Source organism: Arthrobacter sp. ZGTC412 (assembly GCF_002929215.1).
Classification (GTDB): Bacteria; Actinomycetota; Actinomycetes; order Actinomycetales; family Micrococcaceae; genus Arthrobacter.
In genome coordinates this window covers 230,032-287,702 of the sequence record NZ_PJII01000001.1, presented here as the reverse complement: position 1 = coordinate 287,702, position 57,671 = coordinate 230,032, and the positions used below count along the sequence as shown (strand labels likewise).

Here is a 57,671-nt window from a genome sequence, read left to right as displayed (position 1 = left end):
ATGTCCGTCTCCGGGCACAAGATCGGTGGACCGGTAGGAGTCGGCGCGCTGCTGCTGGGACGGTCCGTGAAACTCACCCCGGTCCAGCACGGCGGAGGCCAGGAGCGCGACGTCCGCTCCGGCACCCTGGACACCGCCTCGATCGCAGCCTTCGCCGCAGCCGCCGAGACTGCTAGTGCGAACCTCGGCCCGGAATCCGCACGGATTGCAGCCCTTCGTGACCGCCTGATCGACGGTGTCCGGGATCGGGTGCCCGAAGCAGTCCTGCGCGGCGCAGCCGGGGATGGCCGCCTCCCGGGCAACGCCCACTTCACCTTCCCCGGCTGCGAAGGGGACTCCCTGCTGTTCCTCCTGGACCTGGCAGGTGTGGAATCGTCCACCGGGTCGGCCTGCACCGCCGGTGTGCCGCGCCCCTCCCACGTACTGCTCGCCATGGGACTGGACGAGGAAACGGCGCGCGGGGCCCAACGCTTCACCCTGGGGCATTCCTCGAAGGATGAGGATGTCGAGGCGCTGCTGGCCGCTCTTCCCGATGCCTACTCGCGGGCGCGGCAGGCAGGAATGGCCGGCCACGAGTCCTCTATCCAGACCGCCGGTACCGTGGCCCGCCAGGGTTTGGGCAGCCGCTGACAGTGCCTCCGCTGCAGGCCGTAGAATAGATGGGCGAAGATCGTTTCCGGGAGCACGCCTGCCTCCTTTGCAGCACCGGCAGTCAGCACCCCCAGTCAGCATCCGCAGCCAGCACCGGCCGGTAGCCGGAAACACCCCCAACAGAAAGCCAGTATGCGAGTTCTAGCAGCCATGAGCGGCGGAGTTGACTCCGCCGTCGCCGCCGCCCGCGCCGTCGAGGCGGGACACGACGTCGTCGGGGTTCACCTGGCGCTCTCCCGCATGCCCGGAACGCTGCGCACCGGAAGCCGGGGCTGCTGCACCATTGAGGACTCGCGTGACGCGTGGCGCGCCTGCGACGTCCTGGGTATTCCCTACTACGTGTGGGACTTTTCCGAACGCTTCAAAGAGGACGTCGTCCAGGACTTCATCGATGAGTACGCTGCCGGCCGCACGCCCAACCCGTGCATGCGATGCAATGAGCGGATCAAGTTCGCCGCTCTGCTGGAAAAGGCGATAGCCCTGGGCTTCGACGCCGTCTGCACCGGCCACTACGCGAAGGTGATCGAGGACGCAGACGGTAACCGCGAACTCCACCGCGCCGCCGACTGGGCCAAGGACCAGAGCTACGTCCTGGGTGTCCTGACCCACGAGCAGCTAAAGCACTCCATGTTCCCGCTGGCTGAAACGCCTTCCAAGGCTGAAGTGCGTGCAGAGGCTGAACGCCGCGGCCTGTCGGTGGCCAACAAGCCCGACAGCCACGACATCTGCTTCATCCCCGACGGTGACACCGCCGGCTGGCTGGCGGAAAAAATCGACATGTCCACCGGCGACATCGTGGACGAAACGGGAACCAAGGTGGGGGAGCACCCTGGTGCCAACGCCTTCACCGTGGGCCAGCGCCGCGGCCTCAAACTCGGTACGCCCGCAGCCGACGGCAAGCCGCGGTTCGTCCTTGAGATCCGGCCCAAGGAAAACAAGGTGGTGGTGGGTCCCGAGGCCCTGCTGGCCATCGACGAGATCCGGGGAATCAAGGTGTCCTGGGCAGGACTGCCCATCGCTGAGGTGGAGACGGGCGCCGGGTTCGACTGCTACGCCCAGGTCCGCGCTCACGGGGATCCTGTCCCCGCGACAGCGCACATGGAACTTCCCGAAGAAGGCGCCGGTGCTTCCGGCGGGCAGCTGGTGGTCACACTGACAAGCCCCTTGCGCGGCGTTGCGCCCGGGCAAACCGTTGTCCTCTATCAGGGCAGCAGGGTATTGGGCCAGGCAACCATCGACGCCGCCCGCTCCTTTCAGCGCGCCGAGCTCTAGGCCCGCAAACCTAAACGCCGCCCCGGTTCCGCCGGGGCGGCGTTCTTCGATGTGCGCCGGTAAATGCGCCGGTAAATGAGAGCCCCGCATCATTCAGGTAAATTTTGTGTCTCAACTCACTAAATGGGCCCGTCCGGGGCTTGACTCTCTGATTGAATCTAGCCATCAGCACAGCGCGCTCCCGCCTCAGCAGAGGCACCCTACAGGGGTCGGCGGGGCGCGTATTCATCGAACAGAAAGTTCACAGATGACGAAGAGCAACAAGGCACTGCACGGCGTGATCGCGCTGGCAGGTATTTCCGCACTGGCACTGACTGCCTGCACGGGCCCCTCAGGCGGCAGCGGAACCTCAACCGGCGAAGCCGGCGGCGGTGCCATCACCTACGGAACCACTGACAAAGTTGTCACGCTGGATCCCGCCGGTTCGTATGACGGCGGTTCGTTTATGGTGATGAACCAGATCTATCCCTTCCTGCTTAACTACAAACCCGGTACCGCCGACGCCAGCCCCGATATCGCTGAGTCGGCCTCCTTCACCAGCCCCACCGAGTACACGGTGAAACTGAAGCCAAACCTGAAGTTCGCCAACGGCAACACCCTTGACTCCTCGGACGTCGTCTTCTCGTTCAACCGCGTAAAGTCCATCAACGATCCCAACGGCCCCGCTTCGCTCCTCTCAAACATGGAGAAGATCGAGGCGACGGACGCCAACACGGTGGTATTCACCCTCGCCGCCGGCAACGACCAGGTCTTCCCGGGCGTCCTTGCCTCAAACCCGGGACCGATTGTGGACGAGGAAGTCTTCCCGGCGGACAAGATTATGGACGACGACGCCATCATCGCCGCGAAGCCGTTCGCAGGCCAGTACACGATTGAAAGCTACAAGAAGAACGAACTGGTCAGCTTCAAGCCCAACCCGGACTACCAGGGGCTCCTGGGCGCGGCAGCCAACGACGGCGCCACGCTCAAGCACTACGCGGACCCGAACAACCTGAAACTCGATGTCCAGCAGGGCAACATCGACGTCGCCGGCCGCATCCTCACGGCCACGGACGTCTCGGACCTGGAGAAGGATTCCAAGGTCAAGGTCCACAAGGGTCCGGGCGGTGAGCTCCGCTACATCGTGTTCAACTTTGACACCATGCCCTTCGGCGCCAAGACACCCGGGGCTGATGCCGCCAAGTCCTTGGCCGTCAGGCAGGCCGTCGCCCACCTCGTTGACCGCGACGTCATTGCCTCCCAGGTCTTCAAGAACACCTACACTCCCGTCTACTCCTATGTCCCCAAGGAATTCGAAGGAGCCACGGAACCGCTGAAGAGCCTTTACGGTGACGGAAGCGGCAAGCCCAGCCTGGAGAAGGCCAAGAAGGTCCTCGCGGACGCCGGCATCACCTCGGTGGTTGACCTCAAGCTGCAGTACACGGACCGGTACGGCACCTCCGCCGCAGATGAGTACGCCCTCGTGAAGGAACAGCTTGAGAAGTCGGGCCTTTTCACTGTGGACCTCAAGTCCACCGAGTGGACCACCTACACCAAGGAACGCCGGGCGGACGCCTACCCGGCCTACCAGCTTGGCTGGTTCCCTGACTACTCGGACGCGGACAACTATCTGACCCCGTTCTTCATTCCCGGCAACTTCCTCGGCAACCACTACGAGAGCAAAGCCGTGACGGACATCGTCAAGAAGCAGCTGGTGACCACGGACAAGGCGGAGCGGAGTGAACTGCTGGGCCAGGCCCAGGAGGCGATTGCCAAGGACCTATCCACGCTGCCGCTGCTGCAGGGTGCCCAGGTGATGGTGGCTGGAACGGATGTCCAGGGAGTCGAAAAGACCCTGGACGCGTCGTTCAAGACCCGTCTTGGCGTGATGTCCAAGTAGGACCAAGCGCCACCCGGTTATGACCGCACACGGGGCGGGACGCCTGCAAGGCGTCCCGCCCCGCGTGCTGGTCACGGCGCCGCCCTCCTGCTGGAGCCGCAGCGACGGAAAACGACAACCTTAGGTACCCATGACAACACTCGTAGACGCGTCCCCGAGCGACGCGGACGGCCTCCTCCCGGCCACCAAAAAATTCTCCGGCGGGGGGCTGGGACAGTACATCCTGATCCGTTTCCTGCTGATCTTTCCCACGATCTTCATCCTCGTGACCATGGTCTTCTTCCTGATGAGGATCACAGGTGACCCCATCACTGCAGCCATGGGCGGACGGCTGCCCGCGGACCAGCTTCAGGAGCGAATCCAGGCGGCAGGCTATGACCGGCCCCTCCTGGTCCAGTACTTTGAATACCTCGGCCAGCTGGCCACGGGCAATTTCGGCCGCACGCTCACGGACAACCGGGCCGTCGTCGAAATGCTCACAACCTATGGGTCAGCGACACTCGAGCTGACCATCAACGCACTGCTCGTCGCCCTCCTGGTGGGCATCCCCCTCGGCATGGTTGCGGCGCACCGCCGGGACAAGGCGCCCGACGCCGTCCTGCGGGTCTTCGCCATTCTTTGCTATGCCACCCCCGTGTTTTTCGCGGGCATGCTGCTCAAGCTCACCTTCGCTGTCTGGTTGGGCTGGCTCCCGGTGGCGGGCAGGGCCAAAACATCCAGCGAACTCGCCCTGACGTCCCTCGAGGCTCCTACCGGGATCTACTGGCTGGACGCGCTTCGAAGCGGAAACATGGCGGCGCTCAGCGACGTCCTGGCCCACGCAGTGCTTCCCGCGGTGGCGCTTGGCCTCCTGACGGCAGGGATCTTCCTGCGCCTTGTCCGGACCAACGTGATTGGGACCCTGGGCAGGGATTACGTGGAGGCCGGCCGGTCCAGGGGAGTAAGCGAATACCGCCTGGTCACCAAGCACGCCTACAAGCCGGCACTGATTCCCATCATCACCGTGATGGGGTTGCAGATCGCCGTGATGCTCGGCGGCGCGGTCCTCACGGAGAAAACCTTCGAGTGGAAGGGCCTGGGATTCCAGCTGGCCAACTACCTCACCGCGCGTGACTTCGTCGCCGTCCAGGGCATCGTGGTGCTGCTCGCCATCATCGTGGCCATGACCAACTTCATCGTGGACATCATCGCCGCGCTGATCGATCCCCGCGTGAGGTACTGACCATGAGCATCCCAGCCGTTCCCGTCCCCATGGAAAGTCCCCGGGCCCCCTGGTACCGGCGCCTTCCCGTCATCTCGCATTACAACAAGAGTGTCGGGCTCCAGCGCGGCATGCTGGTGGCGGGCCTGATCCTCACCAGCGCTTTTGTCCTGACGGCGATCTTTGCCCCGCTGCTCGCGCCCTACGGGTTCGCACAGCTTTCCGACTCCGACGGCAACTTCCCCACGCAGCAGGCCCCGGGCGGCAAGCACCTCCTCGGCACAACGGTAGGTGGCTACGACGTCCTTTCGCGGGTGATCTGGGGAGCGCAGACCGCAATCCTGGTGATCGTCGTCGCCGTGGCCATGTCCATCGTCGTGGGCGTCGTCCTTGGATTGGTCAGCGGCTACTTGGGCGGGTGGCTGGACCGTATCCTGGTGGTCATCGCCGACGCCGTGTACGCCTTTCCGTCGCTGCTGGTGGCCATCGTGATGGCCATCGTCATCAGCGGCGGCCAGTCCAGCCTCATCGGCGGCATCTTCGCCGCCGGCACAGCCATCACGCTGGTATTCATTCCGCAGTATTTCCGGGTCATCAGGGCCGAGACCGTCAGGTTGAAGGCCGAGCCGTTCGTAGAGTCCGCCAAAGTGGTGGGCGCCTCCAACATCCGCATCATGAGCCGCCACATCTACCGCAACGCCACCCGCACCCTGCCGCTGATCTTCACCCTTAACGCCTCCGAGGCCATCCTCACCCTTGCCGGCCTGGGATTCCTTGGTTTTGGCATCGAACCCAGCTCGGCCGCGGAATGGGGCTTCGACCTCAACAAGGCGCTCGCCGACACCACCTCCGGGATCTGGTGGACCGGCATGTTCCCCGGCCTCGCCATCGTCCTGACGGTGGTGGGCCTGACCCTGGTGGGCGAGAGCATCAACGACCTCAACGATCCGCGCCTGCGCGGACGCAAGAGCAGAGGCGGCAGCTCACCGGCGCCGGTGGACAACGCCGCCATGGCAATCGAAGTGAGGGCATCATGACCGTTAACATCGATCCGTTATCCGGCCGGCATTCCGGCGAAGGCCAGTCCGACGGCGGCCGCCCGGTCCTCGACATCGACCACCTCCAGGTCACTTTCGCCACCGACGGCGGTCCCGTCCATGCAGTCAAGGACGTCAGTCTCGAGGTCAGAAAGGGGGAAGTGCTCGCGATCGTAGGGGAGTCCGGATCCGGAAAAACGGTTACCGCCAAGACAATTCTGGGCCTGCTGCCGGAAACGGCCAGCAGCTCGGGGGCAGTGGTGATCAACGGGGCTGACGTCATCAGCGTCAGTGCCGCCCGCCTCCGCCAAATCCGCGGCCGCGACGTGGCCATGGTTTTCCAGGAACCGTCCACGGCGCTCAACCCTGTCTTCACCGTGGGCTGGCAGATTGCCGAAGGCATCCGCGCCCACGTGGGCGCCGGAGGAAAACGGGTTTCGGCGAAGGAAGCCAAATCCCGGGCGGTCGAGGCCCTCCGCAAAGTCGGCATCCCTGATCCGGAACACCGCGTCAACTACTACCCGCACCAGTTCTCGGGAGGACAAAAGCAGCGGGTGGTCATCGCCGCGGCGCTGGCACTGAATCCCGGCCTGATCGTCGCCGACGAACCCACCACGGCGCTGGACGTCACAGTCCAGGCCGAAATCCTGGAACTGCTCCGGGACTTGCGGGACAAGTACGGCACGTCCATTGTGCTCATCACGCACAATATGGGCGTGGTGGCAGACCTCGCCGACCGCGTGGTGGTGATGTATCAGGGAGACGTCGTCGAGGAAGCGCCGGCCCGCACGCTGTTTGCAGAACCGCGGCAGGACTACACCCGAAAGCTGCTGGCTGCGGTGCCTCACCTGGGACACAACTCCGCCTCGAAAGGGCTGACCAGCCGGGCGCACCAGGATGAGGAAGTCCTGGTGGAAGCCAACAACCTGACCATCCAGTACCCCGGCAGGCTGGGAACGCCCGCGTTCAAGGCAGTGGACGGGGTCAGCTTCTCGCTGTCCAGGGGAGAAGTGTTCGGACTGGTGGGGGAGTCCGGCTCCGGAAAAACCACCATCGGGCGCGCCATCGCCGGCCTCAACAGGACCACCGGCGGCAGCCTCCGCGTGCTGGGCTACGAGATGCTGAACCTCCGGGAGCGCACCTTCAAGCCGCTCCGGAAGGACATCGGCTTCGTGTTCCAGGATCCGGCCGCCTCCTTCAACCCGCAACTGACCATCGGGGACTGCATCGCCGAACCCATGATCATCCACACCAAGCCAAGCCCGGCGCAGGCGCGCAAACGCGTAGCGGAGCTGCTCGAATCAGTCCAGCTGCCAGCGTCGTACGCAGGACGGTACCCGCACGAACTGTCCGGCGGCCAGCGCCAGCGCGCGTCCCTGGCCCGGGCCCTCAGCCTGAATCCGCGGCTGCTGGTAGCTGACGAGCCGACGTCGGCCCTGGACGTGTCGGTACAGGCAAAGGTCCTGGAGCTGTTCAAGGACATCCAGCAGGAGTTCGGCTTTGCCTGCCTCTTCATCAGCCATGACCTGGCCGTGGTGGACACCCTGTCCTCCTGGGTGGGCGTGCTGTACAAGGGCAAGCTGGTGGAGCAGGGGATCGGCAGCCAGGTCATGGGCAATCCGCAGCATGACTACACGCGGCGGCTCATCGCGTCCTTGCCCGTACCGGATCCGCAGGAACAGGCGAGGCGGCGGGAAGAACACCGGGCATTGCTCGGCATCTGACCGGTTGAAATCGAGGCCCAGGTTAGGCGCCGGTGCCCTATGCCGGCACCGGCGCTTAACACCCGGTCGAAACAGGCGCCCTCCCATAGACTTGAACCATGACGCAGCACAACCTTCACACTCCTGACTCCGATGACTTCGACCCCTCCGCCAGCTCGTTGGCCGGTCAGGTGGACAACTCGGTGATGGCTGAACTGCTGTCCATCCGCTCCAGCATCGACAACATCGATGCCACCTTGGTTTACCTCCTGGCCGAGCGCTTCAAGGCCACCCAGAAAGTGGGGTTCCTCAAGGCCGCCCACCGGCTGCCGGCCGGCGACCCGGGGCGTGAGGCGGCCCAGATCGCCCGGCTCCGCAGGTTGGCGGAAGACGCCCACCTGGATCCGGCGTTCGCGGAGAAGTTCCTCAATTTCATCATCGGTGAGGTCATCCGGCACCACGAGGCGATCGCCGAGGACCACGAGGCTGCCTCGGGACAGCACCCGCAGGCATCAGCACTCGCGTGAGCGTCGGCGAACAGCACCAGGCAGGTTCCGGAGCCTCCCGCGGGAACGAGGCGCCGCCGCGGGAGGTAACCGCCACCGGGCTGGGCCCATGGCCGGGCGAGGATCCGGTGGAAGCGGCAAAAATAATCCGGGGTGAGCTGGGCAGCCCCCACCTGCCATTCCTCGCCGAACTGCCGGACCGGGGCGTTGGGTCAGATGCCCTGGGGCGCACGGCCAGCCTTCTTGAGGAGTTGGCGGTCGACGTCCAGCCCTTCGGTTGGCGCCTGGTGGACCGCCCGGGCAAGGACTTCCGCCGCGCTGCATCGGCCCTTGCCACTGACATCAACATCCTCGCCGACGTAGCCGGGGCCGAGGAGAAGCCTGCTGCCGAGGTCAAGGTCCAGCTGGTGGGTCCGCTCAGCCTGGCTGCCGGCCTTCACCTGCACAACGGCGAGCGCGCCCTACTCGATTACGGCGCACGGCGGGATCTCGCTGCCTCCCTTGCTGCCGGCGTCGGGCCTTATCTTTCGCGGGTGTCCGCAGCTGTGCCCGGCGCCCGGCTGGTGGTACAGGTGGATGAGCCTGATATCGCAGCCGTCCTGGCCGGCACCATTCCCACCTCCAGCGGCTACCGCACCCTGCGTGCCGTGGCGGCCTCCGAGGCGCGGGAGTCCTGGCGCGTTGTACTGGACGCTTTACGGGCCGCGGGCGCCGCCGAGATCGTTATAGCTGTTCCTGAAATCGAGGCGCCCTTCGAGCAGATCCTCGCATCCGGGGCGGACGGCATTGCTGTTCCGCTGAAGGCCCTGACCGCCCGGCAGTGGGAGCAATTGGCAGGAGCCGTGGAATCGGAAAAGCGTCTGTGGCTTGGCGCGTTGGACGCAGCGGGGAACTCCCTGCCCAGAGTGGCTGACTGCGTTGAGTCGGTGTGGCGCCCCTGGCGGCAGCTGGGCCTGCCGGCAATGGCCCTCAGCACCCTGCGCGTTACACCTTCTGCCGGGCTCGCGGGCAGTAGCCCGGCCCAGGCTACGGCCGTCCTTGGACGCATCACCCAGCTCGCCGATGGGCTGAACCAGCTGGCGCAGGGCTAGCGCCGAGGGCAAACGGCCACTTCAGGTACCTAACCCAAGGCCTCAGACCCGGTCTTCCCAGCGGTCCGGCTGCGCATACCGCGGCAGGAAGCTCTGCGCGGAGCTTCCGCCGGTGTAGGGGCGCAGCCTGTAATCGAAGCTGCCGGCGTAGACCAGCACGAGGCCGACCTGGGGCTGGATCACTTTGACCTGGATGTGGTGCCTGCCGTTGCTGCCGTGGGCCGGGTCCCACCACTGTTCCGCGTAGGCTTTGGCATCCAGGGCGGCGGGAAGCGGAATGCGGAGGGGGCCCAGGAAAAGCCGGGAAGCCTCTGAAACGCCGCGGAGCCGCCCCTCCGGCGTCACTGTCAGGTTCAGGTCGGTCACGAGCCGCCGGTACCGGCCTACGTAGTCAACCAGCTGGGGTGCCCCGTTCCGGCGGGTCACGCTGGTGGTGTCCTGAAAGATCCTCGTCCGCCCGGGGAAGCGGATTTCACGCCGGGCCGTAAGGCTGGAGCGGCCAAAGGGATCCTGGTGGGCATGGTTTTCGATGCGGAACGGAATGTTCTCGCCGTACTCGGGAAAGAAGGCTTCCTCCCCACCGGTCAGCCGCAACAGGGGACGCAGCCAGTCCTGCCGGCAACCCACGACGTCGAACGTTCCCTCACCCACGCCATATCGGCCGCTGCCCGGCGCCAGGGCAAAGTACTCCTGCAGTTCGGGCTGCAGCCGGTGGAAGTCCGATCCCAGGGCCTGCTGGTAGATCGGTAGATTCATGGAGACCTCCTGGAGCACGGGCAGCGATTGTGACTTCACAATCTACCTGCAGCTTTGAGCCGGATGTACATGTCAGCCAGCTGGGGCGGCAGTTCCTGCGGCTCGGCGTCAACCACTTCCACACCGTGGTGCCGGAGCTCGGCAGTGACTGCCGCACGCTGCAGAAGGGCGCGTTCGGCTGCGGCGGCGCGGAACACACCCGCAGCGCTGTCGCGCTCCCGCAGCATCAGCCCGAGCTGGGGGTCCCGGACTGCTGCGACCACCACTACATGCTGACGGGCCAGTTGCACCGCGGTCGGGATGAGGCCTTCCTCCGGCGCGCCGCCCTCCAAAGAGGTCAACAGCACCACCAGCGACCGGTGCACGGATACGGCGCGGACCTGCCCCGGGACCGCTGACCAGTCCAGTTCGATGAGTTCCGCCTCCAGCGGGGCCATCGCCTGGACCAGCTGGCCGAGGAGGTTACCCTGGCCGGCAGATCCGGCCCTGGCCCGGGTCCGGCGGTCAAAGGCCAGGAAGTCCACCCGGTCGCCGCCCCTTTCCGCGAGGACTCCCAGCAGGAGGGCTGCTTCCATGCCGGTGTCCAGGCGGGGCTCATCGTCGATCCTTGCGGCCGACGTCCTGGACGTATCCAAAACCATCACGACCCGCCGGTCGCGTTCCGGCCGCCAGGTACGCACCACTACCGCAGACCGGCGTGCCGTTGCCCGCCAGTCGATGGACCGGACGTCGTCACCGCGGACGTAATCCCGCAGGGAATCGAACTCCGTGCCGGCGCCCCTGATCTGGACGGCTGCCTTGCCGTCGAGCTCGCGCAGCTTACGCAGTTTGGACGGCAGGTGCCGCCGGGAATGAAAAGGGGGCAGGACCCGCAGTAAGCCGGGGCAGTCGATGGTCCGCTGGCGGGCGGCCAGCAGCATCGGGCCGAAGGAGCGGATGGTGGCGTGCGGGGCTTTGAGGTCGCCGCGCCGGACAGGGTGCAGACGCACGGAAATCCGCCGGCCCTCTCCAGCCGGAACGTCGATGTCCTGTACGGGATTTTGTGCCCCGGCGGAAGGCTGCCAGGCATCCCGCAGTGTCCCGTGCAACCGGCGCTGTCCGTTATTGCGGACAGTAAGCACCGAATCGGCGGTCCCATGCAGCGTCACGTTGCCGGGTTCCCGGCGCACAACATGGACCTGGCGGAGCGAGCCGGCCAGGACCAGGTCCACGGCTGCCAGGGCCAGCAGACAGCCGGCCACGACGAGGACCGTTCCCCAACCGGGCAGCAGCAGGACCGGCACCAGGCCCAGCAGCACCAACAGCACAAACCGCCCGGAAATGGCCATCAGCGCGGTACGGGCACGGATGCGAGGATGCTGGCCAGAACGTCGTCCACCCGGACCCCGTCCATCTGGGCTTCAGGCTGCAGTGCCACCCGGTGCCGAAGGCAGGGCAAAGCCAGCGCCTTGACGTCATCCGGGGTGACGAAACCCCGCCCCGACAACCATGCCCAGGACCGGGACGTGTTCAGCAGCGCCGTTGCACCGCGGGGTGAGACGCCCAACTGGAACGACGGCGCCGAGCGCGTGGCCCGCACCAGGTCCACGATGTAGCCAATGATCTCCGGCTCCACCGCAACGGTCGCCACCGCCTGCCTGGCCCGCTTCAGGTCCGCGGCACCTGCCACTGCCCGGACACCGGCGGCTGCAAGGTCACGCGGATCGAAGCCGGCGGCGTGCCGCCTGATGACCTCCATCTCATCGCGGCGCTCCGGCAGCGGCATGGTGAGCTTGAGCAGGAACCGGTCCAGCTGTGCTTCGGGGAGGGGATAGGTGCCTTCGTACTCCACTGGATTCTGGGTGGCGGCAACGAGGAACGGTGAGGGCAGCGGGCGGGAAACGCCGTCCACGGAGACCTGCCGATCCTCCATGGCTTCGAGCAGCGACGCCTGGGTCTTGGGCGGGGTCCGGTTGATCTCGTCGGCCAGCATCAGGTTCGTGAACACGGGCCCTTCCCGGAACGAGAACTCAGAACTGTGTGAGTCATACACGAGGGACCCGGTGACGTCTCCCGGCATCAGATCTGGGGTGAACTGCACCCGTTTGGTGTCAAGGCTCAGGGCTGCGGACAACGCCCGCACTAAGAGGGTCTTGGCCACGCCGGGCACGCCTTCCAGCAGCACATGCCCCTGGGAGAGCAGCGCAATCAGCAAGCCGGTGACGGTGGCATCCTGCCCCACCACAGCCTTTGCCACCTCATGGCGCACGTCCAGTAGCGCCTGCCGGGCCGAATCATTGGTGTTGTCAAGGACCCGGGGGCCGCTGCCTTGTTCGCTCATCGGCTGTTGACCTCTTTCTCTAGGGTGTCCAGTTCCTGCGACCAGGCCACAAGCCGTGCCTCGTTGCGTGGACGTTCGTCAAGGAGTTGTTTGATGCCGTGGGGCGGCCGGTCCAGGAACCGGGCCGCAGCTTCCGCCGTGCCGTCCGCGGTGGCCCCTGGCCCCAGCCGCAACTTCCTGGCGAGCCTCACCAGGGTCCCGGCCCGTAAGTTGTCCCGTGCCTGGTCGATGGCGTGCGAGTCGTGATAGAGCCGTGCCCTTCCCTCGGCCGTCTCCACGGCCTTCACCACCACGGGCAGTGGCTCGAAAACCAGCGGCCCATGGCGCCGGCCCCGCCACAGGATCGCGGCCAGGGCCACCAGGGCGAGCCACGGGCCAAGGAAACGGGCCCACTCCGGTGCAAGTTCATCGAGCGTTTGGGGGGAACCGGAAATATCCAGGTCTGCCACGGACGGCAGGTACCAAACCAGGTCCGGCGAGCTGCCCAGGGTCCGGATGGCGAGGGCTGCGTTGCCCCGTTCGTCGAGCCGTTCATTGCTGAGGATGGCGGTGCTGCCCAGGACCGAAACGTGCCCGTCCCCGCTGACGGCAAGCAGCCCGGCGGTGGACGCCGTCGGCCGGTAGCAGGACGTCCCGCCGTCGTACACGAAGCCTGACTCGCCGGAGACGGCGCCGGCTGCCTGCGCATCCGGAAGCGAACAGCCGGGCTCCAGCACCGACGATGCCGCGGGCACTACACCTGCCTGGCTGATCCCGCTATCCAGCGCGGCAAGGGTCTGCAGCCGGGGCGATACAACCACCACCCGCTTCGCCGCGCCGGACAACTCCCTCAGCCGGGACTCATCCAGGAACCCGTCCGGGTCGTGCAGCAGGAGGGTGGGGGAGTCGCTGGCCGCCAAGGCAGTCATTGCGTCTTCGTACGTGTTGGAGTCGCGGACGCTCACCCCGTGGCGGCCCAGAATTTGGCTTACTGCCCGCGCCCCGTCGGGTCCGGGGTTGTGGACGGACAAGGAAACACCGTCTCCCTTGGGAGCCAGCTGTTCCCAGACAACCAGTCCCAACGCCGCGGCCACCACGGCAGCCACGGCCGCAAGCGCCCGGTGCTGGTGGATCCACCGGAACGGATTCCTGCGGGCAACCTTGGTTTTCGGGCTGTGGCTTCCCTTATCAGTGACTTCGGAAACCGTTCCGGTCATGGCAGCACCGCCGGATCCTGCTCTACGGAGTCTTCCGGCGGGCCGAGGATTTTGGCGGGCCTGCTTGCCTCGAGGTCCTGGTCGAGGCCGGCTATGGCCTGGTAGTCAAAGCTGCCTGCCATCCAGTTTCCGTAGCGGACCGCGTCAAAGGTCCGGGCGGCCTGGTCCAGGCGCGCCGCCTCCGCCGGGAACGGGATGGACAGGGCAAGGACCACTTCGTCCGCGGTCCGGCCGGGCTGTGGATCCAGGACGGCACGGTCTTCCGCAGACCGGACCAGCGCGCGGAAACGGTCGACGACGGCGTCCGCCCACTTGCCTGCCGCAGCCGAAGCTTCCGCGCGCAGCCGGTAGTCGGAAGCTGTCAGTTCGCTGTCCGGTTCGAAGACTTCCTTGTTCTGCCGGGCCTTCGGGTTCAGGCGGGGCCGGGCCAGGATCACGGCGATGGCGATGACCACGGCGATGACGATGCCGATGACAGGGCTCGGGACCGGGCCCGCTTCGCCGGACGGCCCGTCCAGGGACAGCAGCCAGTCCAGGAAGCTGCGCCACAGCGAGTCAAGCCAGCTTGGTCCGGCATCCCGGTATTCCGATTTCGCCAGTTCCTCGGCTGCCCAGCGCCGGGCTTCCTCAGCCTCCGGGAGCACCGGAGGTTCAGCGGCCATTCGGCCAGGCTCCGCCGGGGCCTGTTCCGGGAACTGGGCCCGGCCCGGTGGCCGTCGTCCCACGCCCCGGAATGCCTTCAGGATCTGCGCCCGTTTCCATCAGCCGGAGCAGGGCAATGTCCAGTCCGTCCTTCCGCATTCGAAGATCCATGTAGATCAACGCCATCACCGAGGTTTGGAAGGCGTAGCCCACGGCGCCGATCAGGGCGCCCAGGACGGCAGTGGCCACCCCCACCGCAACCGCTATGCCGATCTCCTGTTCGGTGCCGCCGTGCGGGGAGATGAAGCCGCCAAGGAAGGTGGGCAGCAGGCTCACCGGGATCATCACCACCTGCCCGATGACGCTCACCATGATGCTCACTACCAGGGTGATCCCGAAAATCCGCCACCAATTGGCCCGGGTCAGTGACCAGGAACGGCGCAGGCCGTCAAGGGCGCCCAGCTCCTCGATGACGACGGCGGCAGGGGCCACCATCAGCTTGATATAGATCCACACGAACAAGGCGATAAAAGCCGGCACCAGGGGAATGAGCAGGAGGGCTCCGGTGCCCTCCATGCTGACGACCAGGGCTACGGCGATCCCGGCCAGTACCAGGAACGCGAGCAAACCCGCAGTCATCATCAGCGCTGCCAGGCGGGCCAGCGCCCAGGCACGCGAACGGGCCAGACGCCACATCTGCCTGAACCCCGTGGGGCGGTTGAGGATGGACCGTGCCACCGGCACCACCATTGCGCCCTGGAGCACGGCCGAGATAAAGAGCGTCAGGACAAGCACCACCAGGATGGCGGCCAGAAACCCCAGGCCGAGCGAGGCAAGGTCGGCTGGCGTGGCGTTTTCCGCCCATGCTTCAAAGGAGACCAGCGAGGTGGCGGAGACGGCAGTGATTACTGCTGCGAGGATTGCGGCGAGCGATTGGGCAAGGACGGCGGCGCCCAGCATGGCTTTGGCGTTCCGCCGGATTGTCTGGAAGGAACCGTCCAGAATCTCACCGAACATCAGGGGGCGCAGCGGGACAATGCCAGGTTTGGGCGGGGCAACATAGCGGGGCTGGTTGTAAGGCGGCTGGCCGTAGGAGGGCTGGCCGTAAGGCGAACCCTGGTAAGGGGGCGGGGGTGTGCCCCAATGCTGCTGGCCTGGCTGGGATGAGGTCGGCACGCCCCACTCGGGCTGCTTTCCCCACGCTGGCGGCGCGCCCCACCCTGGCTGGTTACCCCGTTCAGGCTGGTTACCCCGTTCAGGCTGCACGCCCCACCCCGGCTGGCCGTTGGGGGGCACAGGCTGAATGTTAGGGCCGAAGCCCGGCCCGCCGTCGTCGTGCGCAGGGCCTTGGGCCTCCGGAGCGCCGTCGATACCCGGGTCCTTGCTGCGGGCGCCGCCGCTCTCGGCCGGCCGGTCCCCGCCTTGGGGCTCCTGCGCGCCAGGATCCTGTTGTGACACCCCGTGTTCCTTCCCCCTGTACCAGTGCCTCGGCTGCCGGCGCCCGGGCCGCAGCGCACGGTGGGCACCGGGGACGCCCGGCATGGTCCCAGCCTATAGTTCGGCAGGCAGGCCACCTAGCGTTCCGCCATGCCGCAACGCCCTGAACAGGACAAAGCCTGCCTGATAAGGGAATATATAACTATGAAGGCACGCATTCTGGTGGTAGACGATGACGAAGCGCTGGCCGAAATGATCGGGATTGTTCTTCGCAATGACGGCTTCGAGCCGGTCTTCTGCGCCGACGGCGCCAAGGCGCTTGACGTTTTCCGCTCATCCCGGCCGGACCTTGTGCTGTTGGACCTTATGCTTCCCGGTGTGGACGGCATCGAGGTCTGCAGGCAGATCCGCGCAGAGTCTGACGTGCCCATTGTGATGCTCACTGCCAAGGCGGACACGTCCGACGTCGTCCGCGGCCTGGAATCCGGTGCCGACGATTACGTGCCCAAGCCGTTCAAACCGGCCGAACTCGTAGCCCGCGTCCGCGCGCGGCTTCGCCCCGGCGACCAGAAAGCCCCGGAAACCCTGCGCATCGCCGACATCACCATCGACGTCGCCGGGCACACCGTGAGCCGGGGCAGCGAGCGGATCTCCCTCACGCCCCTGGAGTTCGACCTCCTGGTGGCCCTTGCGCGCAAGCCATGGCAGGTATTCACCCGTGAACTGCTGCTCGAGCAGGTCTGGGGCTACCGGCACGCCGCCGATACTCGGCTGGTCAATGTCCATGTCCAGCGCCTCCGGTCCAAAATCGAGCAGGATCCGGAAGCTCCGGAAGTTGTATTAACGGTGCGTGGTGTCGGCTACAAAGCAGGGGCCTGACCCCGCGGTTCCTCAGGGGGGACCTGCCAACGTGCCCGCTGCGGGAAGTTCTCCGGAACCCCACGGCGGGCCGGACCGGCCTGAGCCCGGCAAGTCCCCGGAGCACACCGACGCCGTAACAGCCCGCCTCCAGAGGCTGTCCTTCCGCGCCCGGATCTGGCAGCGCCGCGCCCTGATCGTCAGCCTCCGCGTTGCCCGCCTGGTCCGTACAGGGTTCCGACGGTTCCTTCCGGCGCTCCGCTACATAGGGCGGGCCCTGCACCAGCGGTGGCGCCGCTCGCTGCAGTTCCGCACTGTTCTCACCACGCTGCTCCTCGCGGTCACCTCATTTGCAGTAGTGGGCGCGTACCTGTCCAACCAGATCGCCAACAACCTCTTCCAGGAGCGGCTGACCCAGGCCGAGTCGGAGACCCGGTACAACGTCAAGCAGGTCCAGGACACGTTCGACGGCGCCCAGGTCACCGATCAGTCCAGCGTCATCACCCTGGTGTACGACACCCTCAACGCCGTGGAGGGCCGCGGTTCGGTGATCCAGCGGAGATATGTCTTCGAGGCCATGCCCGAACAGACCAAGCCCCGCAACCGGTGGGTGGAGTCGCGGGCTTCGGACCAGCTGACGGTAAGCGTCATCCCGCCGGACCTGCGCAAATCCGTGCAGGAGTCCGGGAAGGACCAGTACTGGGCATCCACCGTGATCCCGGTTGGAACCGAGGACCGTCCGGGTATTGCGGTGGGCAACAAGGTGACCTTCAACGGCACGGTGTATGAGCTGTACCTGATTTACGATCTCAACACCGCGCAGCAAACCCTCGACGAGATCCAGAGCGTGCTGTGGGCCGGCGGCGCCGTGCTGGTCCTGATGATCGGTGCCATCGCCTGGTACGTCACCCGCAATGTCGTCAGCCCCGTCAGCCACGCCGCGATGGTGTCGGAAAAGCTGGCGGCCGGGCAGTTGCAGGAGCGGATGGTGGTCCGGGGTGAAGACGAGGTGGCCCGCCTGGGCGCCTCCTTCAACCACATGGCAGCCAGCCTCCAGGAGCAGATCACCCAGCTGGCCACGCTGTCCCAGATGCAGCAGCGCTTTGTGTCGGATGTGTCCCATGAACTGCGGACCCCGCTGACCACCGTCCGGATGGCCGCGGAGGTGCTTTACGACGCCCGGGAAGATTTCGATCCCATCAACAAACGCTCGGCGGAACTCCTGTACAACCAGGTGGAGCGGTTCCAGTCCCTCCTCTCGGACCTGCTGGAGATTTCCCGCTTCGACGCCGGCGTGGCAATGCTTGACGCCGAGCCCGAGGACATCCTGCAGGTGGTGGCCCACGTCATTGAAGGCGCCGCGCCCGTCGCAGCTGAGTACGGGTCCGAAATCATTCTCAGTGCCCCCGACGGCGCCGTCATTGCGGAAATGGATGCCCGCAGGATCGACCGGATCCTGCGGAACCTCATCCTTAATGCTGTGGAGCACGGCGAACGGAAACCGGTGAGGGTTACCGTGGCAGCGAGCCAGACCGCCGTCGGGATAGCCGTCCGGGACTATGGCATTGGCATGGCACCGGCCGAAGCCGCCCGCGTCTTTGACAGGTTCTGGCGCGCAGACCCTGCCCGTGCCCGCACCACCGGAGGCAGCGGCCTTGGCCTGTCCATCGCAATGGAGGACACCAAGCTCCACAACGGCTGGCTGCAGGCGTGGGGGAAGAAGGGCAGCGGAGCGAACTTCCGGCTGACCCTGCCCCTCCGCCAGGGCGAGGAGATCGATAAGTCGCCGGTCCAGCTGGAACCGGGGGACATCAACATCCCCGGCGAAATGGACAACCGGAACATGCTGGTGCTGGAAGCCGGGGGAGCGCCGCTTGCTCCGGCGTCGACGTCGAAGGAGACTACATGACGGGCCTTGCCCCGCGCCGGGCAGAACCCGTGACTTTATTGCTGGTCCTGCTGGTGGTCCTGTTGGCCGGTTGTGCCCGCATACCCACGTCCGGGCCGGTGGGCAAAAGCAGCGAGGGAAGCGCAGGCAACCTGAGCGCACCCGTGTTCCTGCCGGCGGCGCCGCAGGCAGGCGCTTCGCCGGAAACCATCATTGACTACTTCTATCGGGCGGGCAGCGGTTACGAGGACGACTACGCTGTCGCACGCCAGTACCTGACCCAGGCGTCATCCGTGTCCTGGAAGCCGGACCAGCGCGCCCTTGTTTACCGCGAAGCGCGCGTGGTGGCGGCGGAGGCCGAGAATGTCTACAACTACGAGCTCGACGTCGCCTATACGGTCGATGCCGACGGCATCGCCACCCAGTCACCCGAAGGAACCGTCGAGAAGATCCCGGTGACGGTCACCCAGGTGGACGGGGAATGGCGCATCTCCGCCCTTCCGGACGGCACAGCCATTGCCGAAGAGACCTTTAAAGTGATCTACGGCGCCTACCCCATCTACTTCTACGATCCCAGCTTCACGTATGCGGTACCGGATGTCCGCTGGTTCATCAAAAACAAGACCGTCAAGGCGATGACCAGTGCGCTGCTGGCCGGGCCCGCCCCGTACCTGCGTGGTGCTGTGGTGAGTGCCTTTCCTTCCGGGATACAGCTGGCCCGTGAATCGGTGCCGGTTGTATCGGGGGCGGCACAGGTGGACCTGACGGCCAAGGAACTTACCGAAACCTCGCCCGAAGACCGCCTGCGGATGCAGATGCAGCTGACCCTGACTTTCCGCAGCCAGCCGGACGTGGTCAACGTTGAGCTGCGCGCCAACCAGGACCTGGTCCGGGTGGAGGACAACGGCTCGGTCCTGCCGCCGGTGCTGGACAAGAGCGTGCCCCCGCGCCAGATCGCGGTCAGTGGCAACGAGCTCGTGCGCTACGAGAACAACAGGGTGTCACCGCTGCCGGATATGCAGCCGGTGTCGTCGCTCAAACCGCGGTTCCCCGCAGAATCCCAGGTGTCGCAGACCGCGGCCTTCCTTAACGACAGCCGCACCACCCTTTACAGCATCAATCCTGGCCAGCCGGCACGGGCACTCACCACACGGAGCACCTTGACCCGGCCCTCCTTCAGCCTGGATGAATGGGTGTGGTCGGCGGGACCCGGAGCTCAGGGGCGAACTGAGGTCGTTGCCTTCCGTCCCACCGGCGTGGCCGAGGGAGCCAACGTGCCGTCAGTAACCCTTGCGCCTGCCTGGCTGGCGGGACGAACCGTCAAGGATTTCCGGATTTCGCGCGAAGGAGTGCGTGCGCTGGTGATCTCTGAACAAAACGGGAAGACCCGCGTGCAGGTCACCGGCATCATCAGGGCCGGGGACGGAACACCCCGGGAGCTGACACCGCCCGTCACCCTGGTCACCGACAGTGACCCCGACCAGGGCGTGTGGGTCAGCGACACGACCGTCGCCGTGATGAAGGGGGCCGCGGCGGCAAACGTTACGCCTGAGCTGCTCTCCCTCACTTCAGGCCAGCCCCAGCAGCTTGCGCCGTGGCCCGGTCTGGCGTCCCTCAGCGCCGGCAACGGTGCTGAGGAAATCTACGCGCAGTCCGCGGAGGGCGTCTTCCAGCGGCTAGGCAACGGCTGGTCCCCGCAGATCAAGGGTCCCATCGACCTATCGTTCCCCGGCTGACGCCGTGATCCAGTGCGCTTTCCCCAGCTGGGCGTTGTCGCAAGAGGAGTTGTCCACATAGCCGGGGAGCGGACTGCCCTCTAAGGCACTTCAGGCGGAAGCTTGTCCGAATGAGGAACAGATCCAGTGTTGGAGCCGGAGCGGGGAGGAAGACGCGGCTGGACCCGGACCTTTTTCCAGCGGCGGAACAGCCCGGCACGCACCGCTCCGAGTATCAGAGCGCCCTCCTGCGCCTCGCGGACCAGGCAGCCGGAGCCGCGGCAGACCTCCTTGCGCTAGCTGTTCCGGTGGACTGCGTATGCTGCGGAGCCGAAGACCGGGCCCTCTGCGTCCAGTGCGACCGCCACATCCGCAGCCTGACGCGTGACCCCTTCCGGGCCGAAAGCGGGGCACCTGCTCTGATGGACGTCGGCGGGACCGTGCTGCTGCCCGTGGTGGCGGCCGGCGTTTACCGGGAGGAGCTCGCCCAGGCCCTCTTGTCCTTCAAGCGGCACGGCCAGTATCAACTCAGGAGCAGCCTGGGCCGGGCACTCGCCGGCGGTCTCCGTTCGGCATCACCGGGGACGGAGGCGAACTGCCTGGTTCCGGTGCCGAGCAGCAACGCGGCCTTCCTGAAGCGCGGTTTCAGCCCGGTCCACCTGCTCCTGCGTGAGGTGTCACGGCAGTTGCCGGGTCTCGCTGTGCAGGACGTGCTTGGAAAGACCGGATCAGGCGGGCTGCAGCTGCCCGGAGGCCAAAAGGGCCTGGACCGCGGCGGCCGCGCCAAACGCGTGCGGGGCTCCATGCAGGTCCGCCGCCGCGGGCGGAACAAGGTGGCCGGACAACGCTGCATCATCATCGACGACGTCCTCACCACCGGCGCGACACTCGCGGAAGCAGCCCGCGCACTGCACCTGGCAGGAGCGGTCGTGACCGGTGCTGTAGTCCTGGCAGCGACACGCCCGCCCGACTCTTCGGGCTGCGGCGCCGCATCCGCCGAACCCCGAGGAAGGGAGCATGACTTAGAAAAAAATAAACCAAGAAAGGATGAATAACATGTGGCTATGAACTAACGTCGGTGGTGGGTACCAAGAACAGAATGTACCTTTCGATGGCGGCTCGGAGAGGGGCTTGACTGTCAAACAGATCGGCCCAGGGAAGCGCTGCCGTCGTGTCACCGAAGTCATTTGGAGGGCACCATGGAGTTTATGATCAGCGGACGAAATCTGACAGTTTCAGACCGGTTCCGCGAATATGCCGGGGAGAAGATCTCGAAGATCGAGTCGCTGGGAGACAAAGTCCAGCGCGTTGATGCGAAGGTTTCCAAGGAGACCAGCTCACGGCAGACCGGCGATCAATTGACAGTCGAGGTGACAGTACTGGGCAGGGGACCGGTAATTCGTGCCGAAGCAAGCGCCGCTGACAAATTCGCTGCATTCGACCTCGCGTACAACAAGCTGCTTGAGCGGCTCCGCCGTGCCAAGGATCGCAAGAAGGTCCATCACGGAAGGCACACGCCAAAAGCTGTCCGGGAAGCGACCGCCACGCTGGAGCCTGCCAGCACTCACGAACCCCTCTATGTCGAGGCGAGCCACCGGAATGAGACTGCGGAGGCCCCCGCAGAGACGTCCCCCTACGATGTGGACAACGACATCCCGGCCGGCGATTCCCCGGTCCTGATCCGGCGAAAGGTCTTCCCGGCAGCTTCACTTTCCCTCGACGACGCCGTGGACAACATGGAACTCGTAGGCCACGACTTCTACCTATTCGTGGATAAGGCTACGAATACGCCGTCCGTCGTTTACCGGCGCCGCGGCTGGACCTATGGGGTCATCACCCTGGACCATGAATGCGAACCGGGTGACACCGTGGTCGAAGAAAAAATCATTGCGTACCGTTCGGATGACGCAGCAGCAAACGCTTAGGGTGGTGAACACCATCCACAGAGAGGACTGATGTGCCAGCGACGCTGAGCCTGGACCAGGCCCGGCGGATCGCTCTGGCGGCACAGGGACTCGACAAAGGACGGCCCACCGGCCCCGTGACATCACGGACGGTGGGCCGCACCTTTGCCCGGCTCCAGCTCGTCCAGATTGATTCCGTCAACGTTCTGGCCCGTAGTCATTTCCTCCCCTTCTTCTCCCGGCTGGGGAACTACGACCGCACCATCCTCCAGCGGATGTCCGGTGCCCATCCGCGGCGCATGGTGGAGTACTGGGCGCACGAAGCCAGCTATATCCGCCCCGAGCATTTTCCCGATCTCCGCCTCTGGCAGAAAAGGGCTTGGGTGGGCGCTGCGGGCATGGAGCCGGGCGTGCGCGCCACCATTTCGGCCAGAATCCTTGAAACGCTCTCGTCCGCACGCCCCATGACTGCTGCCGAAATAGCGGCGAGGATCGGTCACATCGAGGAAAAGCAGACGGACAACTGGGGCTGGAACTGGAGCGCCGTCAAGCGGGTCCTGGAGCACCTGTTCGAGGAGGGCCTGGTTTCGGCAGCTTCCCGGACCGAGCAGTTCGAGCGCAAGTACACGCTGACCTCCAGGGTGCTGCCGGCCGTGCACCTTGGTGAGCCCGGTGAACCGGATCCCGCCCCTGCCCTGCATCGCCTTATCGATGCGGCCGCCCTGGCGCACGGCATCGGAACCGTGCGCTGCTTCGCTGACTACTTCCGCACGCCGGTCAAGGCCGCGGCCGCATCCGTGGAACATCTGGTGGAATGCGGGAGGCTGGAGCGTGTGACCGTCACAGGCTGGAACCGTGAAGTGTTCCGCCACGTCGAGGCAACACTTCCGCGGAGCGCGGCCGGCCGGGCCTTGCTGAGCCCGTTTGATTCCCTGGTCTTTGAACGTCGCCGACTGGAGGAACTTTTCGGCTTCCATTACCGGATTGAGATCTATACCCCGGAGCACAAGAGGCGCTACGGGTATTACGTCCTTCCTTTTCTCCTGAGGGACCGGATTGTGGCGCGGGTGGACCTGAAGGCTGACCGCACAGGTGGGAAACTGTTGGCCAAGTCCGCGTTCGCCGAGCCCGGCGCCCCGGCGGACACCGCCGTCGAACTCGCAGCGGAGCTTCGGTTGATGGCAGATTGGCTGGGGCTGCCGGACGTGGAGGTGGGAAACCGTGGCGATTTGGCGGCGAACCTCGGGAAGGCAGTGGCCGGTAGTCAGCCCGTATCCGCTCTCAGGGAACAAACGAGCCGCGGGGCGGTGTCTCTCCCGTAGACTAAAAACGCCAGAATTCGGCGGCAAAGACTGGGAGCATCTTCACGTGGCATCACTCATCGAAAAACTTCTCCGCACCGGCGATAAAAAAACCCTCAGGCAACTGCGGAACTATGCCGACTCCATCAACGCCCTGGAAGATTCGTTCAAGACCTTCACGGACGCCGAACTCCGTGAAGAAACGGACCGGCTGCGCGAACGCCACCAGGACGGTGGGGAGAAGCTTGATGACCTGCTTCCCGAAGCCTTTGCCGCTGTCCGGGAAGCTTCCGCACGAACCCTGGGCATGCGCCACTTCGACGTCCAGCTGATGGGCGGCGCAGCCCTGCACTTGGGCAACATCGCGGAAATGAAGACCGGTGAAGGCAAAACCCTGGTGGCAACTGCTCCTGCCTACCTCAATGCGCTCACCGGCAAGGGTGTCCACGTCATTACCGTCAATGACTACCTGGCCGAATACCAGTCCGATCTTATGGGCCGCGTTTACCGTTTCCTCGGCCTGACCAGCGGCTGCATCCTCGCCAATCAGGACCCGGCCGTTCGCCGCCACCAGTACGCCTCGGACATCACCTACGGCACCAACAACGAGTTCGGTTTCGACTACCTCCGCGACAACATGGCGTGGGACAAGTCCGAGCTGGTCCAGCGCGGGCACAACTTCGCCATCGTTGACGAAGTGGACTCCATCCTCATCGATGAGGCCCGTACCCCGCTCATCATTTCCGGTCCGGCACAGGGCGACACCAACCGCTGGTACAGCGAATTCGCCAAGGTGGTCCTGCGGCTCCAGCCGGAGAAGGACTACGAAGTCGACGAAAAGAAGCGCACCGTTGGTGTCCTGGAAAGCGGCATCGAAAAGGTCGAGGACTACCTCGGTATCCAGAACCTGTACGAATCCGCCAACACGCCGCTCATCGGCTTCCTGAACAACGCCATCAAGGCCAAAGAACTGTTCAAGCGGGACAAGGACTACGTCATCCTCGACGGCGAAGTCCTGATTGTTGACGAGCACACCGGCCGCATCCTTGCCGGCCGCCGCTACAACGAGGGCATGCACCAGGCCATCGAGGCCAAAGAAGGCGTGGAGATCAAGGCCGAGAACCAGACTCTGGCCACTGTGACCCTGCAGAATTACTTCCGTATGTACGGCAAACTTTCGGGCATGACCGGAACTGCGGAAACTGAGGCAGCGGAATTCATGGGCACCTACAAGCTTGGTGTGGTCGCCATTCCCACTAACCGCGACATGCAGCGGCTCGACCAGTCGGACCTGGTCTTCAAGAATGAGGCCGTCAAGTTCGACGCCGTTGTGAAGGATATTGCCGAACGGCACGAAAAGGGCCAGCCGGTCCTGGTGGGCACAACGAGCGTGGAAAAGAGCGAATACCTGTCCCGGCTCCTTGCCAAGGAAGGAATCCGCCACGAAGTCCTGAACGCGAAGAACCACGCCCGGGAAGCAGCCATCGTGGCGCAGGCAGGCCGGAAGGGCGCCGTCACGGTGGCAACCAACATGGCAGGCCGCGGTACCGACATCATGCTCGGCGGCAATGCCGAGTTCACTGCCGTGGCCGAGCTCGCCAAGCGCGGGCTGGATCCGGAAGAGAACTCCGAGGAGTACGAGTCCGCCTGGCCTGCAGCCCTTGAAGCTTCCAAGCAGTCCGTCAAGGACGAGCACGAGGAAGTCCTCAACCTGGGCGGCCTTTACGTGCTGGGCACCGAACGTCACGAGTCGCGCCGCATCGACAACCAGTTGCGCGGCCGTTCCGGCCGGCAGGGTGACCCCGGCGAATCCCGTTTCTACCTTTCGCTGACTGACGACCTGATGCGGCTTTTCAACTCCGGTGCAGCAGAGCGCTTGATGAACAGTTCGGTGCCGGACGACGTCGCCCTTGAATCCAAGCTTGTCTCCCGTGCCATCGCTTCGGCGCAGGGCCAGGTGGAGGGCCGCAACGCCGAACAGCGCAAGAACGTCCTGAAGTACGACGACGTCCTGAACCGCCAGCGCGAGGCAATCTACGGTGACCGGCGGCGGATTCTCGAAGGCGATGACCTGCACGAAAAGGTGCAGTTCTTCGTTGAGGACACCATCACCGCCCTCATCGATGCTGCAACAGCCGAGGGCAACGGCGACGACTGGGACTTCAACCAGCTCTGGACCAACCTCAAGACCCTGTATCCAGTCAGCGTCACGGCCGACGAGATCATCGAAGAAGCCGGCGGAAAGTCCCGGCTTACGGTTGAGTTCCTCAAGGAGGAGCTGCTGTCCGACGCGCGCCTGGTGTACCAGGCCCGGGAAGAAGCCATCGGTTCCGAGAGCATGCGCGAGCTGGAGCGCCGCGTTGTCCTGTCGGTCATCGGACGTAAATGGCAGGAACACCTTTACGAGATGGATTACCTCAAGGAAGGGATCGGCCTGCGCGCGATGGCACAGCGTGATCCTCTTGTTGAGTACCAGCGTGAGGGCTTCACCCTGTTCCAGAGCATGATGGAGGCGATCCGGGAGGAAAGCGTAGGGTTCCTCTTCAACCTCGAAGTGGAAGTCACCCCTGCCCAGGACGTCGTTGTGGCGGACGATGAGGGTGGACACACGGAACACGTGGAGCCGCAGGTCCGGGCCGCCGGGCTGGAAGCGCCGGCTCAGCCTGCCCAGCTGCAGTACACCGCTCCCCGCGAAGATGGCGGCACGCAAACCCGGGTGGAAACCCGGTCCTCCGGGCGTTCAGGAAATCCTGCCAAGGCCGCGGGCCAGGACGCTGCCAAGCGGCAGGCAAAGAAGAAAAAGCGCTGACACGTTGGTTTTGTGAAAGCTGATAGTCGAAAATAGGGCAGGGCCGGGGCATCGTTCCCCGGTCCTGCTTTCGTCTCGCTGCATCTGCCGGCGCTCGTTTCTGCCAGGGCTCGTTGCTGCAAGTCCGTCAGCCTATAACAAGCTCAGTCACCCGCCACACCTGTTTGCCCCGCTCAAGCCGGACGGCCACCGCCCGGGCACGGACATCGTCCACCACAACGGCACTCGCTTCGAAAATTCCGGCCGCCACTTCGCAAACGCGGACCGATCGAACGACAGAATTCCTATGCAGCCGTGCCAGATCCGGGTTGCCGGTACGGTTGATCTCGCGCCTGATCAGGCACGCGCGGTGCTGCAGTGCTGCCAGGCATCGTGGGTCAAGCCGACGTGCCAGCTGATGGACAGGGCGGATTCCTGCAAGCACTTCCATAGCTGCCTGGACCGTGCCGCGAGTGACCGCACGTACCTCCGATAGCTCATCAATCGGCAGCAGCACCGGAGTTGGCCCAGTATGTGCTGGAGGGGAAGTTCTGGCGGGAGACTGCGGTGGAATCCGCCGGGGTGTGGGGTTACCCTCGCTCCTGGGCGTTTGAAGGGCACGAATTGGTGTGGCTGCAGTCATTGCTTTCCCCTTGGTTAGTGGCTTGCGTTATGGCATGAATGGTTGAAGCCCGGCCGTGCCTATGCTGCGGAGGGCGGCTGAAGAATTTGTCCCGGCAGCAGCACGTCCGGATTTTGGCCGATGAGGGCCCGGTTGGCCTCGTACCACCGGGGCCATTGCATGGCGATCTCCACGTCCGAGGCCCCTGGGCCCATAGCGTGCGCGGCAACGTCCCACAGTGTGTCTCCCGCCAGGACGGTCACGGAACCAGCACCGCTTGCCGCGTCTTCGGCGGCGCGTACTGCAGGAGCCGCCAGCAGTCCCGGGCCTGCTACCGGGGCAGCCGGCTGCCAGCCCGGCTTCACAACTGACGGGGGAGCTGCGCTGTTCTCCAGGCCGTCTTCGAGTAGCGCGGGAGCACGCTCAGCCTGGCTGTGTTCCGCGGTGGCCCCTGAAGCCCGATTGACCTGTTCTGATGGAAACACTCCGGCTGGTGGTGCTGCCTGTTCTCTTGAACTTTTGGAGGCTTTTGCTGTTGCCTCCACCGCCGGCGTCGGCGTCAAAACCTGGTTCACGTGGCTCCCGGGACCCGCGGGAGCCGATGCCACGTAGTCCTGGGTGGGGGTCCATTCCGGTCCGGACAGCACCGGGTGAGCATTCGCGGCCGGACCGGACACCAGCTGAACCGAAAGTGCAGCAAGCACCAGCCGCTGCATCAAGGCGGGCGAGAGTTTCCGGGTTACGGCTGCCGCGCGGGTTTTGCCGTTCCGATCGAGGAGAGTGGTGGCACCGGCGAAGAGCAATGCAAGGAACCACCAGCCCACCAACGCAGCTCCGGCGGCTGCCGCGGCTGCCCCCAGGAGGTGCTCTGCATGAAGTCCCTGGTGCCGGGCGGAGGATTGATGCCACTGCTCCAGAATCCCGGAACCCGCCGAAAAAAGCAGGACGCCCAAGAGCAATATTGCCGTCACGCTGATGACATCGGTCCATCGGCCAGATTCTGCTGCTTGTGTCATTGATTTCCCTTTGATGCAGTTTGATGCGGTTTGATGCAGTCTGACATCAGTAGTGACAGTTTGCCCTGCCTCTTCTTTCTTTGTCCAGACGTTGGAGAGAAAAAGTGGTTGTCATTGACGCTGTCTGGGCTGGGCCCTACGCTGGCCGAATGCGCTGGGATGCACTGTTCGAGGACCTCGAAAGCCAATTCGCGGAGGCAGAGCGGCTGGCTCTTGATTCGGAAGTCAATGAGCGGGCGCGGGCTGAGATGGTTGGCCTGGAACTGGCTGACCGGTTGCGGGCGGTTTTGGGCTGTCGGCTGACCGTCTATTTGTCTTCCGGCGAATCTTTTTCAGGAACGCTCACCCACGCCGGTGGAGACGCACTGGTGCTGGATGAAGAACAGCACCAGCTGCTCATTCCCTACACGGCAGCAGTGCGCTACGCGGGCCTCGGCCGGCTGTCGCTGGCGGAATCGTCGTCTGTGCGCCGGGGAATTGGGCTAGCCAGCGCCCTGCGCGGCATGGCCCGGGACAGAGCCGAGCTGTCGGTCCTTGTCGGGAACGTCGGCGGTGCGGTGCGGCTGGCAGGAGTCATAGACCGGGTTGGCGGGGACTATTTCGACCTCGCTGTCCTAACCCCGGGCGAAGCGCGCCGCAGCCACCACGTCAGCCAGATTGCGACAATTCCCTTTACCGCATTAGAGGCGATCAGGTCGCGACGGACCAACGAGATTTAGTTGCTGGCGCACCGCCGGAGTGACCGGGGAGCCGGAGTGCCAAGCCACAAGGGAAAGTCAGACTGACTTGGACTTGGATTCCTGGATTATCCGGCTGGCTTCGGCGTACCGTTCCTCGATGTACTGCTCAAGCATTTTTTCTTCGACCCGCCATTGTCCACGGCCGCCAACCTGGATGGCTTTGAGCTCGCCGCTTCGGACCAGGGCATAAGCAGCCGGAGAGTTGATCTGAAGCTGCTCGGCGACATCTGCGAGTGTAAGAAACCTGGGCATACATCCATTTTGCCACCGGAACAGGTAGTTTGCTGCTGTTATCCACAATTTGGCCTTGTTTGAACTTATGACTTTTGTTCCGGCGTCCCTGCCGCAACAATGAGGAGTCCGGACACAGCGAGCAGTCCCGGCGTGCATAGGGGGAGAAACGGTAATGGTTCCTGAGTCATCTGCCACGGCGGCAAGGCTGAAACGACCTTCCTGGAAGGATCCCCGCCTGCTGGTAGGTGTTCTCCTTGTGCTGGCATCCGTGGCGGGCGTCGTATTCCTGGTGGGAAGCGCGGACCGGACCACGGAGGTTTACGCGGCCCGCGACGGCATTGCGGTGGGCGAGAAGCTGACGTCGGAGAACGTCGTCCGGGCCAAGGTCAGGCTGGGGGAGACAGAGGCGCAGTACATCACCGCCGAGTCCGGCCTCCCGGAGAACGTGGTGGCGGTGCAGAGGATCGGCAAGAACCAATTGGTCCCCCGGGCCAGCCTCGGTGCAGTGGACGAACTGGACCGCAAGCCGGTTGCCTTGACCATCGAGGAGACGCTTCCGGCGCAGGCAGTGGCCGGCGCCAGGGTCGATGTCTGGGTGGCCCAGCCCGATGCGCGCAACGGCTTCAGTGAACCGAAACTTCTGCTTCCGGGTGCTGAAATCGCCGAGGTGGCGGAGGGTTCAACAGCCCTGGGGTCGTCCCGCACCACCGTGTTGATGGTGCTGGTGGAGGATAACCAGATGCCCGCGCTCCTGGGGGCGCAGGCGAATGACGCCAAAATTTCTGTGGTGTGGAACCCCGGAGGCGGCAGCAGATGAGTATTCCCGTCGTCACCGTGGGGCAGAGCCGCGAGGATCTGGTCGGTGGGCTGGAACGCCTGCATGGTCCGGTCACTGTAGTCCGGAGATGCGCGGAACTGGCCGAATTGCTGGCAGCCTGCCAAAGCGGACTGGCGAGGGCCGCCGTTGTTGCCGAAGGTTCCGAGGGCCTGACCGCTTCCCTCGTGGATCGGCTCGGAGCGGTTGGTGTCGCCATTATTGCCCTGACCGACTCGCCGGAGGAAGCCGCGAGACTCCGGGGGATAGGGGTCGCTTCCGCCCTCACCGGAGTGGAATCCGCGGTGCTGTCAGAAAGGATTGCCGAGGCCGTCGCCCAACTGACGGGCGGCGGACCCCGGGGCGCGCACAGGAGCAGTCCCGCGGACACCGGCGCTGCCCTCCATCCTGTTCCGGCGGAAGCACAAAGCTTCCCGGAGGAGCCGGGGCCAGGGCGGGTCATCGCGGTCTGGGGCCCCGCGGGGGCCCCTGGACGGACCCTGGTGGCGGCTAACATCGCGGGCGAACTCGCCGCCGAGGGGAAGTCTGTTGTTCTCGTCGACGCCGACAGCTACGGTGCGAGCATAGCGGCCGTGCTGGGCCTAATGGATGAGTCCGCCGGTTTGGCACAGGCATGCAGGCTGGCTGACCAGGGGCTCCTGGACGAGGAGGCGCTGAAAAGAGTGGCCACGCCGGTTGCCACCAAACTCGGTTCCTTCCGTGTTCTTACCGGAATCACCCGCGCGGACCGGTGGACGGAGCTCCGGGCATCTGCCTTGGCTCTCGTCCTCGAACGGGCGAAACACATTGCAGAGGTGGTTGTGGTGGATACCGGATTCTGCCTCGAGGCCGACGAGGAGCTGAGTTTTGACACCATGGCTCCCCGGAGGAACGCGGCTACTTTGCGCTCCCTCGAACTCGCCGACACCGTTTACGCTGTTGGTGCCGCGGATCCTGTCGGAGTGCCAAGACTCGTGCGGGGTTTGGCCGAGCTTGAAACTGCCGTTCCACAGGCCGCGCCCATCGTGGTGATGAACAAGGTCAGGGCCTCCTCGGTGGGCCGGGCTCCCGAGCGGCAGCTGCAGGACGCGTGGGAAAGGTTCGGGCCGGCGTCGGAGCTGAAAGCATTCCTGCCTGAAGACAGTGCCGCGGCGGATGCCGCCCTGCTGGGAGGTTCGCTGTTGCTGGAGGCGGCACCTGACTCGCCCCTTCGTCGGGCCATCGCACAACTCGTTTGTGCACCCGCCCAGCAAAAATCGAAAACCTCTGTCTTTTCTTCCACAGCAGCCCGCAAGCTAAAAGACTAGGCTCGCCGTAAGAGCTGCAAGGAAGCAGCGAATATCTTGTGATGGAGGCGTGTGTCGATGTCGTCTGGATCCAGCGTGGAGGATCAGCCCCTTTCCATTGAAGGCCATGAAGGCTTTTTCCGGGACTACTATCAGCACCTAGCCGAAGAGGATGCACGGAGCTATCCCGCCGACATGCTGACTGCGCGCGCGGAAGCGCACCGCAATGTCGCGTCGGTCCGGAAGCCAGGCCAGGCGAGCGTCTCCATTGTCGACGAGGAGGACAGCAGCGTCGTCTTCGTGGTCACCGACGACATGCCGTTCCTTGTCGATTCCGTCAACGCTGAACTCGTCCGCCAACACGCGGCCATCAGGATGGTGGTTCACCCTCTGTTCGTGGCTACCCGCAACAGGGAATCCGCGGCGCTGGTAAAGGTCAACAAAGTTCCCTCCCATCTGGGAATTTCCAGCGGCGATACCGCTGCCATGCCGAATCTGTCCCACCTCATAGCGCAGGGTGAAAACGCCTCGCACATGGAGTCCTGGATCGCCGTCGAAATTAACCGTGTATCCGATGAAGCGAAAGCAGCGCTGCTCGAAGGCCTGCAACGGGTCCTGAACGATGTCCGGGCGGCGGTCGAAGACTGGCCGCGCATGCGCCAAAAGGCGCTGCAGATTGCGGAAAGCCTGGACAAGGTGGCGAACCCGGCGCAGATCGCCGAATTGCGGCAGGCGCAGGACCTCCTGCACTGGCTGGACGACGGGAACTTCACGTTCCTCGGCTACCGTGAATACGACCTGGTCAACGTGGGCGGCGAAGATGTCCTGGAGCTGCGTGAAGACAGCGGCCTGGGACTGCTGCGCACTGCCGCGGACTCACCGCACATCCAGCACCTCACGGATACGGGCAGGAAAAAGGCACGCGAAAAGCGTGCCCTGGTTATCACCAAGGCCAATTCCCGCTCCACCGTCCACCGGTCGGCATACCTCGACTACATCGGTGTCAAGAGTTTTGACGCCGCCGGCAACGTCAATGGGGAGCGCCGCTTTATTGGCCTCTTTGCCACCAGTGCCTACACCGGCTCCGTTCGGAACATACCGATTGTCAGGGAAAAGGTTGATGCCGTACTGGGCAGCGCCGGCTTCCCGCCGGACTCGCACTCCGGAAAGGACCTGTTGGGAATCCTGGAGACGTACCCCAGAGATGAGCTGTTCCAGATCGAGGTTCCGGACCTCGCCGCCACAGCCCTTGGTATTCAGAAACTGCAGGAGCGCAGGCGTACGCGGCTCTTTCTGAGGCCGGATATCTACGGCCGGTTTATGTCCGCCGTCGTCTACCTTCCCAGGGACAGGTACACCACCAACGTCCGGCGCCGCATTGAGCAGGAACTCCGCGAGACGTTCCAGGCCGTGTCCATCGACTACGAGGCGCGCATGACGGAGTCGGCGCTCGCCCGGCTGTTCTTCCGCATCCGCCTGCCCAAGGGTGCCGACGTCAGGAACGTCAACACCGAGGAATTGGAGAAGCGGCTCGTTCGCGCCGCCCGCTCCTGGAGCGAAGGCATTGCCGAGGTGCTGCGTGAAGGGCGGGACGTAGCAGAGGCCAAGGAGCTGGCCGCCATCTGGTCCGAGGCCTTCCCGGCAAGCTACCGGGTGGATTACGAAGTTGAGGACGCCCTTGAGGACATCGCCCGCTTCGAGAAATACGGCGCGACGGCGGAGCGGACTGCCGGGGCCAAGCAGGAACGCCCTGGCGTGCATGTCTACCTCCCTGAAGGAGCGGGAGCGACCTTGGAGGAGGATGCCCGGGTCAAGCTCTACATGCTGGAGCCCAAGAGCCTGAGCCAGATCCTGCCCTTCTTCCATAACCTTGGCTTGGAGGTGCTGGACGAGCGGCCGTTCGAAATCGAGACGGCGGACCGAAGGGATTTCTTTCTCTACGACCTGGGATTGAAGTACCCGGCCGGAGTTGATCCTGTGTCAACCGGCCATTTGCTGGCTGAATCCTTCTCCGCTGCAGTTACCGGCGCCGCTGAATCGGATGCCTTTGACCGGCTGGTCCTGCGGGAGGGGCTGCAGTGGCGCCAGATAACCGTACTGCGCGCCTATGCCCGCTACATGCGCCAGATGGGCAATGCCAACTCCTTTGGTTTTATGGCCGATACCCTGCTGGCGAATCCGGAAGTGACCAAGGGACTGAGTGCACTCTTCGCCGCCCGCTTTGATCCTTCACTGAACGAAGAAGAACGGCTCGAGGCGCAGGCTTCGGTCCGTGAAGAACTGGCAGCGGCCATCGAAAAAGTGGCCACGCTTGACGCCGACAGGGTGCTGCGGACCTTTGTGAACCTGATCGAGTCCACGCTGAGGACCAACTTCTACCAGTACAAGCCCCACCTCAGCTTCAAGCTCGACCCGGCACGGATTGAAGGGCTGCCCTTCCCCCGCCCCATGTTCGAAATATGGGTCTACGCGCCACGCGTCGAGGGCGTCCACCTTCGCTTCGGGAAGGTGGCACGCGGCGGGCTGCGCTGGTCCGACCGCCGCGAGGATTTCCGCACCGAGGTCCTGGGACTGGTTAAGGCACAGACCGTGAAGAACGCCGTCATCGTGCCTACAGGGGCCAAGGGCGGCTTCTTCGCGAAGCAGCTTCCTGACCCCACTGTTGACCGTTCCGCCTGGATGGCCGAAGGCATCGAAAGCTACAAAACTTTCATCCGCGGGCTCCTCGACCTCACTGACAACCTCGTCACCGGGAGCGACGGCGAAAGGCTGGTGCCGCCGTCGGACGTTGTAAGGCACGACGACGACGATTCCTACCTCGTGGTGGCGGCCGACAAGGGAACCGCGACCTTCTCGGACATCGCAAACGGGTTGGCTAAGGAATACGGGTTCTGGCTGGGCGACGCGTTCGCATCCGGGGGATCGGTGGGTTATGACCACAAGGCAATGGGCATTACCGCCCGGGGCGCCTGGGAATCGGTGAAGCGCCATTTCAGCGAACTTGACCTGGACACGCAGACCCAGCCGTTCACCGTGGTGGGGGTAGGCGACATGTCCGGTGACGTGTTCGGCAACGGCATGCTCCTCTCGCGCCACATCCGGCTCCTGGCAGCCTTTGACCACCGCCACATCTTCCTGGACCCGAACCCGGACGAAGAAACCTCTTTCGTGGAGCGGCAGCGGTTGTTCGAACTGCCGAGGTCATCGTGGGACGACTACAACAAGTCCCTCATCAGCGAAGGTGGCGGAGTGTTCCCCCGCCAGGCAAAGTCGATCCCTGTTTCAGCCCAGGTACGGGCGGCCCTGGGGCTTCCCGTACAAACAACCGAACTCAGCCCGCCGGAACTCCTCCGTGCAATCCTGCTGGCTCCTGCCGACCTGCTCTACAACGGCGGTATCGGCACCTACGTCAAGGCGAGCACCGAGTCCAACGCCTCCGTGGGGGACAAGGCCAACGACGCCATCCGCGTTGACGGCAAGGATCTGCGCGTCAAAGTGGTGGGCGAAGGCGGAAACCTGGGCATGACGCAGCGCGGCCGCATCGAGGCAGCATTGCAGGGGGTCATCCTCAACACCGATGCCATCGACAACTCTGCCGGCGTTGACTGCTCCGACCATGAGGTCAACATCAAGATCTTTGTGGACCGTATGGTGGCTGCCGGGAAGCTGTCCGCCGAAGAACGCGCCGGGTTCCTCTCCTCAATGACTGATCAGGTGGGCAGGCTCGTGCTGGAAGACAACATCGACCAGAACATCCTGCTGCTGAATGACCGGACCCGGGTGGCCGAGTGGAGCCCGAGCTACGAACGGCTGATGGACTGGCTGGAGAAGAAGGCAGACCTGAACCGTGAGCTGGAGGCGCTTCCCACCACGGAAGTGCTGAGGGAGCGGCTGCAGCAGGGACAGGGCCTGACTTCGCCTGAGCTGTCCGTGCTGGCCGCCTACGCCAAGATCGAGCTGACCTCCGCCCTGCGGGACAGCGATCTGGCCGACGATCCCTGGTTCAGGAAGACGTTGCGGGCCTACTTCCCGGAGCAGCTGCGCGAACGGTTTGACGCTGAGCTGGACACCCACCCGCTGCGGCGCGAAATCATCGCCACCATCGTGGCCAACGACATGATCAACATGGGCGGTATTACGTTCGCCTTCCGGACCATGGAAGAGACGTCGGCCTCGGAAGTGGCTGTGGCCAAGGCATTCGTTGCGCTGAGGGAGGTGTACGAGCTCGACGTGATGGTGGAGGACTTGAACAATTTGCCGGCCTCGTTCCCCACCGAGCACTGGAGCACCGTCCACCTGGACATCCGGCGGCTGCTGGACCGGGCTGTCCGCTGGCTGCTGGGTCAGGGCAGCGTCTCCCGGCCGATTGCCGATGTCGTGGACGAATTCAAACCACTCCTGGATCCCATGCGGGCCCGCCTGCTGGACTACCTGCGCGGCGATGACCGGGACAGGGTTGCCGGCTGGCTGGAAAAGGCACGGGATTGGGAGCTCCCGGAAGGGCTGGCCCTGCGCTGGGCCGAGCTCTTCGAGAGCTTTGTCCTGTTGGACATCGCCAAGATCGCCCGCGTCCGGAAGGACCCTGTGGAGGAAATCGCGGCCGTCTACTACACGGTTTTCAACCGCTTCCACGCGGATTCCCTGCTGGAGCGCATCAGCAGCCTGCCGCGGCAGGACCGGTGGCAGGCGCTGGCCAGGGCGGCCTTGCGTGATGACCTGTACTCCACCATCTCGGACATGACGACGGCGGTGCTGGACGCCACCAATTCTGCGGACTCGCCGGAGGCCCGGCTGAAGGAATGGGAAGCCCGGAACGCGGAGCAGTTGGGCAGGGCGAAGAGCATGTTCGATGAGGTCAATGCCCTCGAGGCCGACGATATGGCCTCACTGTCGGTAGCATTGAGGCTCTTGAGGTCAATCGTTCGACGCTAGCGAGTCTGGCGTCGCAAATGGAGGTGCAGTGGCAATCTTTACCGACCCCATCAGGGAACATGCTGATTTCGGGCCGGGGGATGCCGAATGGCTGCACCTCCTGGTGGGGGACTGGCAGATGGTCGCAGACCTGGCGTTCGCCGACCTGGCGCTCTGGTTCCCCCACCCGGACCACGGGTATGTGGCGCTGGCGCACGTCCGGCCCTCCACCACCCACACCGTGTTCCACGGCGACTTCGTGGGGGATCCCATCCGCTCGGATCTCCAGCCCCTGGTGGACAAGGCCTGGAACAGCCGCTCCATCGAGCGCTCCAGTGAAACCAACTGGAGCAGCGACATGGCGCTGCGGGTGGAGGCCGTTCCCATGGTCCGGAACGGCCGCACCCTGGCCGTAGTCACCACCCACATGGACCTGTCGAGTTCGCGCATGCCGTCCCGACTGGAGCTGACGTACAGGCAGTGCGCGTACGACCTTCTGCGGATGGGCACCCTGGGGTTGTGGCCGGACTTCGCGTCCCCCACGGGTTCCCGCCGCGGCGCCCCCCGCGTGGGTGACGGGCTGATCCGGCTCGACGCCGAGGGCATCGTTCAGTACGCAAGCCCCAACGGTGTCTCGGCTTTCCGCCGCCTCGGTGACGGGGAATCGCTGGAGGGGCGCTCGCTGGCCGAGGTCACAGCTAGCCTGCTGAAGGACCGCCGCATGGTGGACGAAACGCTGCCCCTCGTGGTTACCGGCCGGATGCCGTGGCGCAGCGAAATTGAATCCCGGGGCGTGAGCCTGTCCCTGCGTGCGATTCCCCTGCGTGATGAGCAGCAGCGCTTCGGCGCGCTGGTTCTTTGCCGCGATGTGTCCGAACTGCGGCGGCGCGAGATGGAGCTGGTGACCAAGGACGCGACCATCCGCGAGATCCACCACCGGGTCAAAAACAACCTGCAGACCGTTGCCGCGCTGTTGCGGATGCAGTCCCGCCGGATGGTCAGTGACGAGGCGAAGCAGGGCCTGGAGCAGGCGATGCGCCGGGTGGCCACCATCGCGCTGGTTCACGAAACCTTGTCCCAGGGCCTGACGCAGAGCGTCGACTTCGATGAGCTGATCGGGCGGCAGTTCCGCCTCTCAGCGGAAGTTGCCTCACCGTCGCAGCAGGTCAGGACCGAGCGTTCCGGCATATTTGGTGAATTGCCCAGTGACTTCGCCACTCCGTTGGCGCTGGTCATCAATGAACTGGTGACCAATGCCGTGGAGCATGGCCTTGAGGGCCGTACCGGAACTGTATGGCTTCTCGCTGACCGTTCGGAAGGGGATGAGGGCGAGGAGGAGCTGACAGTCACTATCGCCGACGACGGTGTGGGTCTGCCCGAGACACCCCATGTTGAGGGTCTCGGCCTGCAGATCGTCCGCACCCTGGTGACAAGTGAGCTCGGCGGCACTATCCAGTGGCAGCCGCGTGAGGGCGGCGGTACTGCTGTTCAGATTCGTCTTAGCCTCGAAGCAAAGTAGCTGCGGACAGCAAAAGGCCCTGGTGGCAACCTTGCGGTTGCTGCCAGGGCCTTTTTGTAAACGCTGTTAGCTTGCGCGGATATGCCTGAGAATCAGGACGCGCGGCGGGCGCGTGCTGCCCGGCGCTTCAGGGCGCGGCGCTCGTCCTCGCTCATGCCGCCCCAGACGCCGGCATCCTGGCCCGACTCGAGGGCCCACTGCAAGCATGTGTCCACTACCGGGCACCGGCGGCAGACGCTTTTCGCTTCCTCAATCTGCAGGAGCGCGGGACCTGTGTTTCCTACGGGGAAGAACAGTTCCGGGTCCTTTTCGAGGCACGCTGCGCGATTACGCCAATCCATGCTGATCAGTTGCTCCAATTCTGGGAAAAGCTCTTTGTGAAATTATTCACTAGTAGCTGCAAAGGAAAGGGGCCCGGCAGGGCCCCGTTGGTCATCTGAATCAACCCTGTCATGTTAACGCTGTGTAAACAAGGGGTAATAAGGCTTGAAATCCCGGGAACGCTGAGCGATACATCACAGTGGCGGTATTGGCCCTCACCACTGTCCGACTATGTCCGGTAGGGTGCCAGTGTGTCAAGACCCCCTGTATACCCCACAGACCCGCCGAGCGACCCAGAAGGCCTGGGCCAAGACCCCGGGCAGCCGGTGCCGGACCTGCAGCCGGGCGCCCGGCCGGCAGCTGTCCTCGTGGTGGCGCTGATTGTGGCGGCGGAGGCGACAGCGCTGTTGGCAGCTGCTGCCTGGTACGGCTACCAACTGGCAGCGGGCAGCCCGGTTCTCTCCTTTTGGGGTGCCGTGTTCACCCTTGGGCTGCTGCTGGCTTTCTCGGCCTGGCTGTACTCCGTGGCGTTGTTCCTTTACCGGGGATACCGCTGGACCAGGGCGGCAGCGCTGGTGGCGCAGTTGTTCGTTCTGACCATCGGATTTCCCACACTGAGTGCCGGTCTTCCTTTGGCTGGGATGGCGATGCTGGTCCCGGCCGTCACCGCCATCGTGCTGCTGTTCCAGAACAAGGTCATCAGTTTCGCCTCCCGTACCGGGAGCGCGACGCCGGCCCTGTGACCACGTAAGCCGGCCCTCTAACCGTGTAGCCGGGGTACCCGTTGTGTGTTTGGCAGCTGCTCCTCAGTTCTTTGAGCGGTGCTCTCCTTCCGTTGCGCATCATGCTCCCTCCCCGGGAGCAGCCCAGCCCACCTGGATGCTTCGGGAGATGCCCTGGCAGATGAGAATGCCCCTGCCTGGCGGTGCATTGGCCTCCACCTCGAACCGAACACCGAATAGGTCACCGTCCGATAGGGAACGTGGTGCGAGCAGGAGACCGGTGCCGGCCGAGCGGGAGCTCATGACCAGCGGCACCCGTTGTATGAGCAAGGAGCTGTAGGTCGCGGTGAGGATCACTGGGTAGCCCAAGGCGTTGAGGTCCGTCAGATTCCGGATGGTTTCGGCGGAGAGAAGATCGGCGTCATCGGCCAACGCCACGGTACCCTCCGGCGTTTCACCTGCTGCTGCGGTGGCAAGTTCCCGCTTCCAGAAATCGTAGGGGTCGGTTCCTTCTTCGGGAGAGAGCCAAGGGCCGGCGTCGGGATTCATCAGGGGCAGTGCGCGAAGGAGGTTAGTTTTTCCTGATCCGGGTCCACCCAAAACGGTGAGTACTCCTGCCCCCTGCAACCTGCAGGACGCTGGCTTGAGTTCGTCGCCGCCCACCCCCACGAGGATGTCCTGCCGCGTGGTGCTACCTCGCGCTATGGGTTGGCCGCGGTCAACCAGGGGCTGTGCCATGGCGGCGGACCGTGCCGTTGGCCGCATCTTCGCGGCCGGCACCAACGCCGGCAGTTGTTCAACCCTGAACGGGCGTTTGGTGGGTTGGCTGCCCACGCTATCCGCACTCTCCAGGATTTCTTGGCTGCCCAGACGGGCCGTTGGTCCTGAATGCCAGGAGTGGTGGAGGCTGACGCAGTACAGCTGGCAGACAGCCGGCATCCCACGGGAGACGGGACCGAATGCCACGGCACGCCCTTTGATCTCGGCCGTCGCAGGCATTCGTGGCCACGCTATCCGGCTGTCCGTATTGGAACCTGTGGGGAAGTAGAGCCGGTTGGGTAATGCCGAAAACGCCCTCGAGCTGACGAGCTCACGATCGCCGGCGATCATCACGATGATCCCAGCCGCCCCGCCGTCGCGGGCAAGGTCCTGGACAAGGTCTTCAGCCCAGGCCAAAGGCCCGGCGCGGAACGCCGAAATCCACGAGCCCCACCCGGAGATGACAAGGACCAAGGGCACGCCGTCCCGCTTGCCGGTTTGGCTCAGCCGGCGTGCCAACTCCTTCTTTAGGCGCTCGAGCACGCGGACGGCCCGCCGCAGCTCGTGCAGGCCCGCATGCGCCCCGATATTGGGGTGTGTGGCCAAATTCAGGAAGGTACCGCCTGCATCCAGGATGTAGCCGTGTGCTTCGGACGGGCTGAGAAGCAGCTGCATAACAGCCAGTTCCAGGGCCTCCGTGGCACCGGAAGACGGAGCACCGATGAGGGCAAGGTGGCTGTCTTCGGCTGGTTTCCACTCAAGTGGCACCACTCTTTGCTTTTCCGGCAGGTCCAGCAGGCCGAGTCTAATCGACCATGCCGCACTCCTGTGGAGCGTTGGAGATGACGGTGTTTCCTCTTGTGGCGCGGCCAGGTTCGAAGGGAGGGGAGGAGCGACTGGCCGCCTGGGCGCCGCTCCCTTCCGCTCACGCCACAGGTCCCGCACCATCGCCACCAGTGGGCGTGCAGCCTGGGCTGGCGTCTGCCCGGTGGGACGACGAATATCAGCCCCGCCGAACCCAGTGAAGGCAAGACAGTCCGCGGCAAGTTGTACCTTGACTGCGTCGGCCGGGCTGGACCCAGCCTGCGCTGGTCCTATGGATGCCGTCTGAAATTCCAGGGGAGCCTCCGTGCCACGCGCCAGGAAGGCCCGGCCCGGTGCTTCGACGCTAATACCGGCGGCAACCTTCGAATTGATAATGTCCGAGGACTCCATCTCCGATTGCACCCGAAGCGCAATGCTGGAGGTGACATTGGCCCGAATGTCTGCGGTCAGCGCCCCTTGTGGCCGTTGGGTGGCCATGACCAGGTGGATTCCGAGTGAGCGGCCGATGGCCGCGAGCCGCATAAGTTCCCGAAGCGCCTCCGGGGCATCATCCACGAGCATGCGGAACTCATCAATGACAATGACCAGATGGGGGAGTGGGAAATCCTGTGAAGCGCGGGTGTGCCGGTATGCCGTGAGATCCGGCACCCGTGCGGAGGCCAGCGCTTCCTCGCGCAGCCGGACTTCTGCACGCAGAGAAGTAAGAGCGCGTTCAATCTCGTAGGCGGACAGGTCCGTCAGGAGCCCGACGCAGTGGACGAGTTCCGCGAGGGGACCGAGCCCGGATCCGCCCTTGAAATCAACAAAAAGGAAGTTCACCCGCTCGGGTGGGTGGCAGAGGGCCAAAGCCAGGGTGAGGCTGCGGAGCAGTTCCGACTTGCCGGAGCCGGTGGTACCTGCAACCAGTAGGTGGGGTCCGTCGGACTGAAGGTCCATGGTGCGCGTTCCCGTGGCGCCCATCCCCAAAGGAATGTTCAGACGGTGGTCCCGGGCGCTCGCATTCCAGCGGGCAGCAGTTTGGTGGGGAGCGAGCGGCAGCACGTCCTGGAGAGAGCACACAGCGGGGACAGCAGGATCGTCGTTATCCCGCCGCTCGGCATGCACGGCCAAGTGCCTGCAGAAACTGAGAAAGACGTCCTCTGGTGCCAGGTCCGGGACAAAGGCAACGTCGCGGGCCGGAAGCCGCAGGAGGGATTTCCGCTCGGCAAGTTCTACAACACAGGTGCCGCCATTTACCTCCGCCGCTGGAAACTCAAGGACCTGCCAACCGAGGGCCGCCGCAGTTACGCAAACAGCGCCGTCGTCGTCTCCTGCATCGGAAGTTGGCAGCAGCAGGAGTACGCCGCGTTGATAGCTCCGCCCGAAGCCCTCGTTAAGGATGCGGAGAAGATCAGATGCAGAAGCGGTGAGAATGACGCCGGGCAGATATCGGGCGCCCAGGGGAAGGCGGGCTGCTTCGCCATGAATGACAACTCGTGTGCCGTGGCCTCTGGGGTAGCCCGCAAGTTGCATCACGAAGGAACGGACGATGCCGTCCGCCACTGCACTTGGTCCGCGGAGGGTTGTCCTGGGCATCCCTGGGTCCAGGAACACGGGAACCGCGCCTACGCTGGGAATGCCCACCGATGATACGGCTGGCTCAACTCTCACGTTTGCTGGCTGCGGAGCTTCGCCGACGCGCAGCCAAACCCCTTCCTCGCCAGAGGAAACTGAGGTAGGGCCCTGTCTTTGACTGACGGCCAGCGCCAGGATGGCGAGGGAGGGGCCGGACCGGCGTCGCCGTTCCCGGTCTTCTGCCACGGCGGCTGCGACGGCTCGTGTGAGGTCGCGGCGCTGCCGGCGCCCTGAGGCGAGGGGCACAAGGACAGAAACTGCCGAGGTTGCAGCAAAGGCGAGGAACATCCACATGCCGTTGAGCACGGCGAGTCCTATCCCAATCAGCAAAGGAAGAACGGCGGTCAGCAGGAGCACCGCCTTGTTGCCTGTATCCATTCGGCCAGGGAGAGTGAGAGGCAGCTGGGTGGAGGTCCCGGCGTCGGCAAGTGCTTTGTCCGTCAGGTCCACAAAAACCAGCGACATGGTTGTGTTGCCGCAGGTGATGCTCGATTTCGTGGAGATGACGGCGTTCCGGACCCGTTCGCCGTCGACGTGGATGCCGTTGGCGCTGTCCAGGTCAATGATCATGATGTCTGTCTCTGTGACGACGAGGCGGGCGTGCTCACGGGACAGCTCGGGGTCGGGGATCACAATGCGGGTACCGCTCCGGCCGATGGTGTAGGAACCGCGCCGCAGCGGGACAACGGTGCCAGCTCCGATGCCGGTGTGGACGGCCAGAGCAAGCTGGGCGTCCTCGGCCGGCGCCCGTGGTCGGAACTTCCGGGCATTTCGCTCGTAAACCCCGTCCACCAGAACCGCGCCGTTAACCAATGGGGCCTCACCCACGGTCATTGAGTGGATGTCTTTGCCGTGAATAGTGATCGGCCCGGTCCCGAACTCCTGAATCAGCTGGGCATGGACAACTGCGCCGGCGGTCCCTTCGGGTGCGTTGATGGTGAGTTCACTTGGTGATTCCTGCATCCCGGAACCGGTGCTGCGGACCAGCGTGCAATGAAACTTCATCGGTACAAATCCTCACGGCCTTTTAGCCCACGCTAGCCAGCGGTGCGCGGCCTCGGTTGAAAGAGTCTCCGTATGTGGACAACGCCGGGCGCTGCTCGGTTGAGATCGCTACTAATTGGCCTGCAGTGGCGGTCTTGAGTACAAAGGGAGCCCGTGTGTGAGCATTGTTGCAGCCAGCGCTGATGTTTCTGACGAATCTGTAATCGGCGCTGGGTTGGTAACGCGGGTCACCCGCTGAAGCAGGAAAGCGCGGAGTGGGTGTGCCCGAAGTCAAGGCGCATACGTTGAGATCGACGGCGTCCTGTCTGAGTCCCAAGCCTGATCCTGGCCGGGTTGGGGCGGCGCTTGATTCGACGGCGCCTGCGGTGCCTCGGGTAGGCTGGAGCAGCAGACAATGCGCACCATTGCGCTGCCCGCATTCAAACCAGGAGATTTTGTGACCGCTGACCTCGTCATTGTAGGATCCGGCTTTTTTGGCCTGACGATCGCAGAACAGGCCGCTACTGAGCTCGGCTTGAAGGTTGTCGTTATCGACCGCCGCCACCACATCGGCGGCAATGCCTACAGCGAAAAAGAAGAGCAAACGGGTATCGAGGTGCACCGCTATGGTGCCCACCTGTTCCACACGTCCAACGAGCGCGTGTGGGAGTACGTCAACCGGTTCACCACCTTCACGAACTATGTCCACAAGGTTTACGGCGTGCACAAGGGCGAGGTCTACTCCCTGCCGATTAACCTGGCCACGATTAACCAGTTCTTCCGCGCTAACCTGACCCCTGGCCAGGCGAGGGACCTCATCCAGGAGCAGGCCGGCGAGCTTGCCGGAACTGATCCGCAGAACCTTAATGACAAGGGCATCCAGCTGATCGGCCGGCCCCTGTATGAGGCGTTTATCAAGCACTACACCGGCAAACAGTGGCAGACGGACCCCAAAGACCTGCCGGCGGGGATCATTTCGCGGTTGCCTGTTCGTTACAACTACGACAACCGGTACTTCAACGACAAGTACGAGGGTCTGCCCACAAACGGTTACACAGCGTGGATTGAGAAGATGGCTGAGCACCCGAACATTGAGGTCCGGCTGAACACCGACTTCTTTGACGAGTCGCACGAGTACAGCAAGAACAAAGTTGTCGGCAACATCCCGGTGATCTACACGGGCCCGGTCGACCGTTACTTTGACTACGCAGAAGGTGACCTGTCTTGGCGCACCATCGACTTCGAGGAAGAGGTTCTTGAGGTCGGGGACTTCCAGGGAACATCGGTAGTGAACTACAACGACGACGACGTGGCGTACACGCGCGTCATCGAACCCCGCCACTTCCACCCTGAGCGTGATTACCAGACAGAGAAGACGGTCATCATGCGCGAGTTCTCGCGCTTCGCCGAGAAAAACGATGAGCCGTACTACCCAATTAACACCTCAGCGGACCGCGACCGGTTGCTCAAATACCGCGACCTGGCAGCAGCGGAGAAGGCCGTCCTGTTCGGCGGCCGGCTGGGAACCTACAAATACCTCGACATGCACATGGCCATCGGGTCCGCGCTGAACATGTTCGACAACAAGATCCGGCCGCACTTTGAGAGCGGCGTACAGCTGGAAAGCGGAGGCGTGGACGCATGACTACCACTGAAGAGTCGTCTTCATGGAGCGTTCTTCAGCGAGTGATCCTCCCGTCCGCCGACCAGACGGACACCATCCCGCTATACGTGGATGCTGGTCCGGCGAGCGGTATCCGTTTGCGGGAGAATGACGAACTGGCGCGCTCGCCGAAGCTGCCTGAAGACAAACTGCAGATGTTTAGCTCCGGCGTAAGCCAGGCGCACTTCGAGGACTTACTGTCACGCGAATCCATGCGGATTCGAGCCGGCGAGCAGATTTCTTTCGGCACTTACTTCAATGCATTTCCCGCGAGTTATTGGCGGCGCTGGACGTCCGTCCGTGATATCCGGCTCGTCGTCAGGACAAGGGGTGCCGGAACCGTCACGGTCTACAAGTCAAACGCCCGCGGCTCCGTTCAGCGGGTGGACGGCCGCCACGTCGAAGCGGATACCACCTCGGTTTTCGAGCTACCGCTCAAACCATTTGGTGACGGCGGCTGGTACTGGTTTGATCTCGCTGCCACCGCTGAAGGACTGGTGCTGGAAAGCGGACAGTGGGAGACAGCGGAGGCCGCCCGTGAAAACGGGCAGGTGACGCTGGAAATCACGACGATGAACAAGCCCGAGTTCTGCCTCAACAACGCCCGGATCCTTGCGGAGAACATGGACGTCCTCACCAACGTCAAGGAAATCCTGATCGTTGACCAGGGCACGGAGAAGGTGGAGGACCTGCAGGGTTTCGCTGAAGTAAAAGCGTCCCTCGGGGGCAAGTTGCGGGTGATTAACCAGGCAAACCTGGGCGGGTCCGGCGGCTTTGCCCGCGGCATGTACGAGGCCGTGGAGAACGGCAGCGACTACGTACTGCTGCTTGACGACGACATTGTTGTGGAGCCCGAAAGCATTGTCCGGCTTCTCACGTTCGCAGACCGTTGCCGCAGACCGACTATCGTCGGCGGACACATGTTTGACCTGTACAGCCGCAGCGTCCTGCACACTTTCGGTGAGGTCGTCGATCCTTACCGGATCGTGCCGGCCCAGCCACACGCCGACATGGAGCTTCGTCACGACTTCAGCGTCGCCAACCTCCGCCAGACTGCCTGGCTGCACCGACGGGTGGACGTCGACTACAACGGCTGGTGGATGTGCCTCATTCCGACGAAGGTGATCGAGGAAATCGGGCTCTCCCTCCCGCTGTTCATCAAGTGGGACGACGCCGAATACGGACTCCGTGCCCGGGAGGCCGGCTTCGCGACAGTATCGATGCCGGGCGCAGCGGTTTGGCACGTCTCGTGGGCCGACAAAGACGACATGGTCGGATGGCAGTCATACTTCCATGGCCGCAACAGGCTGATCACGACCCTCATCCACAGCCCTTACCCCAAAGGTGGGCGCGTGTTGCGGGAATCTGTCCAGGCCGATGTCAAGCACCTCGTATCAATGCAGTACTTCACCGAGCACGGCCGGATTGAAGCGCTCAAGGACATCTTCAAGGGACCCGATGACCTCCACCGAGTCCTGGCCACCAGACTTCCTGAGATCAATGCGCTGAAGTCCGAATACCCGGACGCCCAGTTGAAGGACGACGTTGACGACTTCCCGGCGCCAAAGCTGGGCCGCGGCCCCATGGGGGGTGCCCCGATTGGCATGCCGCGCAAGAAGGACCTTGTTCCCTGGGGTATCAAGACCGTGTCGAGGCAGTTGGTTCAGACCCCCGCGCCGGAGAGCTCCGAACGTCCGCAGGGCTTCCTGGCACATCGCGACAACCGTTGGTTCCGGCTTGCACACTACGACAGCGTCATTGTGTCCAACGCCGAGGGCACCGGGGCCTCCTGGTACCGGCGTGATCCCAAAAAGCTTAAGTCGATGCTGGCCGAGGCCACCCGCCTGCACCTTCGGCTCTACCGTGAGTGGGACAAGCTGGCTGAGCAGTACCGCAGTGCCGTTCCGGAGATTACCTCGATGGCGGCCTGGAAGAAGACGTTCGACGCCGACTCCCGGGACGGCCGCTAGATGGGCAGCCAGATTGACGAGCTGGTTAAACCCGGAACAGGCCGGGGTCTCCTCGATATCTACGGCGACCGTTTCCTGCTGAAGCTGCTGGTACGCAAGGAAATCAAAATCCGCTACCGCGGATCGGTGCTCGGGCTGATGTGGTCCTATGTGAAACCGCTGATGCAGTTTCTTATCTACTTCATCGCGTTGGGCGTCTTCCTGAACCTTGAGCAAGGGACACCGAACTACGCCATTTACCTCTTTTCGGGCATCGTATTGGTCAACTTCTTCACGGAATCCCTGTCCAATGCCACCCGTTCCATCGTGGACAACCGGGATCTCATCCGGAAGATCTACCTGCCGCGGGAATTGTTTCCGGCGGCGACCGTCTGGGTCTCGGCCGCTCACTTCCTGCCGCAACTGCTGGTGCTGGTCGGGGCGTGCCTGGTTGTGGGCTGGACGCCGTCCGTCCTGCAACTGGCCGCGGCCGTCCTGATCTTCTTCATGATGGCAGTGCTGGCTACCGGTCTGGGCCTGATGTTTGGCGCCGTCAACGTCTACTTCCGCGACTCCGAGAACATTGTGGACATGATCGTTATGGTGGTCACCTGGGCCTCGCCTGTTCTTTACGTTTGGACCATGGTGGAGCGCGTCATGGGACCCTGGTACTGGGTCTACCAGCTGAACCCGATCACCACCGCAGTCGAGGTCTTCCACTGGACTTTCTGGGAGCCGACGCTGAAGGCGGACCAAGTGGTCAGCGACACCATGCCTCCCGACCTGCTGGGATTCTGGCTCCCTTTGTCCCTGCTCATCTCTCTTGCCATCCTGTTCCTTGGTCAGTTGATGTTCCGCCGCCTTTCCGTACACTTCGCCCAGGAGCTCTGACATGACCTCGCATGGCCACGTAGCCATTAGCTGTACCGGCCTCCGGAAGCAGTTCGTCCTGCGGCACACCCGCTCCCTCAAGGAAGCTCTCGTGTGGTTGGTCAAGGGCCGCAAGGGCGATCTCTCCAAGAGGTTCCTTGCACTCAAGGACGTCTCGCTCGAAGTCAAACAGGGAGAGACTGTGGCTCTCATGGGACTCAACGGATCCGGCAAGTCGACTCTGTTGAAGCTGATCTCGGGCGTGCTGCAGCCGGACGGCGGAACAGTGCGCACGCGTGGCCGGGTAGCAGGGCTGATCGAGGTTGGGGCCGGTTTCCACCATGACCTCAGTGGACGGGACAACGTTTATCTGAACGGCGCCATCCTGGGCATGTCGGAGAAGCATATCGATGACATGTTTGACTCCATCGTGGAGTTCTCTGAGATCGGTGAGTTCATCGACACCGAAGTCAAGTTCTATTCCTCGGGCATGTACCTCCGGCTGGCGTTCTCCATCGCGGTCCATACAGACCCCGAGGTCTTCCTTATTGACGAAATTCTCGCCGTCGGCGACGAACCCTTCCAGCGCAAGTGCATTGCGAAGATCAAGGAGCTGTCGGATAAAGGCAAGACGCTTTTTGTCGTAAGCCATGACCTGGACCTCGTTTCCACAGTATGTGAGCGCGGTGTCCTGTTGGAACACGGCGAAGTGCTGATGGACGGACCCGTCCGGGACGTGGTGGCGCAGCTCAGGCGACGATCTGCAGCCTGAGCACGGCTAATGCACGCCTCTGTCCGCCCATAATGGATTCGCCTGCACACGATGCGGGCAAGGAGCTTAGAACGAATGTCGAGGATTGACAAGATGCCCAGGATCAGGGTCGGTAGAGAAAAAAGTAATCACATCTTTGGGCGCCGAAGCTTTCTGATGGCAGCTAGCGCTTTGCCCCTTATGCTTGCTGGCTGCTCCGGGGAGCCGGGCTCCAAGGGGGTGGAACCGGATGCTAGCGCTTTCCCCGTGACGCTGACACACGCGTTCGGTTCCACCACGATTGAGGCCTTGCCTGATCGCGTTGTTGTCCTCGCCGCCATGGAAGCGGATATCTGTGCGGGGCTCGAACTGGTTCCGGTTGCCATGCCAAGGATCGCCGATACACCGTGGTTCCGGCGGGCGATCAATGGGTTCCAGGAAGTAAGGCCCATCCATCTTGATGACAGCCAGGGTGTGCCGATCGAGGACATAGCGGAACTGAAACCGGACCTGATTCTCGCGATGAGTACCGAATTGTCGGCGGAGTCCTTCAAGCAACTGTCGGCCATCGCCCCGGTTATCGCAGCGCAAAAAAATGATGTGGCAGATGGATGGCGCGAGTTGGCGGCTATCACTGGCCGTGCACTGGGGCGAGAGAAAGGGGTGGCCGCGCTCATAGAGGTGGCGGACGCGTTGGTCACAAACGCAGTTCGAGACTATAACGGGTTAGATGGCGCCACGGCCCTGTACGTCGAGGCCTCCACGGTGCAAGGCGCCGATGTTGTGGTTCATGCGGCAGAGTCGATACCCATGCAGGTGATGCGGGAATTCGGGCTCGCCGACGCGCCTTCGCTTCGCTCCTTGTCTTCAGGACAAAGCTCCGACGACGGACGGCTCGTCTCCTTTATCCTGCCACACGAGCGTGCCGCTGAACTGTCAGCGGACGTCTTGATCGTGGCAGTAAGTGGCAACGAGTTGTCAGAGTATCGCGAGCGGGGAGAGTTACCTTCACTACCGCGTTTTGGCGCCAGCCCAGTTCACTTCATCGCTGAAGCCGACGCGATCGCCATGCAGACGGGTTCACCATTGGCATTGGAGTGGATCGGGCGCAACCTCGTCCCGGAGTTCGCCAAACTGGCATATCTGTCCAGCCGAAAGAACACGACCTGACCGTCACGGAAAGCGTGCCCCAATAAGGTGTAAGGTCCATGATCACCGTGACGTACATGTCGCCGCGCCGGGTGTACCTCCAGAAGTGATAATTGGCGCCGAGAACCTGGATGCCGTCGAGCCGGTGCGGAGCGTCGATCAGAACCCCGCCTGCCCTCGGTTTGGACGGCGTCGTTGGCGGTGTTCCAGGCGACCCCGAATCCTTCAGCGACACGAGCGACGGTCAGGCGCTGGCGCACGATGCCTTCGAGCGCCCGCCGCAGACCACGCCGCAGACCACGCCGCGGGAGCTCGCCCGCGGCTCAGCAGCCAGGCCGGTGTCCTAGCGCCTCACTGCCCGCAGCCGGAGCGCCGATAGCGACGGATCGTGACCACCAGCGTGGTCGGCCGCCAACCCATCGGCTCGTGCGCCAGCCGCAAGACCGCTGTTCGACTGGTTGTCCAGCGGTGACGTCCCGTTGGACGGGAGCGGCGAGGTGAAGGTGTCGCAGGCGTCCTACGACTACACCCGGCCGTACTGGGACCAGATCGGGGCGACAATCGTCCGCCGCCACGTCTTCGACATGACGGACGGCTGGGACGGGAAGCCTCCGGGCGGGGTCGACCACGTGGTCGTCGTGACGCACCGGCCGAAGCCCGAGGGCTGGGACCCCGAGGCGCCGTTTCACTTCGTCGACGGCGTCGAGGCAGCCGTGGCCAAGGCCCAGGAGCTCGCGGGTGACCGCATCGTCAGTCGCCGCTGGTGGCCAGGTGCTTGCCGCGGGCCTGGTCGACGAGGTGCGCATGGACGTCGTACCCGTCGTGTTTGGGTCCGGCAAGCGCTACTTCGGGTCGTTACAAGCACAGCACCTGTTGGAGGACCCTGACGTGGTGATCCAGGGCAACCGGGTGCTTCACCTGCGCTACCAGGTGCGCCGTTGACCGATCTGAGCGGGTACGCGAAGAAGTCCACTGCGAACGGTGACACAAGATCGGGCCTCCGGCTGCGTTCGCGCATCGCTGCCCCGGGCCGACGCGCCGGCCAACATTCAGCCGGCAATTACACCCTCAACTGTGAGGAGCCAGGAAAGCTCTAGCGGTGCGAACGGGCGTCATCCGGGTAGATGCTGCGGGGCTAGGCATCGATCTGGCCCAGGTACCGCCGGGCCAGGGGCGCGGGGTGGGCCTTGAAGCGAACCGTCCGAGCTTCGACAGGTTCGGGGATTTTGGAGTCCTTTGCCAGGACAGCGGCGCTGGACTGCCTAGTCGCACGCTGTAACTCGAAAGAGGCGTGAATCGCCCACCTCCTTCACCATCTCCACTCCAGGAGCGGAATTGTCAGGCAGATCGCGGAGCCCCAGATGAGGTTCGCCCTCGGGACTGAAAATCTCGTCAGTTCCGAAATCCAGCGCCCAATAGGCGTCCATCTCCCTGATGGCCGGGCAGACCCGTTCGTTATAGGCCGCCTCGCCCCAGTGCTCCAGAAGTAGCCGTTCCTGTTCAGTACGGGTACCGAAGATGTGAGGGGCGACAACCCGGCGGCCGCTGAACGCGTAGGCCAAGGACGCGCCTGTACGAGGATTTGCCACAATCATTTCATCCTGCGGCACGATGTCGGTGATCTCGGCGAAAAGGGCAATGTTGTCTTCGCTCAATGGTCTTGACTCGTCGGTGGTCGTAAAGACGGTCGTTAGCCGTTCCTGCACGGAGGAAAGGCTCCCGCCCTGGGCCCCAACGCCAAGAGCGATGAGGACAGCGCCTGCCGCAATCACACCACTCTTGGGCCCCGTTCGTTGAAGCAGCAGGCGGGTGGGACGGGGCAAGCTGTCGGGCGTCTGGGAGAGGGCCAGTGCGAGTTTAGAGACTCTCTTCACAATCCACTCAGCACCCAGAACCACGACGGGAAGAGTGACCATAGGGAGCAGCGCAGCAAGACGATAGCTGTCTCTATACCAAACGCCGGTTAGGAAATTGCGGACGTCACCGTCGCTCCAGCTCGAAGCCACGATATAGAGAACAGCACCAATCAAGTAGATTCCCGCAATCCACCAGTAACGTGCCAGATCGGACACAATGACGCAGAAACCGGCAATAGTCAGAATCAAAAGCAACCAGGCAGTAGTCGCTCCCATCGGGGCACTGCCCAGAACCTCGCCGACAGCCCGGGCATTAGTCTGAATTGCTGTCCAACCTGCTGAAGCCAGATCGGGCCGGACTGTCACCCAGATGGCAAGAGTTGCCACAAAATACATGGCCGTAAGCAGTGACCACTTTTTAGCATGCGCCCTAGTGACCAGCCCGCTCCTGGTACCGCTCCATAGCCGTGCCAGGCTGGCCAGAACGATCGGCGATATCAAGACCAGGAGCCCCACCGCCGCGCTCGGATGGGACAGGGCAAGTCCGGGCAGCGTAGCTCCCAGCGCTAATAGTGGCGGAAGCTTCCATTCTGACGGCCGACGGGACATGCCCAACGATTCCGCTGCCAGTCCAAGCGCAACCGGCAGAATTGCTAAGGCTGCGTGGTAGGGGTAGAGGACGCCGTAGGCGACCATAAGATACGGAAATGAACTGAATCCGGCCGAGAGAACTCCGGCCGCGATGAGCGGGACAGGCCTATATCCCACTACACGGCTTATCAGGAAAATACACGCCAATGGCCAGACGATGGCACCAGTCACTATGGTTCCGACGTTTACGGCCACCATGACGGATGGCGCGCCGAGCATGAGCACCAAGGCCATTGCATCATGCATCGCCGCCGGATACAGCGTCTGCGAAGCTTCGGTCAAATTTCCTAGGGTTAGGGTAGAGCCGTTTTGGGTTTCTGCGATGTGGCGCACAGCGTTGAGATGGTAAATGTTGTCAAAGGATTCAGAAATGCTTTCCGGCGAACCGAACCCCGCGACGTAGCGGGCAGCAATAATGAGGGCAGGGAACACCGCTGCGAACGGGATCGCCCAGCGGGTTATCCGGGAGCTCCATCCGATCGATTCCATCCGCGCATTCGCTTCAAGAAACTTGCCGAGCCCGTTCCCATGGGTCCGGTGGCGGATGGAATACCGGAGCGCCAGAACGAGCACGGCCAGTAGTACAGAGAATAAGAAATACGAGACAGGGTTGAACGGAAGGCCTCCGTATGGCAGCACGATGGCGACGCTTCCAGCCACCGACGCCGAGACAGGGGCAGCCAGCGCGGCAAGATTAAGCCGCCGCACTCCAGCTGCGGCAAGGATCAGCAGGCCCGGCAGGAAGTATACCAGTAATGTTGCGGCGAACGTAGGGAGGGTTTCCCACCAAGTCATCGATCAAGCTCCTCATAAGTCACACCCAACCTTACAAGGATGGGCAACTTGCTTGGAATTCACGGGCATCGAGGGGGGAGATACGCCATGGTGTCAGGCCTGCACGTCGTTTTATGCCGTCAAGGGGACCCGCTCTCACCGCTATACTTGCCAATCATGCGTAACTCACAGCGATCTGGCGTGCTCATTGTCATGCCGGCGTGGAACGAAGCGGAAGCGATCGGGAACACCATCCGCCACGTGTTATCCACAGTTCCTCAGCATGACGTTCTGGTCGTCGACGACGGCTCCAAGGACGACACGCCGCGGATCGCCCAGGAAGCCGGGGCCACGGTACTTCGTTTGCCGTTTAACCTCGGCGTCGGCGGGGCCATGCGGGCGGGGTTCAAGTACGCTCTCCGCAACAGGTACCGGGCCGTTATTCAGGTAGATGCTGATGGGCAGCACGATCCGCACGATATCGATCGCGTGCTGGCGGGGCTCGAACATGCGGACATCTCAATCGGCGCAAGGTTCGCGGGCCGAGGCAACTATGGTGCTAAGGGTCCCCGCCGTTGGGCCATGTTTTTTCTAGCCAAGGTCATCTCCGGCATTGCCGGAACGAGTCTCACAGACGTGACGTCTGGTTTCCGCGCCGGGAACGAGACTGCGATCCGGCAATATATATCGCACTTTCCGGCTGAGTACCTGGGCGACACCATCGACTCCCTTGTTGTGGCAATCAAGTCCGGCTGCACGGTAACCCAGGTGCCTGTGGAGATGAAGGCCCGCCAGGCGGGCACTCCCAGCCAGGGTCCGGTCAAGGCGTCCATTTACTTAGCCAGGTCCGGGCTTGTTCTGTGTTTCGCGCTGGCGCGCCGCAGAACACCCCGCGTGACCGAATTACATGCGCCGCTGTCCGGCGACATCGCCGGAGAGGGAAGTGCATAAGGAATGAATGTTGCAGGTTCCTTGATTCTTGCCATCATTATGGTGGCTGTTGTCCTGGTTATGCTCCGCAATGGGCGTCTTCGCGAGAAGTACGCCATCCTGTGGCTGGTCATCGGTGGTCTCACGATCATTCTGGGCATTTTTCCTCGACTGCTGAACTGGGCAGCGTCGATGGTGGGCGTGGTAGTCCCCGCCAATTTGCTCTTCTCCCTTTCGATTCTGCTCCTGGTGGGAGTCAGTCTTCATGTATCACGCGAACTGACCGTCCTCGAGGACGAAACCAGAATCCTCGCTGAAGAAGTGGCTATCCTTCGAGCCGGATTCGAGCAGCTGCACGATCAGATCAGCCTTACCCAGCCGACAGCCGACGACGGTCCCGCGGGACCCGGAACACCGCCAACCGAGAGAAGATGACAGTGACTATTGACGTAATGTTCCCGTACTACGGCGACGTGGCCATGATGAAGGCCGCAGTCGACTCGGTACTCGCACAGGACGACAGGGACTTCCGCTTCACGATCGTGGATGACGGGTATCCGGATGACAGCCTGCCGGACTACTTTGCCGCCCTCGTGGCAGGCGATGAGCGCGTGCGCTACTTCCGTAACGAACAGAACCTCGGTGCCAACGGCAACTACAAGAAGTGCGTAGGGCTGGTCGAGCACGAAGTCGTGGTCATAATGGGTGCCGATGATGTTATGCTCCCGAACTACATCAGCACCGTACGCAAGGCATTCCAGGATCCCTCCGTCAGCATTGTGCAGCCGGGCGTTGAGGTCATTGACGAGAACGGCGCCGTTTACGCGCCTCTCGGGGACAAGGTCAAGCAGTACCTTCGGCACCGGCTCGTGGGCCAGTCCTCAGAGGCAATAGTCTCAGGGGAGGCTATTGCTGAGAGCCTCATGATCGGGGACTGGCTTTACTTCCCGTCCGTCGCCTGGCGCGCCGAAGCGGTCAAAAAACACGACTTCCGCCCCCAGTACGACGTCGTCCAGGACTTGGCACTGGCCATCGACATCATTCTTAGCGGGGGGAAGATGGCTGTACTGGACACCGTCTGCTTCCAGTACCGCCGGCACCGTGAATCTGACTCGTCCGTCCGCGCGCTGGATGGCCGGCGGTTTGCCGAGGAACGGGCCTTCTTCGATGAGTGTGTCCGCGACTTCAGCGCCAAGGGCTGGAACGGCGCCGCACGGTCGGCACGCTGGCACCTGACATCGCGCCTGAACGCCGCATCGCTTACTCCGAAGGTGGTCTCGAAGGGAATGTGGCCGGGCCTGCGCAAATTGGCGGCCCACGCCGTCCGGCCCTGATAGCCAGGGAAGACATTCCAGATCCACGTTTCGACCCAAGGGGCCATTGACCACTCATGGACATTCAAAACCACTACTACGGCCACTCGGCTGTCTTTGCCCGCTACTGCGGCGTCAAGCGGCTACGGCACGTTGCCGGGCTGATCCAGCACGGCTGGACGGTTAGCAGCCCGGTTACCGCTCAGTTTGGCGATTTTGCCGGGTGGGGTCCTTCCCGGCGCCGGCTCTCCTGGACGAGCACCTCCCGTGCCTGGAGCCCCGGAGATCCCGGCAACTTCTTCGAGGACGGCACCAACATGCTGACCGCGGTGGGTGCCCCCTATTTATATTTGCTGCAGGCGGCAAAGGACTCGGGCGCGCTGCCGCCGCGTGGGGAAAAGGCTCTGGTCCTGCCTCTTCATGGAACGGCGCTGCTAAAGGTCGACGGCGACCATGACGCCTATGCGCGAATGGTAAGGGACCAAGAAGGGCCAGCCCGCGTCTGCCTGCACATTGATGACCTGCATGATGACGTCATTCTCTCTGCATGGAAGTCCGCCGGTCACCAAGTCGTCAGTGCCGGGGACCGAAGGGACCCAAAGTTTATCGGGCGAATTTTGACCATGATGTCAGAGGCCCGGAGAGTGATCTCCAACCGTCTTTCCACATCAATAATGTACGCTGCGGTCAGTGGAGCTGAAATCGCCATCTACGGCCCGGACTTTAAGCTCGGCCACAATGCGGCAGCGGATCCCGGTCTGATCATGCGTGACATTTGGCCCGAGTTCTACGACGAAACCACCCCGCAGTCAGTTCTCATTAAACTCGCGGAAGCGGAGCTGGGACATGGCGACATGAGGAGACCGGAAGAGCTGAAGCACTTACTGGGGTGGGATAAGAGCACAGCTGGCCCGTTCCTTGAGTATTGGGCGAGTGGCCCCCTAACGAAGGTACAGACCGTCCTGGGCCTCAAGGAGGTGCCCCAGGGTGCTCATGCGACGGAGGCGGGCCTGTCCCCTTGGCACTGGATGCGGCACCCGCTGAAGCACCTGCCGTCGCCTTTGCCGCAATTGCCCGCGCTGGCTCCCGTTGAGCCGCTCCACGCCTGACGGTGCCAACGCGACGGCGGCCCTATCACTGGCTGCCGTCGCGTGGATCCTGCAGAGGTCAGTCCTCTTCGGATTTCGGTGAATATCCGGGAAGCGGCGCCAACCCGGCCTTAACTGCAGCTTCCAGTAGGAGGAATTCGCCTTCGTCATCGATGCTAAAAGACCGTGACTCTGGGATTTCCACGTATCCGTGCGTTCCTTCGTCGAACCAGCTGGTCTCCAGTCGGTGGATGTATTCCGCCCTCCAGACGTAGAAGCTGCCATTGATTCGAAGAAAGCGTGGGACATCCTGCCTGCGAATAACACCCGTGCCCTCTTCAAAGTATCGCTCCAGAACGTGGCCGCCCTCCGTTCTGGGTTTGACGCCTACCCAAATCGGGTTAAACGAGGGCTCAGACACAGAAATCACGCCGTCCAACTCCGGGCTGGTCGCAAGGCGCTCCACTGCGTCCGCGATATCACTGGCAATTCTCGTTGGGCTGGTGGGATCCAGCAGAAGAACCAGATCGTAGGTTGTTCCGTCGATCTCTTCCATCGTTTGGAGTGCATGCCGGAGAACGACGCTCATGGGCGCCGTATCGTTGGCCAGTTCGGCGGGCCTCAGGAATGGGACATCAGCGCCGGCTTCGCGGGCCGCAGCGGCAATGCCTGCGTCGTCCGTCGAAACAATGGTCCGCACGTTCGGCCCGAGAGTGGAGGCCAGCAGGATGGTATGCGCGATGAGGGGTTTCCCCATCAGCGGACGGATGTTCTTGCCAGGAAGTCCCTTTGAACCGCCACGTGCTGGGATGACGGCAAGGATCTTCGGTTCAGACGAATTCTCGTTCATTGTTAGTTTCAACCTCATATGGTGTGGGTGGCAGCACTCGCCGCAAGGCATTTACTACAACAGTACATTTGTCTGTTGTGGAGTCCGTGATTCGCGCTGCACTCAGCGTTCCAGCGGTGGCGCGTCTCGCCAAAGTATGATGTCAAAGGCGTTTGGTGCGCGGTGCAGGCGTTCTGTGGCAGGGAAAGGAGGACCGTTTTGAAACTTGAGCGAGTACGTTGGCTGATCATCGGGGCCTCGGGCCACGGGCGCAGTCTGGCAGCCGTGATCAGGGGCAGGGGAGATGCCGTTGCGGCTGTCAGTGACGTCTCGTTCGGCGATTCGTCGCCGGAAGAGCTGGCCGCTCTCCGGGAGAATGCGCCCTTCCTTACTCGCCACGGCGCCGGGGTCCGCTACTTCACGGACGACGGCGCCGCCTTGGCTTTCGCCGTTGACCAGTCACTGTCGATTGCCATTGGGATCGGCGACAACGCCGTCCGTTCCCGTGTGGCCTCCTCGCTTCTGGCGGAGCCCCGATACGCGGCGCTGCTCCAGCCCCTGATTGCGGACACAGCGTCTGTCGACGCAACGGCTACTCTCGGTCGGCTCAGCCAGATCTGCGAACACGCCCACGTTGGACCGTTGGCCCGTATAGACGACGCTGCAGTGATCAATACAGGAGCCATCGTCGAACATGAAGCGGAGGTGGGGGCGGGAAGCCACATAGCACCGGCCGCCGTCCTTCTTGGCGCAGCTTCCGTCGGTCAACAGGTGTTCGTTGGTTCAGGGGCCCGAATACTTCCCGGCGTTTCTGTGGGCGACGGTGCGCTGCTCGGAGCAGGCGCCGTGGCAAACCGCCCGCTGGCAGGTATGACAACATATGTCGGAGTGCCCGCAAAGCCCTCCAAATCTACGAAAGGTCTGTCAGTTGACGTATGACCCCCATTTCGGATCCGTGAAGTTTGGCAGCCACCAGATTGGCAGCGCGGAAGAGATCTTCATCATTGCCGAAGCCGGCGTCAATCACGACGGCGATGTCACGGTTGCCCACGAGCTGATCGACATGGCCGCCGATACTGGTGCCAACGCTGTGAAGTTCCAAACGTTCAAACCGGAAGCACTGGTCACCAGCACAGCAGGAACCACGCCATACCAAAAGCTGGCAGGTTTTGCGGAGTCCCAGTCGGATATGCTGACGCGCCTGACCCTGCCGGAATCGGCCTGGGCCGAGCTGCGCGACCACTGCGATGAACGGGGAATTACCTTCCTCTCCACACCCTTCGACTTTGACAGCGCACTGATGCTTGCCAACCTGGGTGTCCCGGGTCTTAAGATC

The 57,671-nt window shown here is 63.5% G+C and carries 45 protein-coding genes and 2 pseudogenes (2 of these 47 only partly in view); 33 read left to right on the top strand and 14 right to left on the bottom strand.

Features of this window, described 5'->3' with window-relative positions; genetic code table 11:
* From CXQ88_RS01305 to CXQ88_RS01270, 8 genes are all read left to right on the top strand, one after another.
* On the top strand, nt 1–630 hold the 3' portion of the coding sequence (locus tag CXQ88_RS01305; RefSeq protein ID WP_104042361.1) for a cysteine desulfurase family protein. 600 nt of this gene lie to the left of the window's left edge; only the last 630 of its 1,230 coding nucleotides appear in the window; its start codon lies off the left edge, out of view; it ends in the stop codon at nt 628–630.
* Nucleotides 631–783: 153 nt separating this feature from the next.
* Nucleotides 784–1,923: a tRNA 2-thiouridine(34) synthase MnmA gene (gene mnmA / locus CXQ88_RS01300; RefSeq protein WP_104042360.1), complete on the top strand. Its 1,140-nt coding sequence runs from the start codon at nt 784–786 to the stop codon at nt 1,921–1,923.
* Nucleotides 1,924–2,170: 247 nt separating this feature from the next.
* A complete protein-coding gene (locus CXQ88_RS01295; RefSeq protein ID WP_104042359.1) occupies nt 2,171–3,802 on the top strand; it encodes an ABC transporter substrate-binding protein in 1,632 nt (543 codons plus the stop codon).
* 130 nt (nt 3,803–3,932) lie between these two features.
* Nucleotides 3,933–5,024 carry an ABC transporter permease gene (locus CXQ88_RS01290; RefSeq protein ID WP_104042358.1) on the top strand — a complete coding sequence of 364 codons (1,092 nt, stop codon included), beginning with the start codon at nt 3,933–3,935 and terminating at the stop codon, nt 5,022–5,024.
* A 2-nt stretch (nt 5,025–5,026) separates the two neighbouring features.
* Nucleotides 5,027–6,040, top strand: a complete 1,014-nt coding sequence (locus CXQ88_RS01285) for an ABC transporter permease (protein WP_104042357.1) — start codon at nt 5,027–5,029, stop codon at nt 6,038–6,040.
* Nucleotides 6,037–7,764 carry an ABC transporter ATP-binding protein gene (locus tag CXQ88_RS01280; RefSeq protein ID WP_258061642.1) on the top strand — a complete coding sequence of 576 codons (1,728 nt, stop codon included), beginning with the start codon at nt 6,037–6,039 and terminating at the stop codon, nt 7,762–7,764. Before CXQ88_RS01285 ends, CXQ88_RS01280 begins: the two co-directional genes overlap by 4 nt.
* A 98-nt stretch (nt 7,765–7,862) precedes the next feature.
* On the top strand, nt 7,863–8,270 hold the full coding sequence (locus CXQ88_RS01275) for a chorismate mutase (protein WP_104042356.1): 408 nt from the start codon (nt 7,863–7,865) through the stop codon (nt 8,268–8,270).
* Nucleotides 8,267–9,340, top strand: a complete 1,074-nt coding sequence (locus CXQ88_RS01270) for a hypothetical protein (protein ID WP_146069158.1) — start codon at nt 8,267–8,269, stop codon at nt 9,338–9,340. Before CXQ88_RS01275 ends, CXQ88_RS01270 begins: the two co-directional genes overlap by 4 nt.
* Before the next feature lie 42 nt (nt 9,341–9,382).
* On the opposite strand, the gene CXQ88_RS01265 is transcribed toward CXQ88_RS01270, so the two are convergent.
* The 6 genes from CXQ88_RS01265 to CXQ88_RS01240 are packed head-to-tail and all read right to left on the bottom strand — an operon-like array spanning nt 9,383 to nt 15,712.
* Nucleotides 9,383–10,096, bottom strand: coding sequence for a DUF4166 domain-containing protein (locus CXQ88_RS01265; RefSeq protein WP_104042355.1), 714 nt, complete (start codon nt 10,094–10,096; stop codon nt 9,383–9,385).
* Nucleotides 10,097–10,131: 35 nt separating this feature from the next.
* Entirely contained in the window at nt 10,132–11,424 is a 1,293-nt protein-coding gene (locus CXQ88_RS01260) for a DUF58 domain-containing protein (RefSeq protein WP_104042354.1), read from the bottom strand.
* A complete protein-coding gene (locus CXQ88_RS01255) occupies nt 11,424–12,416 on the bottom strand; it encodes an AAA family ATPase (protein ID WP_104042353.1) in 993 nt (330 codons plus the stop codon). Before CXQ88_RS01255 ends, CXQ88_RS01260 begins: the two co-directional genes overlap by 1 nt.
* Complete coding sequence (locus tag CXQ88_RS01250) at nt 12,413–13,612, bottom strand: DUF4350 domain-containing protein (RefSeq protein WP_104042352.1); 1,200 nt, start codon at nt 13,610–13,612, stop codon at nt 12,413–12,415. The genes CXQ88_RS01255 and CXQ88_RS01250 overlap by 4 nt, the downstream gene beginning before the upstream one ends.
* Entirely contained in the window at nt 13,609–14,274 is a 666-nt protein-coding gene (locus CXQ88_RS01245) for a DUF4129 domain-containing protein (RefSeq protein WP_104042351.1), read from the bottom strand. Before CXQ88_RS01245 ends, CXQ88_RS01250 begins: the two co-directional genes overlap by 4 nt.
* Entirely contained in the window at nt 14,264–15,712 is a 1,449-nt protein-coding gene (locus CXQ88_RS01240; protein ID WP_258061641.1) for a DUF7847 domain-containing protein, read from the bottom strand. Before CXQ88_RS01240 ends, CXQ88_RS01245 begins: the two co-directional genes overlap by 11 nt.
* A 183-nt stretch (nt 15,713–15,895) precedes the next feature.
* Between CXQ88_RS01240 and mtrA the strand changes: the two genes are divergently transcribed.
* The 7 genes from mtrA (at nt 15,896) to secA (ending at nt 26,166) form a co-directional block, all read left to right on the top strand.
* On the top strand, nt 15,896–16,570 hold the full coding sequence (mtrA, locus tag CXQ88_RS01235) for an MtrAB system response regulator MtrA (protein WP_104042350.1): 675 nt from the start codon (nt 15,896–15,898) through the stop codon (nt 16,568–16,570).
* 136 nt (nt 16,571–16,706) lie between these two features.
* The gene (gene mtrB / locus CXQ88_RS01230; protein WP_104042709.1) at nt 16,707–18,458 is read left to right on the top strand and encodes an MtrAB system histidine kinase MtrB; all 1,752 of its coding nucleotides are present in this window, start codon (nt 16,707–16,709) and stop codon (nt 18,456–18,458) included.
* Nucleotides 18,455–20,173, top strand: coding sequence for an LpqB family beta-propeller domain-containing protein (locus tag CXQ88_RS01225; protein ID WP_104042349.1), 1,719 nt, complete (start codon nt 18,455–18,457; stop codon nt 20,171–20,173). The genes mtrB and CXQ88_RS01225 overlap by 4 nt, the downstream gene beginning before the upstream one ends.
* A 110-nt stretch (nt 20,174–20,283) precedes the next feature.
* Nucleotides 20,284–21,207: a ComF family protein gene (locus tag CXQ88_RS01220; protein WP_104042348.1), complete on the top strand. Its 924-nt coding sequence runs from the start codon at nt 20,284–20,286 to the stop codon at nt 21,205–21,207.
* A 144-nt stretch (nt 21,208–21,351) separates the two neighbouring features.
* Nucleotides 21,352–22,077 carry a ribosome hibernation-promoting factor, HPF/YfiA family gene (gene hpf / locus CXQ88_RS01215; protein WP_104042347.1) on the top strand — a complete coding sequence of 242 codons (726 nt, stop codon included), beginning with the start codon at nt 21,352–21,354 and terminating at the stop codon, nt 22,075–22,077.
* 32 nt (nt 22,078–22,109) lie between these two features.
* Nucleotides 22,110–23,378, top strand: a complete 1,269-nt coding sequence (locus CXQ88_RS01210; protein WP_104042346.1) for a winged helix-turn-helix domain-containing protein — start codon at nt 22,110–22,112, stop codon at nt 23,376–23,378.
* Nucleotides 23,379–23,424: 46 nt separating this feature from the next.
* Nucleotides 23,425–26,166, top strand: a complete 2,742-nt coding sequence (gene secA, locus CXQ88_RS01205; RefSeq protein WP_104042345.1) for a preprotein translocase subunit SecA — start codon at nt 23,425–23,427, stop codon at nt 26,164–26,166.
* 127 nt (nt 26,167–26,293) lie between these two features.
* Here the strand turns inward: secA and CXQ88_RS01200 are convergent, their stop codons facing one another.
* Complete coding sequence (locus CXQ88_RS01200) at nt 26,294–26,788, bottom strand: Rv3235 family protein (RefSeq protein WP_104042344.1); 495 nt, start codon at nt 26,786–26,788, stop codon at nt 26,294–26,296.
* Nucleotides 26,789–26,847: 59 nt separating this feature from the next.
* Complete coding sequence (locus tag CXQ88_RS01195; protein WP_104042343.1) at nt 26,848–27,783, bottom strand: LysM peptidoglycan-binding domain-containing protein; 936 nt, start codon at nt 27,781–27,783, stop codon at nt 26,848–26,850.
* A 149-nt stretch (nt 27,784–27,932) separates the two neighbouring features.
* Between CXQ88_RS01195 and CXQ88_RS01190 the strand changes: the two genes are divergently transcribed.
* On the top strand, nt 27,933–28,502 hold the full coding sequence (locus CXQ88_RS01190; RefSeq protein ID WP_104042708.1) for a hypothetical protein: 570 nt from the start codon (nt 27,933–27,935) through the stop codon (nt 28,500–28,502).
* 57 nt (nt 28,503–28,559) lie between these two features.
* Here the strand turns inward: CXQ88_RS01190 and CXQ88_RS01185 are convergent, their stop codons facing one another.
* Entirely contained in the window at nt 28,560–28,775 is a 216-nt protein-coding gene (locus CXQ88_RS01185; RefSeq protein ID WP_104042342.1) for a helix-turn-helix domain-containing protein, read from the bottom strand.
* Nucleotides 28,776–28,929: 154 nt separating this feature from the next.
* Between CXQ88_RS01185 and CXQ88_RS01180 the strand changes: the two genes are divergently transcribed.
* From CXQ88_RS01180 to CXQ88_RS01165, 4 genes are read left to right on the top strand one after another with little or no spacing between them, the layout of a single operon-like run.
* Entirely contained in the window at nt 28,930–29,574 is a 645-nt protein-coding gene (locus CXQ88_RS01180) for a hypothetical protein (protein ID WP_104042341.1), read from the top strand.
* Nucleotides 29,571–30,878, top strand: coding sequence for an AAA family ATPase (locus tag CXQ88_RS01175; RefSeq protein WP_104042340.1), 1,308 nt, complete (start codon nt 29,571–29,573; stop codon nt 30,876–30,878). Before CXQ88_RS01180 ends, CXQ88_RS01175 begins: the two co-directional genes overlap by 4 nt.
* A gap of 57 nt (nt 30,879–30,935) precedes the next feature.
* On the top strand, nt 30,936–35,789 hold the full coding sequence (locus CXQ88_RS01170; protein ID WP_104042339.1) for an NAD-glutamate dehydrogenase: 4,854 nt from the start codon (nt 30,936–30,938) through the stop codon (nt 35,787–35,789).
* Nucleotides 35,790–35,817: 28 nt separating this feature from the next.
* Entirely contained in the window at nt 35,818–37,287 is a 1,470-nt protein-coding gene (locus CXQ88_RS01165; protein ID WP_104042338.1) for a sensor histidine kinase, read from the top strand.
* 92 nt (nt 37,288–37,379) lie between these two features.
* Here CXQ88_RS01165 and CXQ88_RS01160 read toward each other — a convergent pair whose 3' ends face one another.
* Nucleotides 37,380–37,628 carry a WhiB family transcriptional regulator gene (locus CXQ88_RS01160; RefSeq protein WP_015937605.1) on the bottom strand — a complete coding sequence of 83 codons (249 nt, stop codon included), beginning with the start codon at nt 37,626–37,628 and terminating at the stop codon, nt 37,380–37,382.
* A 231-nt stretch (nt 37,629–37,859) separates the two neighbouring features.
* Here CXQ88_RS01160 and CXQ88_RS01155 point away from each other — a divergent pair, with 231 nt between their 5' ends.
* The gene (locus tag CXQ88_RS01155) at nt 37,860–38,351 is read left to right on the top strand and encodes a hypothetical protein (protein WP_104042337.1); all 492 of its coding nucleotides are present in this window, start codon (nt 37,860–37,862) and stop codon (nt 38,349–38,351) included.
* Nucleotides 38,352–38,450: 99 nt separating this feature from the next.
* Here the strand turns inward: CXQ88_RS01155 and CXQ88_RS01150 are convergent, their stop codons facing one another.
* Complete coding sequence (locus CXQ88_RS01150) at nt 38,451–42,533, bottom strand: FtsK/SpoIIIE domain-containing protein (protein WP_104042336.1); 4,083 nt, start codon at nt 42,531–42,533, stop codon at nt 38,451–38,453.
* Between the two features lie 436 nt (nt 42,534–42,969).
* Between CXQ88_RS01150 and glf the strand changes: the two genes are divergently transcribed.
* The 5 genes from glf (at nt 42,970) to CXQ88_RS01120 (ending at nt 48,915) form a co-directional block, all read left to right on the top strand.
* Complete coding sequence (gene glf / locus CXQ88_RS01140; RefSeq protein WP_104042707.1) at nt 42,970–44,157, top strand: UDP-galactopyranose mutase; 1,188 nt, start codon at nt 42,970–42,972, stop codon at nt 44,155–44,157.
* Nucleotides 44,154–46,145 carry a glycosyltransferase gene (locus tag CXQ88_RS01135; RefSeq protein WP_104042335.1) on the top strand — a complete coding sequence of 664 codons (1,992 nt, stop codon included), beginning with the start codon at nt 44,154–44,156 and terminating at the stop codon, nt 46,143–46,145. Before glf ends, CXQ88_RS01135 begins: the two co-directional genes overlap by 4 nt.
* A complete protein-coding gene (locus tag CXQ88_RS01130) occupies nt 46,146–47,015 on the top strand; it encodes an ABC transporter permease (protein ID WP_104042334.1) in 870 nt (289 codons plus the stop codon).
* Nucleotide 47,016: 1 nt separating this feature from the next.
* Nucleotides 47,017–47,766, top strand: a complete 750-nt coding sequence (locus CXQ88_RS01125) for an ABC transporter ATP-binding protein (protein ID WP_104042333.1) — start codon at nt 47,017–47,019, stop codon at nt 47,764–47,766.
* Between the two features lie 246 nt (nt 47,767–48,012).
* Nucleotides 48,013–48,915, top strand: a complete 903-nt coding sequence (locus CXQ88_RS01120) for an ABC transporter substrate-binding protein (RefSeq protein WP_181037375.1) — start codon at nt 48,013–48,015, stop codon at nt 48,913–48,915.
* Nucleotides 48,916–48,940: 25 nt separating this feature from the next.
* Here the strand turns inward: CXQ88_RS01120 and CXQ88_RS22220 are convergent.
* Nucleotides 48,941–49,344: pseudogene (locus CXQ88_RS22220) on the bottom strand (ISL3 family transposase); the annotation flags it as partial.
* Between CXQ88_RS22220 and CXQ88_RS01110 the strand changes: the two are divergent.
* Nucleotides 49,338–49,836, top strand: a pseudogene (locus CXQ88_RS01110) (dihydrofolate reductase family protein); the annotation flags it as partial. The pseudogenes CXQ88_RS22220 and CXQ88_RS01110 overlap by 7 nt on opposite strands.
* Before the next feature lie 320 nt (nt 49,837–50,156).
* On the opposite strand, the gene CXQ88_RS01105 reads toward CXQ88_RS01110, so the two are convergent.
* Nucleotides 50,157–52,196 carry a DUF6541 family protein gene (locus tag CXQ88_RS01105; RefSeq protein WP_104042331.1) on the bottom strand — a complete coding sequence of 680 codons (2,040 nt, stop codon included), beginning with the start codon at nt 52,194–52,196 and terminating at the stop codon, nt 50,157–50,159.
* A 156-nt stretch (nt 52,197–52,352) separates the two neighbouring features.
* Here CXQ88_RS01105 and CXQ88_RS01100 point away from each other — a divergent pair, with 156 nt between their 5' ends.
* From CXQ88_RS01100 to CXQ88_RS01085, 4 genes are read left to right on the top strand one after another with little or no spacing between them, the layout of a single operon-like run.
* Nucleotides 52,353–53,126 (top strand): glycosyltransferase family 2 protein, encoded by a 774-nt coding sequence (locus CXQ88_RS01100; protein WP_258061640.1) that lies wholly within the window; start codon nt 52,353–52,355, stop codon nt 53,124–53,126.
* 3 nt (nt 53,127–53,129) lie between these two features.
* Nucleotides 53,130–53,540: a DUF2304 domain-containing protein gene (locus CXQ88_RS01095; RefSeq protein WP_104042330.1), complete on the top strand. Its 411-nt coding sequence runs from the start codon at nt 53,130–53,132 to the stop codon at nt 53,538–53,540.
* Nucleotides 53,541–53,542: 2 nt separating this feature from the next.
* A complete protein-coding gene (locus CXQ88_RS01090) occupies nt 53,543–54,439 on the top strand; it encodes a glycosyltransferase family 2 protein (protein ID WP_104042329.1) in 897 nt (298 codons plus the stop codon).
* A gap of 56 nt (nt 54,440–54,495) precedes the next feature.
* Nucleotides 54,496–55,527 (top strand): hypothetical protein, encoded by a 1,032-nt coding sequence (locus tag CXQ88_RS01085; RefSeq protein WP_104042328.1) that lies wholly within the window; start codon nt 54,496–54,498, stop codon nt 55,525–55,527.
* A 58-nt stretch (nt 55,528–55,585) separates the two neighbouring features.
* Here CXQ88_RS01085 and CXQ88_RS01080 read toward each other — a convergent pair whose 3' ends face one another.
* Nucleotides 55,586–56,356 carry an acylneuraminate cytidylyltransferase family protein gene (locus CXQ88_RS01080; RefSeq protein ID WP_104042327.1) on the bottom strand — a complete coding sequence of 257 codons (771 nt, stop codon included), beginning with the start codon at nt 56,354–56,356 and terminating at the stop codon, nt 55,586–55,588.
* 198 nt (nt 56,357–56,554) lie between these two features.
* On the opposite strand from CXQ88_RS01080, the gene CXQ88_RS01075 reads away from it, so the two are divergent.
* Both CXQ88_RS01075 and CXQ88_RS01070 read left to right on the top strand, forming a co-directional pair.
* Nucleotides 56,555–57,274 (top strand): PglD-related sugar-binding protein, encoded by a 720-nt coding sequence (locus tag CXQ88_RS01075; protein WP_181037371.1) that lies wholly within the window; start codon nt 56,555–56,557, stop codon nt 57,272–57,274.
* Nucleotides 57,264–57,671 carry the 5' end (the start) of an N-acetylneuraminate synthase family protein gene (locus tag CXQ88_RS01070; RefSeq protein WP_219816297.1) on the top strand. The gene runs 645 nt beyond the window's last position, so 408 of the gene's 1,053 nt are visible here — the first part of the coding sequence; the start codon lies at nt 57,264–57,266; the stop codon falls past the right edge of the window. The genes CXQ88_RS01075 and CXQ88_RS01070 overlap by 11 nt, the downstream gene beginning before the upstream one ends.

What these genes read in the sequence shown, in the direction of transcription:
- hpf (WP_104042347.1), top strand. Translation starts at nt 21,352, where the DNA reads ATGGAGTTTATGATCAGCGGACGAAATCTGACAGTTTCAGACCGGTTC.
- CXQ88_RS01280 (WP_258061642.1), top strand. Translation starts at nt 6,037, where the DNA reads ATGACCGTTAACATCGATCCGTTATCCGGCCGGCATTCCGGCGAAGGC.
- CXQ88_RS01170 (WP_104042339.1), top strand. Translation starts at nt 30,936, where the DNA reads ATGTCGTCTGGATCCAGCGTGGAGGATCAGCCCCTTTCCATTGAAGGC.
- CXQ88_RS01295 (WP_104042359.1), top strand. Translation starts at nt 2,171, where the DNA reads ATGACGAAGAGCAACAAGGCACTGCACGGCGTGATCGCGCTGGCAGGT.
- CXQ88_RS01085 (WP_104042328.1), top strand. Translation starts at nt 54,496, where the DNA reads ATGGACATTCAAAACCACTACTACGGCCACTCGGCTGTCTTTGCCCGC.
- CXQ88_RS01080 (WP_104042327.1), bottom strand. Translation starts at nt 56,356, where the DNA reads ATGAACGAGAATTCGTCTGAACCGAAGATCCTTGCCGTCATCCCAGCA.
- CXQ88_RS01190 (WP_104042708.1), top strand. Translation starts at nt 27,933, where the DNA reads ATGCGCTGGGATGCACTGTTCGAGGACCTCGAAAGCCAATTCGCGGAG.
- CXQ88_RS01095 (WP_104042330.1), top strand. Translation starts at nt 53,130, where the DNA reads ATGAATGTTGCAGGTTCCTTGATTCTTGCCATCATTATGGTGGCTGTT.
- CXQ88_RS01220 (WP_104042348.1), top strand. Translation starts at nt 20,284, where the DNA reads ATGAGGAACAGATCCAGTGTTGGAGCCGGAGCGGGGAGGAAGACGCGG.
- CXQ88_RS01225 (WP_104042349.1), top strand. Translation starts at nt 18,455, where the DNA reads ATGACGGGCCTTGCCCCGCGCCGGGCAGAACCCGTGACTTTATTGCTG.
- CXQ88_RS01200 (WP_104042344.1), bottom strand. Translation starts at nt 26,788, where the DNA reads ATGACTGCAGCCACACCAATTCGTGCCCTTCAAACGCCCAGGAGCGAG.
- CXQ88_RS01130 (WP_104042334.1), top strand. Translation starts at nt 46,146, where the DNA reads ATGGGCAGCCAGATTGACGAGCTGGTTAAACCCGGAACAGGCCGGGGT.
- CXQ88_RS01265 (WP_104042355.1), bottom strand. Translation starts at nt 10,096, where the DNA reads ATGAATCTACCGATCTACCAGCAGGCCCTGGGATCGGACTTCCACCGG.
- CXQ88_RS01250 (WP_104042352.1), bottom strand. Translation starts at nt 13,612, where the DNA reads ATGACCGGAACGGTTTCCGAAGTCACTGATAAGGGAAGCCACAGCCCG.
- CXQ88_RS01255 (WP_104042353.1), bottom strand. Translation starts at nt 12,416, where the DNA reads ATGAGCGAACAAGGCAGCGGCCCCCGGGTCCTTGACAACACCAATGAT.
- CXQ88_RS01285 (WP_104042357.1), top strand. Translation starts at nt 5,027, where the DNA reads ATGAGCATCCCAGCCGTTCCCGTCCCCATGGAAAGTCCCCGGGCCCCC.
- CXQ88_RS01245 (WP_104042351.1), bottom strand. Translation starts at nt 14,274, where the DNA reads ATGGCCGCTGAACCTCCGGTGCTCCCGGAGGCTGAGGAAGCCCGGCGC.
- CXQ88_RS01125 (WP_104042333.1), top strand. Translation starts at nt 47,017, where the DNA reads ATGACCTCGCATGGCCACGTAGCCATTAGCTGTACCGGCCTCCGGAAG.
- CXQ88_RS01260 (WP_104042354.1), bottom strand. Translation starts at nt 11,424, where the DNA reads ATGGCCATTTCCGGGCGGTTTGTGCTGTTGGTGCTGCTGGGCCTGGTG.
- mnmA (WP_104042360.1), top strand. Translation starts at nt 784, where the DNA reads ATGCGAGTTCTAGCAGCCATGAGCGGCGGAGTTGACTCCGCCGTCGCC.
- CXQ88_RS01105 (WP_104042331.1), bottom strand. Translation starts at nt 52,196, where the DNA reads ATGACTTGGTGGGAAACCCTCCCTACGTTCGCCGCAACATTACTGGTA.
- CXQ88_RS01135 (WP_104042335.1), top strand. Translation starts at nt 44,154, where the DNA reads ATGACTACCACTGAAGAGTCGTCTTCATGGAGCGTTCTTCAGCGAGTG.
- CXQ88_RS01275 (WP_104042356.1), top strand. Translation starts at nt 7,863, where the DNA reads ATGACGCAGCACAACCTTCACACTCCTGACTCCGATGACTTCGACCCC.
- CXQ88_RS01160 (WP_015937605.1), bottom strand. Translation starts at nt 37,628, where the DNA reads ATGGATTGGCGTAATCGCGCAGCGTGCCTCGAAAAGGACCCGGAACTG.
- CXQ88_RS01290 (WP_104042358.1), top strand. Translation starts at nt 3,933, where the DNA reads ATGACAACACTCGTAGACGCGTCCCCGAGCGACGCGGACGGCCTCCTC.
- CXQ88_RS01100 (WP_258061640.1), top strand. Translation starts at nt 52,353, where the DNA reads ATGCGTAACTCACAGCGATCTGGCGTGCTCATTGTCATGCCGGCGTGG.
- CXQ88_RS01175 (WP_104042340.1), top strand. Translation starts at nt 29,571, where the DNA reads ATGAGTATTCCCGTCGTCACCGTGGGGCAGAGCCGCGAGGATCTGGTC.
- mtrA (WP_104042350.1), top strand. Translation starts at nt 15,896, where the DNA reads ATGAAGGCACGCATTCTGGTGGTAGACGATGACGAAGCGCTGGCCGAA.
- CXQ88_RS01185 (WP_104042342.1), bottom strand. Translation starts at nt 28,775, where the DNA reads ATGCCCAGGTTTCTTACACTCGCAGATGTCGCCGAGCAGCTTCAGATC.
- CXQ88_RS01180 (WP_104042341.1), top strand. Translation starts at nt 28,930, where the DNA reads ATGGTTCCTGAGTCATCTGCCACGGCGGCAAGGCTGAAACGACCTTCC.
- CXQ88_RS01150 (WP_104042336.1), bottom strand. Translation starts at nt 42,533, where the DNA reads ATGAAGTTTCATTGCACGCTGGTCCGCAGCACCGGTTCCGGGATGCAG.
- CXQ88_RS01195 (WP_104042343.1), bottom strand. Translation starts at nt 27,783, where the DNA reads ATGACACAAGCAGCAGAATCTGGCCGATGGACCGATGTCATCAGCGTG.